This window comes from Pseudomonas sp. G(2018) (assembly GCF_005502415.1).
Taxonomy (GTDB): domain Bacteria; phylum Pseudomonadota; class Gammaproteobacteria; order Pseudomonadales; family Pseudomonadaceae; genus Aquipseudomonas.
Window position 1 is genome coordinate 226,679 of sequence record NZ_SCOO01000003.1, and the last position, 54,942, is coordinate 281,620.

59 protein-coding genes and 1 pseudogene (2 of these 60 only partly in view) are annotated in these 54,942 nt (G+C 60.0%); 20 read left to right on the forward strand and 40 right to left on the reverse strand.

The genetic code is table 11. From position 1 onward, the window contains the following. The 3 genes from ispA to FFS64_RS04595 form a co-directional block, all read left to right on the forward strand. On the forward strand, nt 1-339 hold the end of the coding sequence (gene ispA / locus FFS64_RS04585) for a (2E,6E)-farnesyl diphosphate synthase (protein WP_137804410.1). It extends 549 nt beyond the left edge of the window; only the last 339 of its 888 coding nucleotides appear in the window; its start codon lies beyond the left edge, outside the window; the stop codon is at nt 337-339. Nucleotides 340-430: 91 nt separating this feature from the next. Beyond that, on the forward strand, nt 431-2,329 hold the full coding sequence (dxs, locus tag FFS64_RS04590; protein WP_137804411.1) for a 1-deoxy-D-xylulose-5-phosphate synthase: 1,899 nt from the start codon (nt 431-433) through the stop codon (nt 2,327-2,329). A gap of 154 nt (nt 2,330-2,483) precedes the next feature. Continuing rightward, a complete protein-coding gene (locus FFS64_RS04595; RefSeq protein ID WP_137804412.1) occupies nt 2,484-4,367 on the forward strand; it encodes a TonB-dependent receptor domain-containing protein in 1,884 nt (627 codons plus the stop codon). A gap of 111 nt (nt 4,368-4,478) precedes the next feature. Here the strand turns inward: FFS64_RS04595 and FFS64_RS04600 are convergent, their stop codons facing one another. The 12 genes from FFS64_RS04600 to nrdR form a co-directional block, all read right to left on the reverse strand. Then, complete coding sequence (locus FFS64_RS04600) at nt 4,479-5,279, reverse strand: cobalamin-binding protein (protein WP_137804413.1); 801 nt, start codon at nt 5,277-5,279, stop codon at nt 4,479-4,481. Next, on the reverse strand, nt 5,279-5,698 hold the full coding sequence (locus FFS64_RS04605; RefSeq protein ID WP_137804414.1) for an MFS transporter: 420 nt from the start codon (nt 5,696-5,698) through the stop codon (nt 5,279-5,281). The genes FFS64_RS04600 and FFS64_RS04605 overlap by 1 nt, the downstream gene beginning before the upstream one ends. Continuing rightward, nucleotides 5,695-6,312 carry a GTP cyclohydrolase II gene (gene ribA / locus FFS64_RS04610; RefSeq protein ID WP_137804415.1) on the reverse strand — a complete coding sequence of 206 codons (618 nt, stop codon included), beginning with the start codon at nt 6,310-6,312 and terminating at the stop codon, nt 5,695-5,697. Before ribA ends, FFS64_RS04605 begins: the two co-directional genes overlap by 4 nt. Before the next feature lie 248 nt (nt 6,313-6,560). Beyond that, nucleotides 6,561-7,298 carry an ABC transporter substrate-binding protein gene (locus FFS64_RS04615; RefSeq protein WP_137804416.1) on the reverse strand — a complete coding sequence of 246 codons (738 nt, stop codon included), beginning with the start codon at nt 7,296-7,298 and terminating at the stop codon, nt 6,561-6,563. A 35-nt stretch (nt 7,299-7,333) separates the two neighbouring features. Continuing rightward, complete coding sequence (locus tag FFS64_RS04620; protein ID WP_137804417.1) at nt 7,334-7,837, reverse strand: phosphatidylglycerophosphatase A; 504 nt, start codon at nt 7,835-7,837, stop codon at nt 7,334-7,336. Continuing rightward, a complete protein-coding gene (thiL, locus tag FFS64_RS04625) occupies nt 7,834-8,799 on the reverse strand; it encodes a thiamine-phosphate kinase (protein WP_137804418.1) in 966 nt (321 codons plus the stop codon). The genes FFS64_RS04620 and thiL overlap by 4 nt, the downstream gene beginning before the upstream one ends. A 28-nt stretch (nt 8,800-8,827) precedes the next feature. After that, nucleotides 8,828-9,328 (reverse strand): transcription antitermination factor NusB, encoded by a 501-nt coding sequence (gene nusB, locus FFS64_RS04630; RefSeq protein WP_095197200.1) that lies wholly within the window; start codon nt 9,326-9,328, stop codon nt 8,828-8,830. After that, nucleotides 9,325-9,801: a 6,7-dimethyl-8-ribityllumazine synthase gene (gene ribE / locus FFS64_RS04635; protein WP_003228649.1), complete on the reverse strand. Its 477-nt coding sequence runs from the start codon at nt 9,799-9,801 to the stop codon at nt 9,325-9,327. Before ribE ends, nusB begins: the two co-directional genes overlap by 4 nt. Before the next feature lie 91 nt (nt 9,802-9,892). Continuing rightward, nucleotides 9,893-10,984: a bifunctional 3,4-dihydroxy-2-butanone-4-phosphate synthase/GTP cyclohydrolase II gene (gene ribBA, locus FFS64_RS04640; protein ID WP_137804419.1), complete on the reverse strand. Its 1,092-nt coding sequence runs from the start codon at nt 10,982-10,984 to the stop codon at nt 9,893-9,895. Nucleotides 10,985-11,015: 31 nt separating this feature from the next. Then, nucleotides 11,016-11,681, reverse strand: coding sequence for a riboflavin synthase (locus tag FFS64_RS04645; RefSeq protein WP_008059524.1), 666 nt, complete (start codon nt 11,679-11,681; stop codon nt 11,016-11,018). Nucleotides 11,682-11,726: 45 nt separating this feature from the next. After that, nucleotides 11,727-12,860, reverse strand: coding sequence for a bifunctional diaminohydroxyphosphoribosylaminopyrimidine deaminase/5-amino-6-(5-phosphoribosylamino)uracil reductase RibD (gene ribD, locus FFS64_RS04650; protein WP_137804420.1), 1,134 nt, complete (start codon nt 12,858-12,860; stop codon nt 11,727-11,729). Next, nucleotides 12,857-13,321 carry a transcriptional regulator NrdR gene (gene nrdR, locus FFS64_RS04655; RefSeq protein WP_003228656.1) on the reverse strand — a complete coding sequence of 155 codons (465 nt, stop codon included), beginning with the start codon at nt 13,319-13,321 and terminating at the stop codon, nt 12,857-12,859. Before nrdR ends, ribD begins: the two co-directional genes overlap by 4 nt. Nucleotides 13,322-13,438: 117 nt before the next feature. On the opposite strand from nrdR, the gene FFS64_RS04660 reads away from it, so the two are divergent. The 3 genes from FFS64_RS04660 to trxA all read left to right on the forward strand — a co-directional run bounded on the left by FFS64_RS04660 (nt 13,439) and on the right by trxA (nt 15,596). After that, a complete protein-coding gene (locus tag FFS64_RS04660) occupies nt 13,439-13,903 on the forward strand; it encodes a YbaY family lipoprotein (RefSeq protein WP_095197197.1) in 465 nt (154 codons plus the stop codon). Further along, nucleotides 13,900-14,553 carry a methyltransferase gene (locus FFS64_RS04665; RefSeq protein ID WP_137804421.1) on the forward strand — a complete coding sequence of 218 codons (654 nt, stop codon included), beginning with the start codon at nt 13,900-13,902 and terminating at the stop codon, nt 14,551-14,553. The genes FFS64_RS04660 and FFS64_RS04665 overlap by 4 nt, the downstream gene beginning before the upstream one ends. Before the next feature lie 170 nt (nt 14,554-14,723). Further along, nucleotides 14,724-15,596 carry a thioredoxin gene (trxA, locus tag FFS64_RS04670; protein ID WP_137804422.1) on the forward strand — a complete coding sequence of 291 codons (873 nt, stop codon included), beginning with the start codon at nt 14,724-14,726 and terminating at the stop codon, nt 15,594-15,596. Here trxA and FFS64_RS04675 read toward each other — a convergent pair. Then, nucleotides 15,593-15,940, reverse strand: a complete 348-nt coding sequence (locus FFS64_RS04675; protein WP_137804423.1) for a hypothetical protein — start codon at nt 15,938-15,940, stop codon at nt 15,593-15,595. The two genes, trxA and FFS64_RS04675, sit on opposite strands and share 4 nt — an antisense overlap. 137 nt (nt 15,941-16,077) lie before the next feature. Here FFS64_RS04675 and FFS64_RS04680 point away from each other — a divergent pair, with 137 nt between their 5' ends. The 5 genes from FFS64_RS04680 (at nt 16,078) to FFS64_RS04700 (ending at nt 20,201) form a co-directional block, all read left to right on the forward strand. Beyond that, the gene (locus FFS64_RS04680) at nt 16,078-16,668 is read left to right on the forward strand and encodes a DUF2796 domain-containing protein (protein WP_137804424.1); all 591 of its coding nucleotides are present in this window, start codon (nt 16,078-16,080) and stop codon (nt 16,666-16,668) included. Between the two features lie 147 nt (nt 16,669-16,815). Further along, nucleotides 16,816-17,526: an ABC transporter ATP-binding protein gene (locus FFS64_RS04685; RefSeq protein ID WP_137804425.1), complete on the forward strand. Its 711-nt coding sequence runs from the start codon at nt 16,816-16,818 to the stop codon at nt 17,524-17,526. Nucleotide 17,527: 1 nt separating this feature from the next. After that, a complete protein-coding gene (locus FFS64_RS04690; protein WP_137804426.1) occupies nt 17,528-18,793 on the forward strand; it encodes an ABC transporter permease in 1,266 nt (421 codons plus the stop codon). A gap of 11 nt (nt 18,794-18,804) precedes the next feature. Further along, a complete protein-coding gene (locus FFS64_RS04695; protein ID WP_137804427.1) occupies nt 18,805-19,323 on the forward strand; it encodes a DUF3299 domain-containing protein in 519 nt (172 codons plus the stop codon). A gap of 179 nt (nt 19,324-19,502) precedes the next feature. Next, on the forward strand, nt 19,503-20,201 hold the full coding sequence (locus FFS64_RS04700; RefSeq protein ID WP_137804428.1) for an OmpW family protein: 699 nt from the start codon (nt 19,503-19,505) through the stop codon (nt 20,199-20,201). A 113-nt stretch (nt 20,202-20,314) separates the two neighbouring features. Here FFS64_RS04700 and FFS64_RS04705 read toward each other — a convergent pair whose 3' ends face one another. Together FFS64_RS04705 and FFS64_RS04710 are read right to left on the reverse strand one after the other, a co-directional pair. Beyond that, the gene (locus tag FFS64_RS04705; protein ID WP_137804429.1) at nt 20,315-21,244 is read right to left on the reverse strand and encodes an NAD-dependent epimerase/dehydratase family protein; all 930 of its coding nucleotides are present in this window, start codon (nt 21,242-21,244) and stop codon (nt 20,315-20,317) included. Continuing rightward, on the reverse strand, nt 21,237-22,121 hold the full coding sequence (locus FFS64_RS04710; protein WP_095197187.1) for a sugar nucleotide-binding protein: 885 nt from the start codon (nt 22,119-22,121) through the stop codon (nt 21,237-21,239). The genes FFS64_RS04705 and FFS64_RS04710 overlap by 8 nt, the downstream gene beginning before the upstream one ends. A 254-nt stretch (nt 22,122-22,375) precedes the next feature. Between FFS64_RS04710 and FFS64_RS04715 the strand changes: the two genes are divergently transcribed. Beyond that, nucleotides 22,376-26,680, forward strand: coding sequence for a DEAD/DEAH box helicase (locus FFS64_RS04715; protein WP_137804430.1), 4,305 nt, complete (start codon nt 22,376-22,378; stop codon nt 26,678-26,680). A 150-nt stretch (nt 26,681-26,830) separates the two neighbouring features. Here FFS64_RS04715 and FFS64_RS04720 read toward each other — a convergent pair whose 3' ends face one another. Then, nucleotides 26,831-28,951 carry a mechanosensitive ion channel family protein gene (locus FFS64_RS04720; RefSeq protein ID WP_137804431.1) on the reverse strand — a complete coding sequence of 707 codons (2,121 nt, stop codon included), beginning with the start codon at nt 28,949-28,951 and terminating at the stop codon, nt 26,831-26,833. 205 nt (nt 28,952-29,156) lie between these two features. Between FFS64_RS04720 and FFS64_RS04725 the strand changes: the two genes are divergently transcribed. The 5 genes and pseudogenes from FFS64_RS04725 to FFS64_RS04745 all read left to right on the forward strand — a co-directional run bounded on the left by FFS64_RS04725 (nt 29,157) and on the right by FFS64_RS04745 (nt 33,781). After that, nucleotides 29,157-30,359 (forward strand): MFS transporter, encoded by a 1,203-nt coding sequence (locus tag FFS64_RS04725; protein ID WP_137804432.1) that lies wholly within the window; start codon nt 29,157-29,159, stop codon nt 30,357-30,359. A 204-nt stretch (nt 30,360-30,563) separates the two neighbouring features. Next, a pseudogene (locus FFS64_RS04730) lies at nt 30,564-30,710 on the forward strand (DUF72 domain-containing protein); the annotation flags it as partial. 11 nt (nt 30,711-30,721) lie between these two features. Continuing rightward, nucleotides 30,722-31,519, forward strand: a complete 798-nt coding sequence (locus FFS64_RS04735; RefSeq protein WP_137804433.1) for an endonuclease/exonuclease/phosphatase family protein — start codon at nt 30,722-30,724, stop codon at nt 31,517-31,519. Continuing rightward, nucleotides 31,516-32,808, forward strand: coding sequence for a cardiolipin synthase ClsB (clsB, locus tag FFS64_RS04740; RefSeq protein WP_137804434.1), 1,293 nt, complete (start codon nt 31,516-31,518; stop codon nt 32,806-32,808). The genes FFS64_RS04735 and clsB overlap by 4 nt, the downstream gene beginning before the upstream one ends. Next, nucleotides 32,795-33,781 (forward strand): lysylphosphatidylglycerol synthase domain-containing protein, encoded by a 987-nt coding sequence (locus FFS64_RS04745; protein WP_137804435.1) that lies wholly within the window; start codon nt 32,795-32,797, stop codon nt 33,779-33,781. Before clsB ends, FFS64_RS04745 begins: the two co-directional genes overlap by 14 nt. A gap of 51 nt (nt 33,782-33,832) precedes the next feature. On the opposite strand, the gene FFS64_RS04750 is transcribed toward FFS64_RS04745, so the two are convergent. From FFS64_RS04750 to FFS64_RS04760, 3 genes are all read right to left on the reverse strand, one after another. Continuing rightward, nucleotides 33,833-34,591, reverse strand: a complete 759-nt coding sequence (locus tag FFS64_RS04750; RefSeq protein ID WP_137804436.1) for a S9 family peptidase — start codon at nt 34,589-34,591, stop codon at nt 33,833-33,835. After that, nucleotides 34,581-35,690 (reverse strand): DUF3182 family protein, encoded by a 1,110-nt coding sequence (locus FFS64_RS04755; protein ID WP_137804437.1) that lies wholly within the window; start codon nt 35,688-35,690, stop codon nt 34,581-34,583. The genes FFS64_RS04750 and FFS64_RS04755 overlap by 11 nt, the downstream gene beginning before the upstream one ends. A gap of 214 nt (nt 35,691-35,904) precedes the next feature. Continuing rightward, a complete protein-coding gene (locus tag FFS64_RS04760) occupies nt 35,905-36,903 on the reverse strand; it encodes a GlxA family transcriptional regulator (RefSeq protein WP_137804438.1) in 999 nt (332 codons plus the stop codon). Between the two features lie 102 nt (nt 36,904-37,005). Here FFS64_RS04760 and FFS64_RS04765 point away from each other — a divergent pair, with 102 nt between their 5' ends. Beyond that, on the forward strand, nt 37,006-37,560 hold the full coding sequence (locus tag FFS64_RS04765) for a cysteine hydrolase family protein (RefSeq protein ID WP_137804439.1): 555 nt from the start codon (nt 37,006-37,008) through the stop codon (nt 37,558-37,560). Between the two features lie 242 nt (nt 37,561-37,802). Then, nucleotides 37,803-38,303 carry a YkgB family protein gene (locus FFS64_RS04770; RefSeq protein WP_137804440.1) on the forward strand — a complete coding sequence of 167 codons (501 nt, stop codon included), beginning with the start codon at nt 37,803-37,805 and terminating at the stop codon, nt 38,301-38,303. 87 nt (nt 38,304-38,390) lie between these two features. On the opposite strand, the gene FFS64_RS04775 is transcribed toward FFS64_RS04770, so the two are convergent. The 3 genes from FFS64_RS04775 to FFS64_RS04785 all read right to left on the reverse strand — a co-directional run bounded on the left by FFS64_RS04775 (nt 38,391) and on the right by FFS64_RS04785 (nt 41,314). Further along, on the reverse strand, nt 38,391-39,233 hold the full coding sequence (locus FFS64_RS04775; RefSeq protein WP_137804441.1) for an AraC family transcriptional regulator: 843 nt from the start codon (nt 39,231-39,233) through the stop codon (nt 38,391-38,393). A 158-nt stretch (nt 39,234-39,391) separates the two neighbouring features. Continuing rightward, nucleotides 39,392-39,907, reverse strand: a complete 516-nt coding sequence (locus FFS64_RS04780) for a single-stranded DNA-binding protein (RefSeq protein ID WP_095197174.1) — start codon at nt 39,905-39,907, stop codon at nt 39,392-39,394. Between the two features lie 9 nt (nt 39,908-39,916). After that, nucleotides 39,917-41,314 (reverse strand): MFS transporter, encoded by a 1,398-nt coding sequence (locus FFS64_RS04785; protein ID WP_137804442.1) that lies wholly within the window; start codon nt 41,312-41,314, stop codon nt 39,917-39,919. Between the two features lie 191 nt (nt 41,315-41,505). On the opposite strand from FFS64_RS04785, the gene uvrA reads away from it, so the two are divergent. Further along, nucleotides 41,506-44,340: an excinuclease ABC subunit UvrA gene (gene uvrA / locus FFS64_RS04790; RefSeq protein WP_137804443.1), complete on the forward strand. Its 2,835-nt coding sequence runs from the start codon at nt 41,506-41,508 to the stop codon at nt 44,338-44,340. 109 nt (nt 44,341-44,449) lie between these two features. Here uvrA and bfr read toward each other — a convergent pair whose 3' ends face one another. The 18 genes from bfr to rplX form a co-directional block, all read right to left on the reverse strand. Further along, on the reverse strand, nt 44,450-44,914 hold the full coding sequence (gene bfr, locus FFS64_RS04795) for a bacterioferritin (protein ID WP_095197171.1): 465 nt from the start codon (nt 44,912-44,914) through the stop codon (nt 44,450-44,452). 148 nt (nt 44,915-45,062) lie between these two features. Then, the gene (locus FFS64_RS04800) at nt 45,063-46,517 is read right to left on the reverse strand and encodes a catalase (RefSeq protein WP_137804444.1); all 1,455 of its coding nucleotides are present in this window, start codon (nt 46,515-46,517) and stop codon (nt 45,063-45,065) included. 208 nt (nt 46,518-46,725) lie between these two features. Then, nucleotides 46,726-47,112: a 50S ribosomal protein L17 gene (rplQ, locus tag FFS64_RS04805; protein WP_024778333.1), complete on the reverse strand. Its 387-nt coding sequence runs from the start codon at nt 47,110-47,112 to the stop codon at nt 46,726-46,728. 42 nt (nt 47,113-47,154) lie between these two features. Beyond that, nucleotides 47,155-48,156, reverse strand: coding sequence for a DNA-directed RNA polymerase subunit alpha (gene rpoA, locus FFS64_RS04810; protein ID WP_007924176.1), 1,002 nt, complete (start codon nt 48,154-48,156; stop codon nt 47,155-47,157). 22 nt (nt 48,157-48,178) lie between these two features. Beyond that, nucleotides 48,179-48,799, reverse strand: coding sequence for a 30S ribosomal protein S4 (gene rpsD / locus FFS64_RS04815; protein ID WP_003176404.1), 621 nt, complete (start codon nt 48,797-48,799; stop codon nt 48,179-48,181). An 18-nt stretch (nt 48,800-48,817) separates the two neighbouring features. Next, nucleotides 48,818-49,207, reverse strand: coding sequence for a 30S ribosomal protein S11 (gene rpsK / locus FFS64_RS04820; protein ID WP_002555466.1), 390 nt, complete (start codon nt 49,205-49,207; stop codon nt 48,818-48,820). Between the two features lie 30 nt (nt 49,208-49,237). Next, nucleotides 49,238-49,594 (reverse strand): 30S ribosomal protein S13, encoded by a 357-nt coding sequence (rpsM, locus tag FFS64_RS04825; RefSeq protein WP_009045849.1) that lies wholly within the window; start codon nt 49,592-49,594, stop codon nt 49,238-49,240. 130 nt (nt 49,595-49,724) lie between these two features. Beyond that, a complete protein-coding gene (rpmJ, locus tag FFS64_RS04830) occupies nt 49,725-49,841 on the reverse strand; it encodes a 50S ribosomal protein L36 (protein ID WP_002555468.1) in 117 nt (38 codons plus the stop codon). Nucleotides 49,842-49,868: 27 nt separating this feature from the next. Next, on the reverse strand, nt 49,869-51,197 hold the full coding sequence (gene secY / locus FFS64_RS04835; RefSeq protein WP_007896784.1) for a preprotein translocase subunit SecY: 1,329 nt from the start codon (nt 51,195-51,197) through the stop codon (nt 49,869-49,871). Next, complete coding sequence (gene rplO, locus FFS64_RS04840) at nt 51,198-51,635, reverse strand: 50S ribosomal protein L15 (RefSeq protein ID WP_003228720.1); 438 nt, start codon at nt 51,633-51,635, stop codon at nt 51,198-51,200. Nucleotides 51,636-51,638: 3 nt separating this feature from the next. After that, nucleotides 51,639-51,815 (reverse strand): 50S ribosomal protein L30, encoded by a 177-nt coding sequence (gene rpmD, locus FFS64_RS04845; protein WP_003176408.1) that lies wholly within the window; start codon nt 51,813-51,815, stop codon nt 51,639-51,641. A 2-nt stretch (nt 51,816-51,817) separates the two neighbouring features. Beyond that, on the reverse strand, nt 51,818-52,318 hold the full coding sequence (rpsE, locus tag FFS64_RS04850) for a 30S ribosomal protein S5 (protein WP_003186035.1): 501 nt from the start codon (nt 52,316-52,318) through the stop codon (nt 51,818-51,820). A 3-nt stretch (nt 52,319-52,321) separates the two neighbouring features. Further along, a complete protein-coding gene (gene rplR, locus FFS64_RS04855; protein ID WP_003186037.1) occupies nt 52,322-52,672 on the reverse strand; it encodes a 50S ribosomal protein L18 in 351 nt (116 codons plus the stop codon). A 10-nt stretch (nt 52,673-52,682) separates the two neighbouring features. Next, nucleotides 52,683-53,216: a 50S ribosomal protein L6 gene (gene rplF, locus FFS64_RS04860; protein ID WP_003176412.1), complete on the reverse strand. Its 534-nt coding sequence runs from the start codon at nt 53,214-53,216 to the stop codon at nt 52,683-52,685. Nucleotides 53,217-53,228: 12 nt separating this feature from the next. Next, nucleotides 53,229-53,621: a 30S ribosomal protein S8 gene (rpsH, locus tag FFS64_RS04865; protein WP_003228724.1), complete on the reverse strand. Its 393-nt coding sequence runs from the start codon at nt 53,619-53,621 to the stop codon at nt 53,229-53,231. 209 nt (nt 53,622-53,830) lie between these two features. Next, nucleotides 53,831-54,136 carry a 30S ribosomal protein S14 gene (gene rpsN / locus FFS64_RS04870; protein ID WP_003176414.1) on the reverse strand — a complete coding sequence of 102 codons (306 nt, stop codon included), beginning with the start codon at nt 54,134-54,136 and terminating at the stop codon, nt 53,831-53,833. Between the two features lie 13 nt (nt 54,137-54,149). After that, on the reverse strand, nt 54,150-54,689 hold the full coding sequence (gene rplE, locus FFS64_RS04875) for a 50S ribosomal protein L5 (RefSeq protein ID WP_003210069.1): 540 nt from the start codon (nt 54,687-54,689) through the stop codon (nt 54,150-54,152). Nucleotides 54,690-54,709: 20 nt separating this feature from the next. Beyond that, a protein-coding gene (gene rplX, locus FFS64_RS04880) for a 50S ribosomal protein L24 (protein ID WP_003186046.1) crosses the window boundary here: on the reverse strand, nt 54,710-54,942 show its 3' portion. The gene runs 82 nt beyond the window's last position; only the last 233 of its 315 coding nucleotides appear in the window; the start codon falls outside the window, past its right edge; the stop codon is at nt 54,710-54,712.

Genomic DNA, 54,942 nt, shown 5'->3' on the forward strand with positions numbered 1-54,942 from the left:
CTGATCGAGGTCAGCGTCAAACTCGGTGCCCTGGCCAGTGGCCGTGCCGAGAAGGACGAACTCAAATCCCTGCAGACTTATGCACAGGCCATCGGCCTGGCGTTCCAGGTCCAGGACGACATCCTCGATGTCGAAAGCGATACCGAAACCCTGGGCAAACGCCAGGGCGCCGACATTGCCCGCGACAAACCGACCTACCCGTCCCTGCTCGGTCTCGACGCCGCCAAGGCCTACGCCCTGGAACTGCGCGATCAGGCCCTGCATGCCCTGCGACCGTTTGACGCGGCAGCCGAGCCCTTGCGCGACCTGGCCCGTTATATCGTCGAACGCCGCAACTGACGGCGTATCCGCCAAAAAAGACCAACGCGTGGGCAGGGACCGATGCATCAGGTAAACTGCCGCATCTTTTATACCTATAACGATTCGCCTGATGCCCACGACGTTTCATGAGATTCCCCGCAAGCGCCCGACCACGCCCCTGCTCGACCGTGCCGACACGCCGGACGGCCTGCGCCGGTTAGGCGAAGCCGAGCTGGAAACCCTGGCCGATGAGTTGCGCCTGGAATTGCTCTACACGGTCGGTCAGACCGGCGGGCATTTCGGTGCCGGCCTGGGCGTGATCGAGCTGACCATCGCGTTGCATTACGTTTTCGACACCCCGGACGACCGGTTGGTGTGGGACGTGGGTCATCAGGCTTATCCGCACAAGATCCTCACCGGTCGCCGCGAGCGCATGGGCACCCTGCGCCAGAAGGACGGCATTGCCGCGTTCCCGCGCCGCTCCGAGAGCGAATACGACACCTTTGGCGTCGGCCACTCCAGTACCTCGATCAGTGCCGCGCTGGGCATGGCGATTGCCGCCCGGCTGCAGAACAGTGATCGCAAGGCGATTGCCGTGATCGGCGACGGTGCCCTGACCGCCGGCATGGCGTTCGAAGCGCTGAACCATGCGCCGGAAGTGAACGCCAACATGCTGGTGATCCTCAACGACAATGACATGTCGATCTCGCGCAACGTCGGCGGCTTGTCGAACTATCTGGCGAAGATCCTTTCCAGCCGCACCTATGCGAGCATGCGCGAAGGCAGCAAAAAAGTACTGTCGCGCCTGCCCGGTGCCTGGGAAATTGCCCGTCGCACCGAAGAATACGCAAAAGGCATGCTGGTTCCCGGCACGCTGTTCGAAGAACTGGGCTGGAATTACATCGGCCCGATCGATGGCCACGACCTGCCGACCCTGATCGCCACCCTGCGCAACATGCGCGATCTCAAAGGCCCGCAGTTCCTGCACATCGTCACCAAAAAAGGCAAAGGCTTCGCTCCGGCCGAAGTCGACCCGATCGGCTACCACGCGATCACCAAACTTGAACCGCTGGATGCACCGGCCGCCGCGCCGAAAAAAGCCAGCGGACCAAAGTACTCCGGTGTATTCGGTGAATGGCTGTGCGACATGGCAGCGGCCGACCCACGTCTGGTCGGGATCACGCCGGCAATGAAGGAAGGCTCCGACCTGGTGGCCTTCAGCGAACGCTTCCCGCTGCGCTACTTCGACGTGGCGATTGCCGAGCAACACGCCGTGACCCTCGCCGCCGGCATGGCCTGCGAAGGCGCGAAACCGGTGGTGGCGATCTACTCGACGTTCCTGCAGCGCGGTTACGACCAGCTTGTCCACGATGTGGCGGTGCAAAACCTCGACGTGCTGTTCGCCATCGACCGCGCCGGTCTGGTGGGCGAAGACGGCCCGACCCATGCCGGTAGTTTCGACCTGTCGTTCCTGCGCTGCATCCCCGGCATGCTGGTGATGACCCCGAGCGACGAAAACGAGCTGCGCAAAATGCTCACCACTGGCCACTTGTACGAAGGCCCGGCGGCGGTGCGCTATCCGCGCGGCAATGGCCCGAACGCGGCCATCGAGAAAGACCTCGAACCGATCGAAATCGGCAAAGGCGTGGTTCGCCGCCAGGGCAGCAAGGTCGCCCTGCTGGTGTTCGGCGTGCAACTGGCCGAGGCGCTGAAAGTTGCCGAGAAGCTGGACGCCACCGTGATCGACATGCGCTTCGTCAAACCCCTCGACGAAGCACTGGTGCGTGAAATCGCCGCCAGCCACGAGCTGCTGGTGACCGTCGAAGAGAACGCGATCATGGGTGGTGCTGGCGGTGCGGTCAGCGAATTCCTCGCCCGGGAAAACATCCTCAAGTCGGTGCTGCACCTGGGCTTGCCGGATATTTACGTCGAACACGCCAAGCCTGCGCAAATGCTGGCTGAGTGTGGGCTGGATGAAGCCGGGATCGAAGCTTCGATTCGCGAGCGCCTGCAACTGCTCAACCTCTAAACGCCAAACCCTGTGGGAGCGGGCTTGCCCGCGATAGCGGAATGACAGTCAACTTTTTCATTGACTGACACACCGTCATCGCGGGCAAGCCCGCTTCCACAGTGGTTTGTGGCGTTATCAATATTGTGTACACCAGAAGCACCAACGGACTGCCATGAAACTCTCCCCCCTCGCCCTGACGCTGACCCTGCTACCGGCCGGCCCGCTGCTGGCCGATAACTTCGAGCGCGATCAAGCCTTGAAACTGCCCGACGTGCTGATCAGCGCCAACCGCCAGGTCGAAGCACGCAACGACAGCAGCGCCGCCAATACCGTATTTACCCGCGAAGACATCGATCGCCTGCAGCCGAACAGCGTGACGGATCTACTGCGCCGCGTACCAGGTGTGCAAATCGCACAAACCGGCGGACGCGGCAGCCTGCCGGGGGTTTACATTCGCGGCACGCAATCGGCGCAAAGCCTGGTGCTGGTGGACGGCCAACGGATCGGCAACTCGACGTCCGGCGACAGCAACCTGCAACACATCAACATCGAACAGGTCGAGCGCGTGGAAGTTCTGCGCGGCTCCCGCTCGGTGATTTATGGCAGCGACGCGATCGGAGGGGTGATCCAGATCTTCACCCGTCGTGGCAGCGAACCCGGTTTGCGCCCACAAATGCATGTGGGCGTTGGCAGCAATCAAACCTGGGAACGTAGCGTTGGCCTATCCGGTGGTGACGAAAAAACCCGCTTCAACCTCGGCGCCAGCCTCGATGAAACCGCCGGGATCAACCGCACCCATGAGTCATACCCCAGCGATGGCGATCACGACGCGTACCGCAACCAATCGTTCAGCCTGAGCCTGAGCCATGCCCTCAGCGACGACATCGAAATCGGCGCCAATGTGCTGGATAACCGCGGCAAAAGCGAATTCGACAACCCGTTCGGACGCTTCGACCTGGAGACTTTCGAGTCGGTCCAGCAACAGCCCTACAGCGAATTCGACGTGAGCGGCGTCAGCAGCTACGTCGACGCGAGGGTCAACGATCTCTGGAAAACCCGTATCGAATTCGGCCACAGCGAAAACCGCGAGAAGACCCTCGACAAGCTCAGCGATGAACGCAGTGTGTTCAACACTTACCGTGACTCGGTGAGCTGGCAGAACGACTTGACACTCAATGAGCGCAACAGTCTGATCCTCGGCGGCGACTGGTACGAAGACCGGATCAACAGCAGCACAGCCTTCGACGAAGACAGCCGCTGGAACCGTGCAGCGTTCATTCAGCATCGCTACCGCACCGACAGCTTCTCCACCGAACTGGGTCTGCGCCGCGACCAGAACCAGCAATTCGGCGGCCAGAACAGCTGGAGCGGTACCTTTACCCTGCCGTTGAACCCGGCCAACGATGTGCTGCTGACCTACAGCGAAGGTTTCCGCGCGCCGACCTTCAACGACCTGTATTACCCGGACTTCAGCAACCCGGACCTCAAGCCCGAAACCTCGAAAAGCTATGAACTGCAATGGCGCAGTCAATTGACCGAGAACAGTCACCTGGAAGCCTCGCTGTACCGAACGGACCTGAATGACGCGATCATTTTCGGCAGCAACTCACGACCGGAAAACGTTGCGTCGGCGCGGATCAACGGCTTTGAAGCGGCATTGAAGCAGGAACTGTTCGGCTGGCAGAGCAACCTTGGCGTGGCAATCATCGACCCGCGGGACCGCGATAGCGGACATACCCTGGCCCGTCGTGCGCGACGCACCTTGAGCCTGGACCTGGATCGGCAGTTCGACCGATTGGGCCTCGGCGCCAGTTGGCAGGCGGTCAGCAGCAGCTATGACGACTTGAACAATCAGCAGCCATTGGGCGGCTATGCCCTGCTGGGGGTACGCAGCAGTTGGGAACTCAATCGCGAGATCAAGCTGGAGCTGAAGGTGGATAACCTGCTGGACAAGGGTTACAGCCGGGTGTTGTACAGCCATGAAGGCAGCCAGTATGGGTATCGAGAGGAAGGACGGACGTGGATGTTTGGGGTGACGTGGACGCCGGAGATCTAAACCGAAATTTGCGGTGATTGGATTGACCTCTTCGCGAGCAGGCTCGCTCCCACAAGGATCACCGATAACCCTGTGGGAGCGGGCTTGCCCGCGATTGCAGGCACCTCGGTCTCAGCGGTCGGGCGCGATCAAATGGCACAGCTTGGCCGTCGCTTCGACCATTTGACCACTGGGCCGCTCCAGGCCTTTATCGGTCACCAGCAACAATTGCCCATTTACCACCGCCGCTACCTGTGGCCACGCCTTCCACGCATCCAGCTGAGCCTGATCACTGGCCAGAATCACCTCGGGATTGCGCTGCAACACCGCCTCAATGCTGACTTGCGGCGCCGGCAGATTAAGGTCGGCAAATACGTTCCGGACACCGCAGACATCAAGCGCATCGCTGATGATCTGCCCGCCGCCCACGGTGTACAGCGGCCGATCCCAGACCTGGTAGAACACCCGCAATGGTTGACCCCGCCGATAGCGCTGACGCAGTTCCTTGAGCCGCTGACGCAGATCGGCGGCCAATGCAGTTCCACGCTCAGGTCGCCCGAGCTGAGTGGCAATTGCCTCGATCTGTGCAGTGAGTTGTTCAAGGCTGTGCGGTTCGGCGACGTAGGTCGGAATGTTCAAGCGCTTGAGTTGTTCGCGCTGCGCCGGGCCGACACTACCGGGCCAGAGCAGCAGCAAATCGGGCTTAAGGCTGAGCAGCCGCTCCATGTCCAACTGGCCGTAGCGGCCAACGGAAGGCAGGTTCTTGAGTTCAGCGGGACGCTCACCGGCATCCAGCACACCCACCAGCAGGTCGGCGGAACCCAATTCGACAACGATTTCCGAGAGCGACGGCGCCAGACTGACTACCCGTTCGGCCGCCATCGACGAACCGCTGACGGCCAGCAACAGAAATGCCAGCCAGACAGGACGCATCAACCCAGCTGACGCGGAATACGGTAGAGGTAGAACAGCACCGTGGTCGACAGCGCCAACAACATCAGCGGCACCGCTTCAAGACCGACAAATACCGCCAATGCCGCGATCCACGCCGGCAGGCTGGCGGCGAGGAACGCCGTGCGCCGCGTGGCGGCCAGGCTGATCCACGCGGCAGGTTCATCCGGGGTATCGAGGGCTTTCTGGGTGGCGATCAACGCGTGTTTGTAGCCGCCAAAGAACTTCAGACTGACAAACATCGAAGCGACACCGGCGATGAACAACGGCATCGTCAGCACCGGCAAGATGGCCTCACCCTGGCCGAACACGCCGTTGATCACCAACAGCGGCAACAAGGCCAGCGCAAAGTATTGCCACCAGTTGACGGACAGTCGCCGCCGCACCTGACCGCGGGTCACGCCCGGTCTACCTCGCCTTGATGCTCGTTACCCATCATGTGGTCGAGTTTGCTGGCCTTGGTCGCCAGGTAGAGTTTGTTGTGCGGGTTATGGCCGGTGTGCAGCGGCACGCGCTCGGCGACCAGGATGCCCATGTCGGTCAAGGCTTTGACCTTGCGCGGGTTATTGGTCATCAGACGCAGGGATTTCACCCCCAGGTGCTCCAGCATCGGCAGGCACATGGCGTAATCACGCTGGTCGGCCGCGAAGCCCAGGCGCTCGTTGGCTTCAACGGTATCGGCACCGCCATCCTGCAATTCGTAGGCGCGGATTTTGTTCAGCAAGCCAATGCCTCGGCCTTCCTGCCGCAGGTATAGCAACACGCCACGGCCTTCACGGGCGATGGCTTGCAACGCTGCTTCAAGTTGCGAGCCGCAGTCGCAACGCTGGCTGAACAAGGCATCGCCAGTCAGGCATTCGGAGTGCAACCGACCGAGTACCGGGGCACCGTCGGCGATCTCACCCAGGCTCAGCACAACGTGCTCGCGCCCGGTAGCCTCATCGAGAAAGCCATGCATGGTGAATTGCGCAAAAGGCGTTGGCAGCTTGGAAGCGGCGACAAAAACGACAGGCACCGGTGTGCTCCTGATCTAAAAGTCTGAAGATTCGCAGGCCGGCATTGTAACAGCAGGTTCCGACAGACGCTTAGGCTGAATTATCGGCCATAACAATCAAAAAGTTTGATAACCGGGCTTATTACTACCTGTGGGAGTGGGCTTGCTCGCGAAGGCGTCGTGTCAGTCGACATCAATGCTGTATGACAGACTGCTTTCGCGAGCAAGCCCGCTCCCACAGGGGGTTATCGCCAATCGTGAGGTAAGGGTCAATTCGAGTTGAATGGATAAGGCTGCTTCCAGCGCTCGAAGATCGGTTTCAGTTCACCGCTTTTTACCAACTCTTCCATACGCTGGTCGAACAGTGCCATTAACGTACGAGCCTGTGGCGTCTTGGCGAAACACAGATAAAGCGGTAGTTCGGCGATATGGGTGCGGCGCAACTGGGACGGATCCTTCGCCCGATTGAGGACGTAATCAACCTCCGTCAGCGCATCAATGTAGAAGTCGGTACGGTTGTGGGTCAGCATCGAGACGATGCCTGTGCGCCGGATCACCTCATCGTAACGACGTACGTTGGGCAGGTAGTCCTGATAATCGTAGCCGCGGACCCAGGCCAGTCGAAAATTGCCCAGGGTTTCCGGGGTCGGCACAGGACTGCTGGCCAGCCCCAGGGCATAGATGTGATCGGTATCAAAATTCCACTGCGGATAGAGCAGTTCGTCCGACTCGTCGCGATAGTAACCGACACAGGCGTCCACTTCGCCGCGTTGGGCCAGGCCCATGGAACGCAGGTAGGGTTCGGTGCGGATGTCCAGTTTGACCCCCGCCGGTTCAAAGACCTGCCGCAGCACGTCCCAGCCCAGCCCGTGGCCATCGGCGGCGGTGTAGTCTTCCCATTCTTCGCTGGCCAGGTGAATAACGGACGGCGTCGTTGCCACCTCCCCCGCGTGGGCGAGTGAGCAAAACAAGGCGAACACCAGCACCATCAACCCGCGTCGAGCCATCCTTAGTTCTCCCAATCGCCTCATAACCTCTCAGGTCAGGCGAAAATCCATACCAGCCCCTGCATCGCCAACCATGCGAATACCCCGGCCAGGACATCATCGAGCATAATCCCGACACCGCCGTGAACATGCCGGTCGATCCAGCGAATCGGCCACGGCTTGAGGATATCGAAGAAGCGGAACATCAGAAAACCCGCCAGCAGCCACTGCCAGCCTTCCGGCACCAGCCACAGGGTGATCCACATTCCGACCATCTCGTCCCAGACGATGCCTTCGTGGTCGTGCACCCGCAAATCATCGGCGACCTTGCCGCACAGCCAGAAGCCGAACAGCATGGTGATGCCCAACATCAGCCAGTAGCCCCAATCGGGCAACATTTGCCATAACGGGATAAAGGGTAGCGCAACTAACGACCCCCAGGTGCCCGGTGCCTTTGGCAGGGTGCCCGAGCCGAAGCCGAACGCCAGGAAATGCCAGGGATTGCGCCAGACTGATGGCGGTACGAATTCCGCCGGGACCTGTTTGGGATGATCTGTCACGGTGTCTCCCGAAAATGTTGATAACCCCGGGTTTGCGGGGTGATGTCTTGTCCATCTGCGTCTAGCAGCATCACGCCCTGACCATTCACCACGCGCCCGATCACATGAATCGGCCAGCCGTCGGCCTGCAAGGCCGGCAACTCGACGGACGGTAGAGTGAAGGCCAGTACGTAATCGTCACCGCCACTGAGGGCGGCACGTTCCGCGCCTGATTGGCCGAGGAAAGCGACCAGCGCCGCCGACAGCGGCAATCGCTCGCGTTCGACCTGCAGGGCGACGTTCGACGCCAGGGCGATGTGCCCGCAATCGGCGAGCAGGCCATCGGAGATATCCAGCGCTGAAGTCGCCTTGCCACGCAGCGCCATGCCCAATCCAAGCTGCGGTTGCGGCGACCAGTAATGCGCCAGCAGCGGGTCGGCAATGACCGCCTCGGCACTGCGCTGGCCCAGCACCAGCGGCAACGCCCCGGCGGCATTGCCCAACTCGCCGCCCACGCACAGCAGGTCGCCCGGTTGCGCGCCACTGCGGGTCAAGGCCAACCCGCCCGGCACCCGACCGAACACGGTCATGGTCAGGCTCAACGGCCCACGGGTGGTGTCGCCGCCCACCAGCGCCACGCCGCAGCTTTGCGCCATGAGGTTCAAACCACGGGCATAGGCTTGCAGCCAATCGGTGGTCACCGCCGGCAAGGTCAAGGCAAGGGTAAAGGCAACGGGGGTGGCGCCCATGGCGGCCAGGTCGCTGACCGCAACAGCCAGCGAGCGCTGACCGAGCAGAAACGGATCGCAGGGATCTGCGAAATGCACACCGGCCACGAGGGTGTCGGTGGAAATCGCCAACTGCTCCCCGGGGGGAACAGCCAGCAAGGCGCAGTCATCGCCAATGCCGAGGGCAACGCCTTCGCCGCCCTGCGCACAAGGCGCGGCGGCGAAGAAATTGCGGATCAGCTCAAACTCGCCCATGGCTTCGTGCCGACGTTACAAGCGCCGATCAGCGCTTGAACGCCTTCACTTCAGCTTCACGCAGACGCGGAGCCAGCTTGTCGAGTACGCCGTTGACGAACTTGTGGCCATCGGTGGAACCGAAGACCTTGGCCAGTTCGATACCTTCGTTGATCACAACGCGGTAAGGCACGTCGACACGCTTGAGCAGTTCCCAGGTGGACAGGCGCAGAACCGCCAGTTCAACCGGGTCGAGCTCTTCGATGGTCAAGTCCAGGCAAGGCTTGAGTGCGGTGTCGATCTCGGTCTTGAACTGCGGAACCCCGTGCAGGATTTCGCGGAAGTACGCACCATCGACATCGGTGAAATCGTTATCGACCCGGAACTGCGCTTCGATCTCGTTCAGCGACTGCTTGGCCATGTGCCATTGGTACAGTGCCTGAGTCGCGAGCTGACGGGCTTCGCGACGCTTGGCGCTTTTCGATGGCTTGCCGGCATCCGCAGGCTTTGGATCGCGCGGGTTGAAACGATCGCTTTCGTCGCTAATCACTTGGCCTCCAACTGCGCCAGCAGGCTGACCATTTCCAGAGCGGACAGGGCAGCTTCGGCACCTTTGTTACCGGCCTTGGTGCCGGAACGTTCGATGGCTTGCTCGATGGAATCGACGGTCAGGACGCCGAAAGCGACCGGTACGCCGAACTCCATGGACACCTGGGCCAGGCCCTTGGTGCATTCGCCCGCCACGTATTCGAAGTGCGGAGTACCGCCACGAATGACCGCGCCCAGGGCGATGATTGCCGCGAACTCGCCCTTCTGAGCGACTTTCTGCGCAACCAGCGGGATTTCGAAGGCGCCAGGCGCACGGATGATGGTGATGTCGCTTTCGCTCACGCCATGGCGAACCAGGGCATCAACTGCACCGCTGACCAGGCTTTCAACGACGAAGCTGTTGAAACGGCCCACTACCAGAGCGTAGCGGCCTTTAGGGGCGATGAAGGTACCTTCGATGGTCTTCAGGGTCATTCGATAGATCTCTTAAAGAGCCGGGACGCGTCTTCTACGCGCCCCTCAGTGATATTTGAACCGCGAATTCAGGGCCGCAAACAACCGGTCATTATTCGGAGGGCACGTATTCTACAACTTCCAGATCGAAACCGGATATCGCATTAAATTTCATCGGCGCCGACATCAGGCGCATTTTGCGCACGCCAAGGTCACGCAGGATCTGCGAACCGGCACCGACAATGCTGTAGGTGGTCGGTTTTTTCACGGCGGCGTGATCGGCGGTTTCGCGGATATGCGCCAGCAGCACGTCGCCATCGAGCGGGTGACCGAGCAACAACACCACACCGCTGCCGGCCTCGGCCACCGCGGCCATGGCGGCGCGCAGGCTCCAGCGGCCCGGCTGCTTGACCATCAGCAGGTCGCGCAACGGGTCCATGTTGTGCACGCGCACCAGGGTCGGTTCTTCGGCGCAGACATTGCCCAAGGTCAGGGCCATGTGCACGTCGCCTTCCACGGAATCACGATAGGTCACCAGGTTGAATTGGCCCAGTTCGCTGTCCAGCGGCTGCTCGGCAATCCGCTGAACGGTACGTTCGTGGATCATCCGGTAGTGAATCAGGTCGGCGATCGTGCCGATCTTGATGTTGTGTTCGGCGGCGAAAGCTTCCAGTTCGGCGCGACGGGACATGGTGCCGTCGTCGTTCATCACTTCGCAGATCACGCCGCTCGGCTCGAAACCGGCCATGCGCGCCAGGTCGCAGGCCGCTTCGGTGTGGCCGGCACGGGCCAGGGTGCCGCCGGCCTGGGCCATCAGCGGGAAGATGTGGCCCGGGCTGACGATGTCTTCAGCCTTGGCATCACGGGCAGCGGCCGCTTGCACGGTGCGCGCACGGTCGGCGGCGGAAATGCCGGTGGTCACACCGGTGGCCGCTTCGATGGACACGGTGAACTTGGTGCCGAAGCCGGAACCGTTGCGTGGCGCCATCAGCGGCAGCTTGAGCAGTTCGCAGCGTTCGCGGCTCATCGGCATGCAGATCAGGCCGCGGGCGTGCTTGGCCATGAAATTGATGTGTTCGGCCTGGCAGCACTCGGCGGCCATGATCAGGTCGCCTTCGTTCTCGCGGTCTTCGTCATCCATGAGGATGACCATCTTGCCTTGGCGGATGTCTTCAACCAGTTCTTCGATGCTATTGAGCGCCACAAGGCACCCCCCTTCTTTCGAAATTTGAGCTTCAGGATTTGAGATAGCCGTTGGCGGCCAGAAAGCTTTCAGTAATAGTGCTGCCGGCAGTTGGCTCTGCGGCCTTGTCGCCCAGCAACAGGCGCTCCAGGTAGCGGGCCAGCAAGTCGACTTCCAGATTGACCCGGCGACCTGGCTGGTACGACGCCATGATGGTTTCGCTCAGGGTGTGCGGAATGATGGTCAGCAGGAATTCGGCGCCATCAACCGCGTTCACGGTCAGGCTGGTGCCGTCGACGGTGATCGAACCTTTATGGGCGATGTACTTGGCCAGTTCTTTCGGCGCGCGGATACGGAATTCCACGGCGCGCGCGTTTTCGGTACGGGCAACCACTTCACCCACGCCATCGACGTGGCCGCTGACCAGATGCCCGCCCAGGCGTGTAGTCGGGGTCAGGGCTTTTTCCAGGTTGACCGGGCTGCCGCTTTTCAGGTCGTTCATGGCGGTGCAGTCGAGGGTTTCGCGACTGACGTCCGCCGCAAAGCCGTTGCCCGGCAATTCAACAGCCGTCAGGCACACGCCGTTGACCGCGATGCTGTCGCCCAGTTTGACGTCGCTCAGGTCGAGCTTGCCGGTTTCTACATGGACCCGCACATCTCCGCCTTTTGGGGTCAATGCACGAATACTGCCGATGGATTCGATGATGCCGGTGAACATGGGGTTCTCCTCGAGAACAGAGCCAGCGCTGTAGCTGGCCTGGAATTATACGCTCGCCGCCGACGAAGGAATGGCGGTGACTCGCCAGTCATCGCCCACCGCGCGAATTTCGGTGATTTTGAGCTCGGGTGCATCCTTCATTTGCGCGAGCGGCCAGTCCAGCAGCGGCCGTGCCGAAGAGCCCAAAAACTTGCCGGCAATGAAAATCTGGAACTCATCCACCAAACCGAGTTGAGCGAAAGCACCGGCCAGCCGTGGACCGGCCTCGACCAACACCTCATTGACGCCACGTTGGGCAAGCTCGACCAGCAACTGGCGCAGATCGACCAGGCCGTCGTAGCCGGGCACGATCAGGCATTCCGGGCCATTGGCGTATTGCTCTTCCACTGCCACGCAGGTGGCGACCAACGCCGGGCCGGCCTTGAAGAACGGCGCATCCAGCGGCACACGCAAGCGACCGTCGACCAGCACCCGCAACGGCGGTCGGCTCATGGCCAGTGCAGTTTGTTCGGCATCCAGCCCCAGCTCATCGGCGCGCACCGTCAACCGGGCATTGTCCGCCAGCACCGTATCGGCGCCGGTCAGCACCACGCTGGCCTGGGCGCGCAAGCGCTGAACCGCCGAACGCGCCGCGGGGCCGGTAATCCATTGGCTCTCGCCACTTTCCATCGCCGTGCGACCGTCCAGGCTCATGGCCAGCTTGACCCGTACGAACGGCAAGCCGTGCTCCATGCGCTTGAGAAAACCCGGATTGAGCTTGCGCGCCTCGCCTTCCAGCACGCCGCTTTCAGTGGCGATGCCGGCCTGTTCCAGGCGTTGCAGGCCACGACCGGCGACTTCCGGGTTCGGGTCCTGCATCGCTGCCACGACCCGTGCTACCCCGGCATTCACCAGGGCGTCGGCGCAAGGCGGCGTGCGACCGTGGTGGCTGCAAGGCTCGAGGGTCACGTAAGCCGTAGCGCCCCGGGCCCGTTCACCGGCGGCGCGCAGCGCATGGACTTCGGCGTGGGGTTCGCCGGCGCGCTCGTGCCAGCCTTCGCCGACGATTTGCCCGTCGCGCACGACCACGCAACCGACCCGCGGGTTGGGGTGTGTCGTGTAATGACCTTTGCGTGCCAGTTCCAGCGCGCGGGCCATGTAGTGGGCGTCGAGGATGGCCTGTTCGGCGGACGTGGTCATTCTTTCACCGGTTCACGGGCCAGGCGATCGATCTCTTCGCGGAACTCGTTGAGGTCCTGGAAACGGCGATACACCGAAGCGAAGCGGATATAGGCGACTTCGTCGAGTTTTTGCAGCTCGGCCATCACCAGCTCACCGACCACGAGGGATTTGACCTCGCGCTCGCCGGTGGCGCGCAGTTTGTGTTTGATGTGCACCAGCGACGATTCGAGGCGCTCGACACTCACCGGGCGCTTCTCCAGCGCACGCTGCATGCCGGCGCGGAGTTTTTCTTCGTCGAACGGCTGGCGACTGCCGTCGGTTTTGATCAGGCGCGGCAACACCAGTTCAGCGGTTTCGAACGTCGTGAACCGTTCGCCGCAGGCCAGGCATTCACGCCGGCGGCGCACCTGTTCGCCCTCGGCGACCAGACGCGAGTCGATGACCTTGGTGTCGTTGGCACCGCAGAAGGGACAGTGCATGGTGGCAGGCAACAAAAAAAGGGAGGGCCATGGTAGCGCATCCCCGTGGCAAGACAAGCCATAGGGTTTGCGGTATACAGACTGGCTATATATGGACTACACCTGCTGGAGCCACAAATGTCCCTGAGACCGCTCGTTTTACTCAGTCTTTTCAGCCTGTTGGTGGCCTGCAGCAGCGATGCGCCCAAGCCCCAGCCGCCGACACCGGGCCCCGCGCCGGAACAGGCACAGAAGAAAGCCAGGGAATCGGTCCCGCTCGGCCCGCTGCCGGCGTATCAGCGCGAATTGAGCGGCACCTTGCAAGGTGTACCAGCCGGCGCCGAAGTCGAACTGGCGTTGCTGGTTATCGACGAAAAAGACCGCCCCCAACAATTGCTCGCCAGTTCGAGCCTGATCGGCACCAACCAGGTGCTGCCGTTTCACCTGCGCTTCAACCCGGATGCCTTTCCGGTCGGTGCACGGGTTGAACTGCGGGGCCGCGCCAGTCAGTCCGGGCAATTGATCCTGCACCTGCCGTCGCAACGGATCACGCAACCCACCACCCAGGTGCTGGGCCAACTGCAATTCGTCAAAGCGCCATGAATGCACCGCTCGACCTGCAACGGGCATTGGGTGAACTGCTTGGCGATGCACGCCTGGTCGCCTGTGACTTGCCGGAAACCGAACTGAAGCTGTGGCTGATCGACGGCGACAACATGGACCGCGCCTTCAGTCCGGAAGAGACCCGACGCATTCTGCATGAGCCGCCCTACTGGAGCTTCTGCTGGGCCAGCGGTCTGGCCGTGGCTCGCTACCTCGCGCAATTCCCCGAATGGGTCAAAGGAAAACGGGTGCTGGATTTTGGTGCCGGCTCCGGCGTGGCGGGAATTGCCGCGGTGAAGGCCGGGGCGCTGGAAGTGGTGGCCTGCGACCTTGATCCACTGGCGATTGCGGCCTGTCGGGAGAATGCCGAGCTCAATGACGTAAAGCTCACCTACTCGACGGACTTCTTCGCCGAGGCCGATCGCTTTGATCTGATCCTGGTGGCGGATGTGTTGTACGACCGGGCGAATCTGCCGCTGCTCGATGAATTTCTCAGTCGCGGGCGCGAAGCGTTGGTGGCGGATTCGCGGGTGCGGGATTTCCGGCATCCGTTGTATCGGCGTATCGAAATGCTGGAGGCCATGACCTTGCCGGATCTGTGTGAGCCCGAAGAGTTTCGCCATGTGAGCCTGTACCACGCGCGGCGCTAGTTAAAAGCTTCGCGAGCAGGCTCGCTCCCACCGTTGATCTGTGGCGTTCCCAAAGTCCCTGCTCGCGAAGACGTCCTGTCAGACGACGCACCTCTCAACGACCAACCTGCTTCCGGCCACACCCCGCCAGGCCGTATAGTTGCCCCATTCACGCTTCCAAGAGATCCCCCATGAGTCAGCAAACGCCGTACATCTTCGACGCCACGACCGCCGATTTCGACCAGTCGGTGATCGAGAACTCCTTCCACAAACCGGTACTGGTGGATTTCTGGGCCGAATGGTGTGCGCCGTGCAAAGTGCTGATGCCGATGCTCGAGACCATCGCCGAGAGCTATCAGGGTGAATTGCTGCTGGCCAAGGTCAACTGCGACATCGAGCAAGACATCGTCGCTCGTTTCGGTATCCGCAGCCTGCCGACCGTGGTGCTGTTCAAGGATGGCCAACCCGTCGATGGTTTTGCCGGAGCACAGCCGGAGTCGGCTGTTCGTACCCTGCTCGAACCTCATGTGAAGATGCCGCCACCCGCCGCTGCCGATCCGTTCGAACAGGCCCAGGCGCTGTTCGACGACAGTCGTTTTGCCGACGCCGAAGCCATCCTCAAGGTGCTGTTGGGCGAAGACAACACCAATGCCAAGGCACTGATCCTCTATGCCCGCTGCCTCACCGAGCGCGGTGAGCTGGGTGAAGCGCAAGCCGTACTCGACGCAGTCAAGAGCGATGAACACAAGGCTGCCCTGGCCGGCGCCAAGGCGCAGATCAAGTTCCTCGGCCAGGCCAAGGACTTGCCGGATGCCGCCGACCTGAAAGCCAGGCTGGCGAAAAACCCGCAGGACGATGAAGCGGTCTATCAGCTTGCAATTCAGCAACTGGCCCGCCAGCAGTACGACGCGGCGCTGGATGGCTTGCTCAAGCTGTTCATCCGCAACCGCAGCTACAGCGAAGGTTTGCCGCACAAGACCTTGCTGCAGGTGTTCGAACTGCTGGGCAACGATCACCCGCTGGTGACCACGTACCGTCGCAAGTTGTTTGCTGCGTTGTATTAAGTCGCCTCGATCCACCGGTAGAGCGGTGTATCGGCACCGCTCTCCACCTTCACGTCCGGGCTATGGCGCAACCGCACCAACAGACGCTTGCCCGACGCAGCACTGCCGGTCAACCCTTCCAACTGTTCCAACAGATCCGGCCCGCTCAACTGCCCCGCCTTTCGCAGCAGGTCCCTGGCGACCTGCCATAACGCATCATCCTGATTCAACGGTTTGGCCGGCGCTGCACTGACCGAAGCTTTTTCCACCTGCAACTGCGCACCGAGCCGTGCCCAGTCGGCGTCATCCATCTCCAGCGTCAGATCCACCGGCCAGTCGCCGATGCTTCCGCGAATTCGCAACATAAGTCCGCTCCTGCACATTTCTTCACTTGCATGCTCCCATGGGACTTGTGCAACGCCAAGCAGGCAGTCAAACTCTGCGAAATTACGTTATAAGATTACATAACATATTTTTCATTTTACTTATCGGAGCCCCGTCCATGCGCCGTCTGCTGCTCGCTTTGCCGTTTGCCTTGTTGCCACTGGCTGTTGCCCAGGCCGCTGACGAACATGACCATGATCACGACCATGAACACGGCAGCCTCGGCGCCCACGAACACGGCGTCGGTCGCTTGAACGCGGTGCTGGATGGCCAAACCCTGGAACTGGAACTGCAAAGCCCGGCGATGAACCTGGTGGGTTTCGAACATGCCGCCGCTACCGATGCTGACAAAGCCAAGGTCGCCGCCACCCGCGCTCAACTCGAGAAGCCTTTGCCGCTGTTCAACCTGGCGAAAGCCGCCGGTTGCGTGGTGGCCAGTCAGGAACTGGAGAGCCCGCTGTTCGGTGATAAACCGGATGCCGATGACGATCACGACGAAGACGCCAAGGACGAACATCACCACGACCACAGCGAAATCCACGCCCACTACCAATTCACCTGCGCCACGCCCGGCGTGCTGAAGACCCTGGACCTGGCGAATATTTTCAACACATTCCCGGCCACCCAGAAAATTCAGGTACAACTGATCGGCCCGGGCGGGCAGCAAGGGGTAGAAGTGACGGCCAAGACTGCCGCCCTCAAATTCTGATTCACGTTAGATCCCCTGTAGGAGCGAGCTTGCTCGCGATGGTCGTGAACGAAAACACGGTCATCCTGAATGAACGCGGCGTCTGTGCGTTTTTCGCGAGCAAGCTCGCTCCTACAAGGGGTTCACCCATTACCTGACCGGTTGCACATGACCCAAGCACTCATCGAACTGTCCGACCTGGGCTTCAGCTGGCCCGGACACCCGCCGCTGCTGGATATCCCGGCGTTTCGCCTGGAGCCTGGGGAAACCCTGTTTCTCAAGGGCCCCAGCGGCAGCGGCAAGACCACCCTGCTCGGCCTGCTCGGTGGCGTGCAGAAGCCTGATCGCGGCAGCATCCGCCTGCTCGGCCAGGAGCTGACCGAACTGTCGGCCGGTGCCCGCGACCATTTCCGTGTCGATCACACCGGCTACATTTTCCAGCAGTTCAACCTGCTGCCATTCCTGTCGGTGCGCGAGAACGTCGAACTGCCCTGTCATTTCTCGAAGCTGCGCGCCGAACGCGCGAAACAGCGCCATGGGAGTGTCGATAACGCGGCAGCGACCTTGCTCGCCCACTTGGGCCTGAAGGATGAACACATCCTCGGACGCCGCGCCGACTCGCTGTCCATCGGCCAACAACAACGGGTCGCCGCCGCGCGCGCCTTGATCGGCCAACCGGAACTGGTGATCGCCGACGAACCGACTTCCGCCCTGGACTACGACGCCCGCGAGCACTTCATTCGCCTGCTGTTCGCTGAATGCCGCGAAGCCGGGTCGAGCCTGTTGTTTGTCAGTCATGACCAGAGCCTCGCGCCGCTGTTCGATCGCCACCTGTCGCTGGCCGAACTCAATCGCGCCGCCACGTCTTTCGAGGTCTGAGATGTATTTGTTTCGTCTAGCCATGGCCAGCCTGGCTAACCGCCGCTTCACTGCGATCCTCACCGCGTTCGCCATCGCCCTGTCGGTGTGCCTGCTGCTGGCCGTGGAGCGGGTGCGCACCGAGGCCAAGGCCAGTTTCGCCAGCACCATCAGCGGCACCGATTTGATTGTCGGCGCGCGCTCAGGCTCGGTGAACCTGTTGTTGTACTCGGTATTCCGCATCGGCAACGCCACCAACAACATCCGTTGGGACAGCTTCGAACACTTCGCCAACAACCCGAAAGTGAAATGGGCGATCCCGATGTCCCTTGGCGATTCCCATCGCGGTTATCGGGTGATGGGCACTACCGAGGCCTACTTCGAGCATTATCAGTACGGCCGTCAGCAACACCTGGAACTGGCCGATGGCCGCGCCTTCGCCACGGATCCGTTCGAAGTGGTACTCGGTGCCGAAGTGGCGGAGGCGCTGCACTACAAGCTCGGCGACAAACTGGTACTGGCCCACGGCGTGGCGGCGATCAGCCTGGTCAAACATGACGACAAGCCGTTCACCGTGGTCGGCATTCTCAAACGCACCGGCACACCGGTGGACCGCACGCTGCACATCAGCCTCGGCGGCATGGAAGCGATTCACATCGACTGGCACAACGGCGTGCCGGCCCGGGGCGAGGGGCGAATCAGTGCCGATCAGGCGCGTAACATGGACCTGACGCCACAGGCGATCACCGCCTTCATGCTGGGCCTGAACAGTAAGATTTCGACCTTCGCCTTGCAGCGCGAAATCAACGAATTCCGTGGCGAACCGATGCTGGCGATCCTCCCCGGCGTTGCGCTGCAAGAGTTGTGGAGCCTGATGAGTACGGCGGAAAAAGCCCTGTTCGTGGTCTCGCTGTTTGTGGTGCTGACCGGGCTGATCGGCATGCTCACGGCGATTCTCACCAGCCTCAACGAACGCCGCCGCGAGATGGCGATTCTGCGTTCGGTGGGCGCGCGCCCGTGGCACGTCGCGACGTTGCTGGTGCTGGAAGCGTTTGCCCTGGCGCTGGCAGGCGTGATCGCCGGCGTGGCGCTGCTGTATGTGGGCATCGCCGCCGCCCAAGGTTACGTGCAAGCCAATTACGGCCTGTTTCTGCCGCTGGCGTGGCCCAGCGAATATGAATGGACACTGCTTGCTGGCATCCTGATCGCCGCGCTGCTGATGGGCAGCGTGCCGGCCTGGCGCGCTTATCGCCAATCCTTGGCCGATGGCCTGTCGATCCGCTTATGAGGACCTTGAAAATGCCCCGCGCTGTTTTTGCGCTGTTGATGCTGGTCGCCCTGCCGCTGTGGGCGGCCGAGCCGAAAGAGCTCACCTGGTCGGAAATGATCCCGCCGGACGCCCCGCCGGAAGTGCCGAACATGACGCCGCTGCACGACCTGTCGAAGATGAGCGATACGCTGTCCACCGAATCCGCGCCAGCGGCCAAACAGGACATGCCCAACGCACCGGTGGTCAAAGCCCTCGATGGCCAGAACATTCGTTTGCCGGGGTACATCGTGCCGCTGGAAGTGAGTGAGGAAGGTCGCACCACGGACTTTCTGCTGGTGCCGTACTTCGGCGCCTGCATCCACGTACCGCCACCGCCGTCGAACCAGATCGTGCACGTCAAAAGCGAGGTGGGCGTGAAGCTCGACGAGTTGTACCAGCCGTACTGGATCGAAGGCGCGATGCAGGTCAAACCGTCCTCCAGCGAGTTGGCGGATGCCGGGTATCAGATGGAGGCAGACAAGATTTATCTGTATGAATTGCCGGAGTGAATCCCGGCAATTAACCGTCGCCTGAAAAATAGTCTTCGCGAGCCTGCTCGCGAAGAGGCCATCGAAGCCTCCGCAAAAACCAACCCCATCACCGTTTCCTTTGAGCTGAGTCAAAAGACCAAATCGTTAGGCGCCTTACCATTGGACATCAAAGATTTTTAACGTCCTTTGGAGCCCCCATGAACAAGTCCCTGCTCGGCGCCACGCTGTTTGCCCTTGCGCTCGCAGCCCCGCTCGCCCACGCCCACGAAAAAGGCGACATCCTCTTGCGTGCCGGCGCGATCACCGTCGACCCGAATACCGACAGTTCCACCGTCAAGGTCGATCAGGGCCCATTGAGCGGCGCCGATCTGGGCGGCAAGGCGACGCTGAGCAGCGACACGCAACTGGGCCTGAACTTCGCCTACATGATCACCGATCACCTGGGCATCGAATTGCTGGCGGCCACGCCGTTCGAGCATGACGTAAAACTCAAGGGCACCGCCCTGAGCGCAGCCAACGGCAAGCTCGGCAGTTTCAATCAACTGCCGCCGACCCTGAGCCTGGTGTATTACCCGCTCGACTCCAAGTCCGCGTTCCAGCCCTATGTCGGTGCTGGCGTCAACTACACCTGGATGTACGACGAACACCTGAGCAGCGAAGCCCGCGCCAATGGTTTCAGCAACTTCAACACCGAAAACTCCTGGGGCGTGGCCTGGCAGGTCGGTGCCGACTACATGCTGACCGACAACATCCTGCTCAACGCCCAGCTGCGCTACATCGACATCGACACCCGCGCGACCGTGGAAAACAACGCCGTCGCACCGGGCACCCGGGCACGGGTGAACGTGGATGCGGATCCGTTCGTCTACATGGTGGGCCTGGGCTACAAGTTCTAAAGAATGTTCACGTGGTGGTGAACCTGGCCAGGGGAAACACATTGCCCCAGAAGCAATCTCCGGCCACAAAAAAGGCGCCTCTCAAGGGCGCCTTTTTTGTGGGTTTGAACAGCTCAGCGCCCCAGCAACCGAGCCAGTCCGACGCTCATCGCGGTCTGCTGCGGGCGGGCAAAACGTTCGAGCAAACGCCGGTTATCGGCCCGTGAATGGCGAATATCGCCGGAACGCGCCGGGCCATAGTTCACTGGTGGTAAATCACCGACCACCGCCTTCAGTGCTTCGAGCAGTTGCTTGAGGGTGGTTGCCTGGTTCCAGCCGACGTTGACCGCACCGACTTCCACCTGCGGTTTTTCGATGGCTTGCACCAGCAGATCGACCAGGTCCTCGACATACACGAAATCCCGCGTCTGCTCACCGTCACCAAACACGGTGATCGGCAGGCCTTTCTGCGAGCGCTCGCTGAAAATGCTGATCACCCCCGAGTACGGCGAGGATGGATCCTGGCGCGGACCGAAGATGTTGAAAAAGCGAAAGATCACCGGTTCCAGGGCATGCTCGCGCCGGTAGAAATCGAAGTAATGCTCGCTCGCCAGCTTGTCCGACGCGTACGGCGTCAGCGGCGCCTTGGGCGTGTCTTCATCGATAGACTCGCCTTCGCCATTGTTGCCATATACCGCTGCGCTGGAAGCAAACAGTACACGCTTGACGCCGGACTGGCGCATGGCTTCGCAGACATTCAGCGAGCCGATGAAATTACTCTGGTGAGTCTTTACCGGATCGTCCACCGAGGCCTGTACCGAGGCCACTGCCGCCAGATGCGCGACAGCGCTGCAACCGGCCATCGCCCGTGCCACCAGCGCGGCATCGGCGACGTCGCCCACGATCAGCTCGACCTTGGGATTGTCCAGCGGCAGGTTGCTGCGCTTGCCGGTGGACAGGTCGTCGAGAATCCGCACCGAATACCCCTTGGCGAGCAAGGCGTCGGTCAGGTGCGAACCGATGAAACCCGCACCGCCGGTGATCAGAACGGGAGTGTCAGCCATGGCGATAGAACCTGTCCAGTAGGCCCGGGAGAGCGGCGCGCCAGGCGCGTGGCTTGATCCCGAACGTGTGCAGAATTTTCTTGCAGGCCAGCACCGCGTGTTGCGGTTCTTCGGCAGCGTCCGGCCGCGCGGCGTGGGCCTGGGCGGTCGGTGCTTCGATGGCCAGCGGATGCAAGGCGCGTGCTTCGCTGAGGATAGCTTGTCCCAGCGCCAGCGGCGTGGTCGCTTCGTGTCCGGCGTAGTGGTAGGTGCCCCATAGCGGCGCCGCGCAGTCGAGTTGCTTGAGGACTGAAATGATCACACGGGCGGCGTCATCCACCGGCGTTGGATTGCCTCGGCGATCATCGGCCATCAGCAGCTCTTCCGGGTGTTCGGCCCGGTCAAGGAACCGCCCGAGGGTGCCTTCGGGGCTATCATCGAGCAGCCAGCCGAAGCGCAACAGTACGTGTTGCGGGCAAGTGGCGCGCACGCTCTGTTCGATCCGCCACAAGGCCTGACCACGCAGGCCCAGCGGCACCGGTTCGTCTTTTTCGCTGTAGGCGGTGGCGCGCGAGCCATCGAACACGCGATAGCTCGAAGGCTGCAAGAGAACGATGTTGTGATGCTGGCACAGTTCGGCCAGGCGCTCGACCGCCCGCTCCTGCCCGGCCAGACGCTGCTCGCTGACCGTCTCCGCCTGGAACCAGTCGAAGTAGTAGGCGAGGTTGATCAACGCGTCCGGACGGGTGTCGTCGAGCAATTGCGTCAGGCTCGCGGCGTCCCAGCCATCTTGTGGTGGGCGGGGGGCGAGGAAACCGATGTCTTCCTCCGCACCGAGGCGAATCAGCGCCTGCCCAAGGGCATTTCCGCCGCCCAGTAACATAAGGCGCATTCGCATAGAGTCAGCAGGCCCAGTCTGATTGAAACAATGGTTTTATCGACAGCACTCGCGGGCGATGCCGTCGATAGTTGCCGGAATCGTTGCATTTTGCGGGTTTAGTGCGCAACCGTCATCCGTAAAGTGTAGATGTCCGGGGTTTGTAGTGCTGCTACAGGCCCCATCGCGGGCTTGCCCGCGATGGGGTCCTGAAGATCAAGGAAGATCTTGAGCGGTACTTGCATCTTCCCCGTCTCACCCGCATAAATCAGACCATGAACCTGCCCATCCCCGCAGACAGTGCCCTGGACGGCTTCCACCCCGCCGTCAGCGCCTGGTTCAGCAACACCTTCGCGACGGTGACCGCCGCCCAGGCCAGGGCGTGGCCGCTGATCCGTCAGCGCCGCTCGACTCTGGTCGCCGCGCCCACCGGCTCCGGCAAAACCCTGACCGCGTTCCTCGCGGTCATCGACGATCTTGTCCACCGTGGGCTGGACACCGACAGCGGCCTGCCTGACGAAACCCTGGTGGTCTACGTGTCGCCGCTCAAGGCGCTGTCCAACGACATCCGCATCAACCTGCAAACGCCACTGGCCGGCATCACCGAACAACTGCGTGTGATGGGCCTGCCCCAATTGCAGATCACCACCGCCGTGCGCACCGGCGACACCCCGCAAAAAGACCGCTCGGCGATGCGCAAGAGCGCACCGCATATTCTGGTCACCACCCCGGAGTCGCTCTACGTGCTGCTCGGTTCCGACTCGGGCCGAAAAATGCTCGGCACCACGCGTACGGTGATCGTCGACGAAATCCACGCCATCGCCGCCAGCAAACGCGGCAGCCACTTGGCCCTGAGCCTGGAGCGTTTGCAGGCGCTCTGCGCCGAACCGCTGGTGCGCATCGGCCTGTCGGCCACGCAAAAACCTATCGAAGCCGTCTCGCGCTTTCTGGTCGGCCGCGATCGGGGCTGCGAAATCATCGACATCGGCCATGCCCGCCCACGGGACCTGGACATCGAAGTGCCGCCCGTGCCGTTGTCGGCGGTGATGGCCAATGATGTCTGGGAACTGGTTTACGACCGCCTCGCCGCCCTCGCCCGCGAACACCGCACCACGCTGATTTTCGTCAACACCCGGCGGCTGGCCGAACGCCTTAGCCGGCACCTGAGCGAACGCCTGGGCAAGGACGCCGTGGCCGCCCACCATGGCAGCCTGGCCAAGGAGTTTCGCCTGGACGCGGAGCAGCGACTCAAACGCGGCGAGTTGCAAGTGCTGATCGCCACGGCCTCGCTGGAATTGGGCATCGATATCGGCGACGTCGACCTGGTGTGCCAGATTGCTTCGCCACGCTCGATCGCCGGATTCCTGCAACGGGTCGGCCGCTCCGGACACCAGGTCGGTGGCACACCCAAGGGCCGCTTGTTCGCCACCACCCGTGACGACCTGATCGAATGCGCCGCCCTGCTCGATTGTGTACGCCGCGGCGAACTGGACACCTTGCAGATCCCCCTGGCGCCGCTGGACGTACTGGCGCAGCAGATCATTGCCGAGGTCAGCTGCCAGGAATGGCCAGAAGACGCTTTGCTGGCAATGTTCCGCCAGGCCTGGCCCTACGCCGCGTTCGACGAAAAACACTATCAAGCGCTGCTGCACATGCTCGCCGAGGGCTACAACGGGCGTCAGGGCATCCGCAGTGCCTACCTGCACCGCGATGCCGTGAGCCGCACCCTGCGCGGGCGCCGCGGCGCCAAACTGACGGCCGTGACCAGCGGCGGGACCATTCCCGACAACGCCGACTACAGCGTATTGCTGGAACCCCAGGGGCTGAACATCGGCAGCGTCAACGAAGACTTTGCCGTGGAAAGCATCGCCGGCGACGTGTTCCAGCTGGGCAATACCTCGTACCGGATCCTGCGGGTCGAAACCGGCAAGGTCCGGGTCGAAGATGCCCAGGGCCAGCCGCCGACGATTCCGTTCTGGCTCGGCGAAGCGCCGGGACGCAGTGCGGAGCTGTCATTTGCCGTCGCACGCCTGCAAGCACAGCTCGATGAGCTGCTGGCTGCCACACCGGGCAACCTGCAACCGGCCCTCGACTGGCTGACCGAGACCGTTGGCCTCAATCTCGCCAGTGCCGAGCAACTGGTCGAGTACCTTGCCCGTGCCCGCCAGACCCTCGGCGCCCTGCCGTCCCGGGACACGCTGCTGATGGAGCGATTTTTCGACGAGTCCGGCGGCACCCAACTGATCATTCATACGCCGTTCGGCAGCCGCATCAACCGCGCCTGGGGCCTGGCCCTGCGCAAGCGTTTTTGCCGCACCTTCAACTTCGAATTGCAGGCTGCCGCCAGTGAAGACGCCATCGTGCTGTCATTGTCCACCAGCCACAGTTTTGAACTGGACGACGTCTGGCGTTACCTGCACAGCAACACTGCCGAACACACGCTGATCCAGGCCGTGCTCGATGCGCCGTTGTTCGGTGTGCGCTGGCGCTGGAATGCCGCAGTGGCCCTGGCGTTGCCGCGCTACAGCGCAGGGCGCAAGGTCCCGCCGCAGATCCAGCGGATGAAAAGCGAAGACCTGATCGCCAGTGTGTTTCCTGACCAGATCGCCTGTGTGGAAAACCTTGTCGGTGAACGGGACATTCCCGACCATCCGCTGGTGGAGCAAACCCTCGACGATTGCCTGCATGAGGCCATGGACAGCGAAGGCTGGCTGGCGTTGTTACGGCGCATGGAACGCGGCGAAATCCGCCTGATCAGCCGCGACTTGCCCGCGCCTTCGCCCCTGGCCGCGGAAATTCTCAGCGCCAGGCCCTACACCTTTCTCGATGATGCCCCCCTGGAAGAGCGTCGAACCCAGGCCGTACTCAATCGCCGCTGGAGCGATCCGCAATCCACCGATGACCTCGGCGCACTGGACTTTGATGCCATCGTCGCCGTGGCGCAAGAAGCCTGGCCGGCGCCCAACGGGGTCGATGAAATGCATGAGGCCTTGATGAGCCTGGCGTGCATCACGGAGGCCGAGGCGCAAGCCAACTTGAACTGGCTCGATTGGTTGAATGCCCTGACCGACAGTGGCCGCGCCTGCCGTATCAATCACTCGCTATGGCTGGCCCGGGAACGGCTGAGCTGCTTGCAGGCGATTTATCCACAAGGTGATTTGAGCCCGGCGCTGGAGGCTTTGCCGGGATTCGATGAACCCTGGAAAGCGGACGACGCCGTGGTTGAGGTGGTTCGTGCCCGGCTCAGCGCGTTTGGGCCTCTGCCGCTGAAGACGATTGCCGAACCGCTGGGATTGCCGTCTACACAGGTCATCCAGGCATTGGCGCAACTGGAGCGCGAAGGCTACGTGCTGCGCGGTCGCTTCACCCCGGGCCACACCGAAGAAGAATGGTGCGAGCGACATCTGCTGGCGCGGATTCACCGTTATACGGTCAAGCGCCTGCGGCGGGAAATCGAACCCGTGGCGTTGCAGGATTTCATGCGTTTTCTGTTCGACTGGCAGCATCTGTCCAGCACCACCCAAGGCCGGGGCAGCGCGATGTTGCCGGCGATCATCGCTCAGTTCGAGGGTTACCCCGCTGCGGCATCGGCCTGGGACAGCGAGATCCTGCCGGCGCGCCTCAAGGATTACGCGCCCACCTGGCTGGATGAGTTGTGCCGCAGCGGCAAGCTGGTCTGGACCCGCCTCACCGCCCGCAACAAAGGCGCCGGCACGGCCCTGCGCAGCACGCCGATTGTGTTGCTGCCGCGCAATCGGGTCGGGCTCTGGAGCGACTTGGCCGAGCAGACGCCGATTAGCGAACTGTCGCCCAAAACCCAAAAGGTTTATGACTCACTGCGCCAGCACGGCGCGCTGTTTTTCGATGAGCTGGTGCATGAAGCGCATGTATTGCGCACCGAACTGGAAATCGCCCTGCAAGAGCTGGTCGGCGCCGGACTGGTGAATGCCGACAGTTTCGCCGGGCTTCGAGCATTGATCACACCCGCCAGCAAACGTCAGGCGCGCAGCGGCCGACGTGGGCGCGGAGCGTTTATCGGTGGCATGGATGATGCCGGACGCTGGGCCTTGCTTCGACGCGGCTCGCCAGCGCCGGTTGTGGATAACCCACGCCCGTTGCCGATACCCGCCGACACCCTGGAACACATCGCCATGACCTTGCTGCGCCGCTACGGCGTGGTGTTCTGGCGCTTGCTGGAACGTGAGGCGGACTGGCTGCCGAGCTGGCGCGAACTGCTGCGCACTTTCCATCGCCTGGAAGCACGGGGCGAGATTCGTGGTGGACGCTTTGTCAGTGGTCTGGCAGGCGAACAGTTCGCGCTGCCCGAGGCGATTCCATTGCTGCGCGAAGTGCGGCGTCGACCCCATGACGGCAGCCTGGTTGCGGTGTGCGGGGTCGACCCGCTGAACCTTGCCGGGACCTTGCTGCCCGGTGCGAAAGTGCCGGCGCTGGCGAGCAATCGGCTGGTGTATCGCGATGGGTTACCCGCTGCTGCCGAGATCGCCGGTAAACAGCAGTTCTGGCTGGAGCTGGATCAACAGGCCATGGCTGAAGTGCGCAGCAAACTGATCCGGCATTGATGCTGTCCGATCCGGCCCCTTCGCGGGCAAGCCCGCTCCCACAATGATCGTTGCTGTTCACAAAATTTGTGTTCACAGAACACCCCTGTGGGAGCGGGCTAACCCGCGAAGAGGCCAGCACAACCACCAAGAACTCCCGGATAAACCCCATCATTGAGTGCGCGGCCGATCCGGCATCAACACTGCCGAGTGCTCCGGCTCTGCCGCACCATCGTGCATCGGCTCCGCTTGCCTGGGCATCAAAACCTGCTGTGGATAAGTCTGCGCGAAATGCACCCATGGACTGTTATCCACAAGCTTTTTCAAGCGTTGGTTGAACGCCCGGCTCACCGCATATTGCCCACCCGACACCGTGCGGAACTGCGCCGTCAGCACCACACCGTTGAGGTCCATCTTGTCGACGCCGAACACATCCAGCGGCCCTTGCAGGTTGTACCTGAGGAAGGGATCGTCGCTGATGGAGTGCCCCGCCTCGCGGATGAGTTCGATGGCCTTGTCGACGTCGGTGTCGTAGGTGAACTGCACCGAAAAGAACGCATAGGCAAACTGCCGTGATTGGTTGGTCACGGCCTTGATCTGGCCGAACGGCACCGAGTGCACAAACCCCTTGCCGTCACGCAGGCGCAAGGTACGAATGGTCAGGCCTTCGACGGTGCCGGCGTGCCCGGAGTCGAGCACCACCCAGTCGCCGATGGACAAGGTGTCTTCGATGATGATGAACAACCCGGTGATGACGTCCTGCACCAGTTGCTGGGAACCAAAGCCGATCGCCAGCCCCACGACACCGGCACCGGCCAGGAAAGGCGCCACGTTGATGCCCAGATTGGCCATGGTGGTGATCGCGCAGATCACCACCAGAATGATTTTGATCGCGTTGCGCAGCAGCGGCAGGATGGTCTTGACCCGGGTACTGGGTTGGCGTGCCGAGCGTTTGTTGACCGGTGGTTTCAGGGCTTCCTGGATCGCCGTGTCCAGCACCACCCAGACCATCCAGGTGATCAGGAAGATCAAGCCGATGTGGCTCAGCGAGTCGCTGATCGCCCGTCCGACCGAATTGCTCACCGCGAACTCAAACAGCGATACGCCCCAGATGCGCCCGAGAATATCAATGAACACGATGGCCATGGCGATGCGCAACAAGGCGTGGAACAGGTTCAGGAAGCGTTCCTTGTAGGCACTGCTGCGGCGCAGCTCCACTTCGTTGCGCGACTTGAACAGGTGATGCAACGTGGTACTCAGAAACACCGTGGCAATCAGCAACACTGTGGTAAACAGCGCACTGCGCAATACCTGCTGATTGTCTTCGCTGATGCTGATCAGGTTGATGATCGAAACCAGCACCATCAACAGAATCGGCCAATACCAGAGCCCGGAAAAAATCCGCAGGGTTTCGCGCAGGGCCGGCTGCGAACGCCGCTGGGCCAGCGGCAGAATGCGGATTACCTGAGCCACTGGACGGCGCAGGCGGAACACCAGCAGGCCGAACGAAATCGATGCCGCCAGACCGGTAAATACCGCAATGCTGCTGGTGAGGTTACTGCCCAGCTGATGAGCGATCTGCGGGGTGGTCAGGGCATCGCTCAGGGCGACCAGAAAGCCGATCAGAAACAGCGGTCGCGGACTGTCCTGGCGAATGATCTGCACCGCCCTGCGCTTGTGACCGGCATTGAACAGCACCACCAGCGACATCACCAATGACGCGGCGAAAATGCCGCTGCTGGTGGCATAGGCAAAACACAAGGCCATTGCCCGGCCGGCCGAGACGGGCAAAAAATGGCTGGCATAGATCGTCAGCGGCAGGCTGATCACCGCGGGAATGCTGTAGGGCAACACGTAGCCCAGCAATGCCTGGCCGCGCTCGCGACTGAGCAGCAAGCGATGCCGGCACAGACGCTCGGTCAAAAACCTGCCGAACATCCAAAGCAGACCGAAGACGCCTGCCCACACCGCGGTCAGCAGCAGGAAATCCCCCGCCACACTCCAGGCCGACCGGGCCGATGGACGATTGACCAGTTGATCCACTTCATCGGCTGCACGGTCGGCGCGCAGGCGCCAGGCGTCGACCAGGTTTTCGTTGAGATCGAGTTTTTCCTGTACTTCATCGATGCTCGAACTGATGGCGCCCAACAACCCGCCTTGCACCAGCGGTTGCGGATGGGCCAGTGGTGTCGCGGTGGCCGCCGGCAAGCCCGGGATGGCTGCCGCGTCCAGTTCCTCGCTGCCAATCAACAGCAGCGCCCCCATTAAAATCGCAGTCTTGAGCTTGATCAACGTATCCGCTCCCTTGGATGAGACTGTAAGGAACTGATCGGGAAATGGCCGGTAAGTTCGGTGGTGGCTCCCCCGCCACAGGTATTGCACTGTGTTGGCGATATTTGACCGCTACGCAAATATCAAATGCCTATCCCTATATTTTTCCGCACAACCCAAACCCCGACACTGCGCTCCATCACATCAATCCACCGGAGTTGCAGCCATGCCCATTGCCTTGCTCGCGCTGACCCTCAGCGCTTTTGCCATCGGGACGACCGAGTTCGTCATCGTTGGCCTGTTACCGACCATCGGCGCCGACCTCGGGGTCAGCCTGCCGTCCGCCGGCCTGCTGGTCAGCCTGTACGCACTGGGTGTCGCCGTTGGCGCGCCGGTATTGACCGCCCTGACCGGCAGAGTCCCGCGCAAATTGCTGCTGTTGTCGCTGATGGTGCTGTTCACCCTAGGCAACCTGCTGGCCTGGAAAGCGCCGGGCTACGAGTCGCTGATCCTGGCGCGAATCGTCACCGGCCTGGCCCACGGGGTGTTTTTCTCGATCGGTTCGACCATCGCCACCAGTCTAGTGCCCAAGGAAAAAGCCGCCAGCGCGATCGCCATCATGTTCACCGGCCTCACTGTGGCACTGGTCACCGGCGTACCGCTGGGCACCTTCATCGGCCAGCATTTCGGCTGGCGTGAAACCTTCCTCGCGGTGTCGGCATTGGGCGTGATCGCCTTCATCGGCAGCCTGCTCTATGTGCCGAAAAACATCGCCCACAGCAAACCCGCGTCGCTGTTGCAGCAGTTGCAGGTCCTCAAACAGCCTCGGCTGTTGCTGGTGTATGCCATGACCGCCATTGGCTACGGCGGCTCGTTCATCGCCTTCACCTTCCTGGCGCCGATCCTTCAGGACATATCCGGTTTCAGCGCCAGCACCGTCAGCCTGGTGCTGCTGGTCTACGGCATCTCGGTGGCCGTCGGCAACATCTGGGGCGGTAAACTGGCGGATAAACGCGGCCCGATCAGTGCGCTGAAAATCGTCTTCGCCCTGCTCGCCGCCGTGCTGTTTGTACTGACCTTCACCGCTGGCAATCCATGGCTGGCACTGGCCACCGTGCTGGTCTGGGGTGCCGTGGCGTTCGGCAATGTGCCGGGGCTGCAGGTTTATGTAGTGCGTCAGGCCGAACATCACACACCCCATGCGGTGGACGTAGCTTCCGGCCTGAACATCGCCGCGTTCAACCTCGGGATTGCCGGTGGTGCGTGGGGTGGTGGCTTGATCGTTGCGCACATGGGCTTGATCCATACCGCATGGATCGGTGGTTTGGTAGTGCTGGTGGCACTGGCGCTGACCGCGTGGAGCGGTCGCCTGGATCGGCTGGGGCCGGTGTATGCCGAATCCTCAACCCGTGTAGTCGCCAGTCACTGATAATCCCTGTGGGAGCGAGCCTGCTCGCTCCCACATTGGATCTGCGGTGGTTCGTGAAAATCTACCGTCCGTAGCCCCACCGAAACTTTCGCCGCCGCCCCGCAGTCAGCAAAAGAATGGGGCACTCGGACGGGAGGCGACATGACGGCGATTCACATCGGTATTTCAGGTTGGCGCTACACGCCCTGGCGGGGGGATTTCTACCGTCACGGCAGTTTCATCGATCCGGCCTTTGCCCGCCTGCTCAAGCGCTACAACACGGCGCTGGTGATCGCCGATACCACCGGTAAATGGCCGTATCGCGAAGACATCACCAGTGACTTCGTCTACCTGCGCCTGCACGGTGTCGAAGGAGCATTGCCATGAGCATGCGCGAACCGGTCGGCGTCACCGACGAGCAGGCCACCATCGACACCATGGTGCATCGTTTCACGGTGCTGACGGTGAACACCCACAAGGGTTTTACCGCGTTGAACCGGCGCTTCATCCTGCCGGAGCTGCGCGAAGCGGTACGCAGTGTTTCAGCCGATGTGGTGTTTTTGCAGGAAGTCCATGGCACCCACGAACAGCATCCAAAGCGCTACAACAATTGGCCAGCGATGCCGCAGTACGAATTCCTCGCCGACACCCTGTGGCCGCAATTCGCCTACGGACGCAACGCAGTGTATCCGGCGGGCGATCACGGCAACGCGCTGCTGTCGAAATTCCAGATCGTGCGCCACGACAACCTCGATGTGTCCATCAGCGGCCACGAGAATCGCGGGATCCTGCATTGCGTCTTGCGCCTGCCCGGCGAAGGCCCGGAGGTGCATGCGATTTGCGTCCACCTGGGCCTGTGTGAAAGCCACCGCAACGAACAACTCAAACTGCTGGCCCGTCGTCTGCAAGAGCTGCCAGACGATGCACCGGTGGTCGTCGCCGGAGATTTCAACGACTGGCGCCTGCGCGCCGATGCCCTGCTCCAGCCCTGCGGATTGCGCGAAGTGTTCGCCGAGCACCACGGCAAACCCGCGCGCAGTTTTCCCGCACGGTTGCCGGCGTTGCGACTTGACCGCATCTACGTACGCAACCTCAAGGCCAGCTGCCCACAAGTGTTGACCACCCGGCCCTGGTCGCACCTGTCGGACCACGCACCGCTGTCGGTGGAGATCGAACTATGAGCACCTCGCCGATGGAAAAATCCACCGTGGAACAGATTGCCGCACCGCCGACCAGCGCACCCGCGCCGGTCGACATCGAGTATCGCTGGCAAGGCAGTAACCGCGTCGAACTGCTTGAAAACGGCGAGGCCTACTTCCCCCGGGTGTTCGAGGCCATGCGCCAGGCCAAAACCGAGATCCTCCTGGAAACCTTCATCGTGTTCGAAGACAAGGTCGGCGAAGAACTCAAGACCGTGCTCATCGACGCCGCGCAACGGGGCGTGCGCGTCACCGCCAGCCTCGACGGATTCGGCTGCGGCGAACTGAGCAGCGGTTATCTGACCGCCCTCAGCGGTGCCGGTGTGCACTTGCAAATGTTCGACCCGGCGCCGAAGCGCCTGGGCATCCGCACCAACTGGTTCCGCCGCCTGCATCGCAAGATAGTGGTCGTGGACGGGACCGTTGCCTTCATTGGCGGGATCAACTTTTCCGCCGATCATCTGGCCGATTTCGGCCCCGAGGCCAAGCAGGATTATTCGGTTGAAGTGCAAGGCCCGGCGGTGGCCGACATTCATCACTTTGCCCTGCTGCAATGCGGTCGTCCCGCGCGGGCCAAATACTGGTGGCAACGGCGCCGGCAGCGTCGGTCGGAACTGGCCGTCACCGATCACGATGGCCAGGTGCGGCTGGTATATCGCGATAACGCAGAACACTCGACCGACATCGAAGAGGTTTACCGCCAGGTATTGCGCACGGCGCAACGGCGCGTGGTTATCGCCAACGCTTACTTTTTCCCGGGCTACCGGTTGCTGCGCGAGATCCGCAACGCCGCCCGCCGCGGTGTTGATGTGCGTCTGATTCTGCAGGGCCAGCCCGACATGCTGGTGGCCAAACTGGCCGCGCGCATGACCTACGACTACCTGCTCAAGTCCGGGGTGAATATCTACGAGTATTGCGACCGCCCGTTGCACGGCAAGGTTGCGCTGGTGGACGAGGACTGGAGCACGGTCGGCTCCAGCAACCTCGACCCGTTGAGCCTGTCGATGAACCTGGAAGCCAATGTGTTGATCCGCGATCGCGCGTTCAATCGTGACCTGTTTGATCGCCTCGAAGAACTCAGCGACAACCACTGCAAGGCCATGTCGGTGGACGAAGCCCCACGCGGGCGCGTCTGGCACATGACCGTGGGGTTTCTGGTGTTCCACTTTCTGCGGCATTTCCCGGCATGGGCCGGTTGGTTGCCGGCGCATAAACCACGCCTGAAAGCGTTCACCTCACCGACCGGGAGCGATCCGCATGAGCCGCACTGAAACCCATGCGGCGCCCCACGCCGACCACTCGGCCAAATCCAGCTGGAGCCGTTGGAAAAGACCGCTGACGATGTTGTTTTTCCTGGCGCTGATTGTGCTGTTGACGATATTCGCCCAGCGCATCGAATGGGGCGAAGTGCTCGAAACCCTGGCCGACTTCAAGGTGCGCACCCTGATCATCGCCGCCGGGCTGACCCTGACGAGTTTTCTGGTCTACGCCTGTTTCGACCTGATCGGCCGCACCTACATCCGCCAGGACCTGACGTGGAAACAGATCCTGCCGGTGGGGATCATCAGTTATGCCTTCAACCTCAACCTGAGCGCCTGGGTCGGCGGCATTGCCATGCGTTACCGGCTGTATTCGCGGCTCGGCGTGAGCAAAAGCAACATCGCGAAAATCCTTGGCCTGAGCCTGGCCACCAACTGGTTCGGCTACATGGTGATTGCCGGGGCAGTCTTCAGCAGTGGACTGGTACGCATGCCCCCGGGCTGGAAGCTCAGCAGCGGCGCGCTGCAAGGTGTAGGCGTGTTGCTGTTGCTGGTGAGCGCGGGATATCTCGCGGCGTGCCAGTTCTCCAGACGTCGCGAATGGTCGATACGCGGCGTGGAAATCAACTTGCCGTCCTTGCGCATGGCAATTCTGCAACTGGCCCTCGGGGCGCTGAACTGGTCGCTGATGGCAGCGGTCATCTTCACCCTGCTGCCGAGCAAGCTCGACTACCCATTGGTGCTGGGCGTGCTGCTGATCAGCGCTATCGCCGGGGTCATCACCCACATACCGGCCGGGCTCGGCGTGCTGGAAGCGGTGTTTGTGGCACTGCTGCAACACGAAGCATCGCGAGGCAGCCTGGTGGCGGGGTTGCTGGCTTATCGGGCGATTTATTTTCTGTTGCCGTTATTGATCACCCTGGTGATGTATTTGCTGGTGGAGGCCAAGGCCAAGTCGTTGCGGATTGCGAAGAAACCCAAGTGACTTTGTGTGAGTTTTAAGGACGCCATCGCGGGCAAGAGACCGCCCCAGAAATCACTTGGACTGAATAATGCTCAACCGCTCACCCACCACCATTTCCGTGATCCAGCCCACGAGGATTGAGGTGTAAGCCTGCTGTGAAACGGGATCGTTCAGCGCATGATCGGCACCGTCGATAATGCGGTGCGTCAACGAATGGGTCTGCTGACAGGCGGCGCGGTAACTCATGATGGTCGCCTGGGGCACGTAGTCATCGGTTTCGGACTGGACCAATAACACATCGCCGGTAAATTGCGAGCAGGCATGCAGTGCCCGATTGCTGTCGGCGCGAACCAGCGTGCTGCGGTAATCGCGCAAATCGAGCTTGTCCAGATCACGCTTGGGCGTGTGCCATTGTTCGTCGCGATACAGCGCCGGCACCCTCAGTGCCAGCCATCGCACAGGGCGCAGCGATGTAAGGATCGAAGCCAGGTATCCGCCATAGCTGGTGCCGACCACGGCAATCGCCGAGGTATCCAGCGCCGGATGCGCAAGCAGGCGGTCGTAGGCCGCCAGCAGGTCTCGCAGGTTGTCTTCACGGGTCACCCGGGTCAGCGGAATGCCGGTGCCGCCGGTATGCCCGCGCAGATCGAAAGTCAGGCAGACACAACCCAGGCCGGCGATGCCTTTGGCCCGCTCCAGGTCCCGCTCCTGACTGCCGCCCCAACCGTGCACGAACAACACGCCGGGGACCTTCGATTTGGGACTGAGAAACGTCCCGCTCATTTGTTCATCATCGATGTCGATTTGAATGCTTTCGCTTCTAGCCGTCATAGGATTTGACCGTTACGTACTTGAGCAGGAAATCACTGTTTTGCGCTGGACCACGATACACCTCGATGGCGTCTGCCGGCAGCGGCTGGTCAATGTAGGTTTCCACCGAAGACACACGGATCGCGCGCATTTGCGGGTCATTGACGAAGCTCTGCAAAGCGGCCACTTCGGCGCTGCTGGCACCGCCCATGCGCCAGGATTGTTCGAGTACGCCACTGCGGTGTTTGCCATCACTGGCCACGCCCTGGGCAATATCGTAGTTACGCCGCGAGGCGTAGAAACCCGGATAGGCTTCATCCGCGGCGCTGTCGAATACCTGCGCCTGCTTGATTGCCAAACGCACGTCATCAGGCAGATCCAGCGCCAACAGGTCGCGATAGTCACCCTGCACCACCAGCAAATCAGAGCCGCCATAGACCTCTTCGCCTTCAGCGTCCTTGGTCAAGTATTGTTCACCGCAGTAACTCAGCACTTTATCGCCGATGAAACTCTGGCCGACGCTGTGGGTGACCACCTGATCCAGGTCCTGCTCCAACACCACACCTTCGGTGAACAGGGTTTTAACCTCGGGCCGGGCGAGCATTTCGTCGAACTGGTCGAGGCTTTTGATCACTTCCTGACCGCGCCCGGCGCAGGCGTGAATCGGCTTGAGGCGGATCGGTCCGCTGTAAAGCAAATGCTCCGCTGCGGGTCGTGCATCGTCAAGGGAGAACACGCTGAGGCCATCGAGTACGACACCGCGTACCCGTTCGGAAAACAGCGCTGCCCAGCCTTTCGGCGCATGGGCATGGCGGTTCAACAAGCCGTGGCTGATGGCTTTGGTGCAGATGAAGTCATGTTCGACGTAACCGCCCCACAAATCCTCCGGCCCCCTGATACCCAGTTGCCGCGCGGCTTCGGGTCCCACCAGCGTTCGGGTCGGCAGCAGGTAAATGTCTCGACCGCGATGCCGCTCCCGGTCGTAACTGCCACCGAACTTGAGCCCGAGGATTTGCGCCAGCCACTTGGCCAGCGCGCGATTGGTTTCGATTTCATGCAATGGCGCGTCGGGGTGCACCGAATGGGCGACCACCAGTTTCTTGCGGTTTGTTGGGGTCATGCATCCCCCTTCAATCGGTGCTGGATGAATGTAGCTGTAGGGGTGCAGGGATCAGGCCAACCGCGGTAGAGGAGGAACGCTATTCAAATCAGCCGGTTACATAATCTGTGATGGCTGCGCGTCGTTTTATTCTGCACGACAACCTTCAAGACTCTGGCATTTTGCACGACTCAAACCCGGCGATGCCCGCTCCCACAGTTGATTCAAGGTGACCTCACGACCGCAACGATGCGGCGATAGGTGTCACCCCAAACCGCGTCCGGTAATCACTCGGCGCCAGCCCGGTGATTTTCTTGAACGTCGAGCGAAACGCCCCTGGGTCCTGATAGCCCACGGTCCAGGCAATGTGATCGATGGTGCCATTGGTGAATTCAAGCATTTCCCGGGCCTTGCCGACCCGCAGGTGCTGGCAGTACTCCGTGGGCTTGAGCCCGGTCGCCGCGCGGAAGCGGCGCAGGAACGTGCGCTCCTCCAGCCCTGCCCGTTCGGCCATTGCCGTCAGTGACACATCGGTGGCGCCGGTGCTTTGCAGCCAGTGCTGCACCTTGAGTATCGAAGCATCGCCATGGCTGAGGATCGGCGCGAAGTTGCTGCCACATTCACTGGCACTGTCGCTGTGTTCCACCACCAGAAAACGCGCGGTGCCGGTGGCGATGCTTGGCCCCAGCAGGCGATCCACCAGGCGCAGCCCCAGTTCGGACCAGGCCATCAGCCCCGCCGTGGTAATCAGGTCACCGTCATCGACGATGGGCGTATCGGCCTTGAGCTTGATCGCCGGGTAACGTTCGGCGAAGGCTTTGGCCGAGGTCCAATGGGTGGTGGCGCTACGACCGTCGAGCAGGCCGCTCTCGGCCAACAGAATCGAGCCCACACAAACGCCGCCCAGAGTTGCACCTTGGGCATGTTGCTGCCTGAGCCAGTGAATCAGCGCCTGCGGTGCCTGACCTTCGGAGAACCCCGCAATCGACGGCGGAATCAGTACCGCCACCAGTGCACCGTCCACAGCGGGATGGCTGTCGTAGACCCGGGCGGGCGGCTGATCGCCATCCACTCGCCAGTGGCTGACCCGCAACAGTGGCAAGTGTGTGACCTGATGCTCGGCGGCGATCCGGTTGGCCACCCCGAACAGATCAGTCAACCCATGCACCGCCGCCATCTGCGCGCCGGGATAGATCAACACGCCCAATTCGGCGATTGCCCTTTGTGCGTCCATTGTCAGTTTTCCCCCTTTTATTGTCGGTGCGGCCAATCCCCGGACGGCCTGCCAAAGCCAATACTTCATTCCACACCCAAACCGCACTTCGAGGAAACAGTCATGGCCAAGCAAGCACTCATCGTAGTCGATATCCAAAACGACTACTTCCCCCAGGGCAAGTGGCCACTGGTCGGCGCCGATGCCGCTGCGGACAACGCTGTCCGCCTGCTCAAGGCCTTTCGCCAGGCCGGTGATTCGGTGGTGCACATCCGCCACGAGTTCACTTCCGACGCCGCACCGTTCTTCACCCCCGGCTCCGAAGGCGCGAAGCTGCACCCCAAAGTCCTCAACCAGGGCAATGAGCCGGTGGTACTCAAGCACTTCGTCAACTCGTTCCGCGAAACCGAACTGCAGTCCATCCTCGACCAGCAAGGCATCAAGGAACTGGTGGTTGTCGGCAGCATGAGCCACATGTGCGTCGACGGCATCACCCGCGCCGCCAACGACCTCGGTTACAGCGTCACGGTGATCCACGACGCCTGTGCCTCCCGTGACCTGGAGTTCAACGGCCTGACCGTTCCGGCAGCCCATGTACACGCCGCGTTCATGTCTGCGCTGGGTTTTGCCTACGCCAACGTGGTGTCTACCGACGCGTTTCTCGCGAACGCTCAGTAACCGCTGATTCAGAGCAAAAATGAAAAAGCCCATGGCCTCGAACGCCATGGGCTTTTTTGCCGGTGGGTTTGGACGATCTGCATTGAACGCAATACCGCCAGAATCCTTAAGCGTTAAGCCACGGACAACAATAACTCCACTCCCAACGTAAACCGCGGGGGTTCAGGAGATACCGCACCAACTGTTTGCCTGGTTGTTTTACGCACTTAACTTTTGAACCAAACTCACTGGAAGCCTGAACAATGAACACCATGAATATCAGCACCGACAGCTTGTCGAAAAAAACATCCCTCGGCGTCAGCACCATGGCGCTTGGCACCTACGGCATCTACTTCGCCCTCGCCGTTATCTACTTCTGGTTCGGCGGCATGAAGTTCACCCACTACGAAGCAGAAGGGCTGGTTCCGCTGGTGAGTAACAGCCCATTGCTGGGATGGGTGTACAACATCTTCAACGTGGATCTGTTTTCCGCTCTGCTGGGTGTTCTTGAGGTCTCGATCGGTCTGTTGATCGCCGGTCGCCTGCTGTCACCGAAGCTTTCGTTGATCGGGGGCGCGTTGTCTGCGGGGCTGTTCATTACGACACTAAGCTTCATGTTCTCCACGCCAGGCGTGATTGAACCTGGTCTTGGCTTCCCGGCTATCAGTGTTGCGCCCGGTCAATTCCTTCTCAAGGACCTTGGATTGCTTGCCGCCTCCATCTTCGTAGCCGGCCACTCCCTGACCAAGTTGGAAAGACCTTGACCTGACAACTTCACAATGAAAATGGCCTGAAACAGTTCGATGTTTCAGGCCATTTTCCATTTCTGTTTCAAACAACGGACTACCTCATCAAGGAAGTTCACTCCCCTCACCCGTCAGGGATTTCATCCAGTCCCGTGGGCTGTAGCCTGTTTTACGCCGAAACGCACGGGCAAGCGCCGAAGGACTTTCATAGCCAACCTCGTCAGCGATCAGCGTGATCGGTCGTCCTTCACGCAGGCGCTTCTGCGCCAGACTGATCCGCCAACTCAGCAGGTAATCCGCCGGTGTTTGCCCCAGAACGGAGCGAAAATGCACCGCATAGGCGGCGCGGGACATGTTCGACTCATTCGCCAACTCTGCAACTGACCAGGGTCGTTGAGGTGCGTTGTGCATCTGTATCAGGGATCGGGACAGTCGCGAGTCGGCCAGTCCGGCCATCATTCCCGTACTCAACTGACGGTGGTCGAGCAGATGCCGGAGCAGCAGGATGATCAACAGTTCGAACAAGCGATCAAGCACTGCTTCCCTGCCGCAATGTCCGCCCGCGGCTTCACTGAACAACCATTTCAGCGTATCGGCCAGCAGCGGCAACTCGTCCAGGGACAACACCAGGAAATCGGGCAGCGATGCGGATATCGGGTTACTGGCGCCACCGTCAAACTCCAGCAACGCACACAACAGTTTGGCGCCCTCGGACTCGTCTGCGATCAGTTGATGGCGGCTGGGACGAGGCAGAAAAATCAGACTGGGCCGGGCAAGCAGCATGTCGCCCGCCCCCGGAACTTTCAGTGTGAGGGTGCCTGCCTGCAGCAGGTGAACATGACCGCGCGGTTCGGCGCCATCGTATGACGATATTCCACAAAGCTTGCCGCTGAAGAACAGGTTCGCGCGCACGCCGAACTGGGACAGCAACGTAGACAGACGGTCCATGGGCAACCCGCGGTCAGGAATAGACGATTAGCATCATATTAGCCCGCAAGCTTGCTCAAGTTGCAGCCATTTGCAGCGGGCGCCCGGATGAAACGCTGACAACAAAAAGCCCGGCATCCTTACGGAATGCCGGGCCTTGTTTGGCTCGAAGCTATTTTTTAGAACGGAATATCATCATCAAAGCTGTCGAAATCCGGAGCCGGCTGTGGAGCGGCCTGCTGTGGAGCCGGGCGCGACTGTTGTGGCGCCGACTGCTGTGGACGCGGAGCCTGCTGGCGTGGCGCGGACTGCTGGTAGTTATTGCCCCCGCCTTGCTGGTCGCCCTGCTGTGGACGGCCGCCCAGCAGTTGCATGGTGCCTTGCATGTCGACCACGATTTCGGTGGTGTAACGCTTGATACCGTCCTTTTCCCACTCGCGGGTCTGCAGCTTGCCTTCGATGTAGACCTGCGAACCTTTACGCAGGTATTCGCCGGCGATTTCTGCGACTTTGCCGAACATCGACACTCGGTGCCATTCAGTCTTTTCGACCTTCTGACCGGTTTGCTTGTCGGTCCACTGTTCGCTGGTCGCCAGACTCAGGTTGGTCACGGCGTTGCCGTTCGGCAGGTAGCGAACTTCAGGATCCTGGCCGCAAGTGCCGACCAATATGACTTTGTTAACCCCACGGGCCATTACGTTCTCCTAGGCTACGCACGCTGCCCCGGCCGGGTTGTTCACCAGGCTTTCAAGGGTGGTGCGATCCAATAGTTCGGTGTCCAATTTGATGTAAATGGCCGCCTCATCGGCGACTATTACTGCATCTGTTACCCCTACGACGGCCTTCAGGCGCTCGACCAGACCCGCTTCGCGGATCGCCTCGGGCGACAATGGCAAGCGCAGGCTTGTCACGTAGGGTGGTTCACGCATGGTAACAGCAAAGACCAGCCAGAGGGCAGCCAGACCGGCGCCCCCCAGGAACACAACCGACAAACCGCCGTGCTGGAACAACCAGCCTCCGAGGATCCCGCCCAGTGCCGATCCAAGGAACTGGCTGGTGGAGTAAACCCCCATCGCCGTGCCTTTGCCGCCGGCCGGTGAAACCTTGCTGATCAGCGATGGCAGCGAAGCTTCCAGTAGATTGAACGCGGTGAAAAACACCACCGTCCCGATCACCAGAGCCCGCAAGCTGTCGCCGAACTGCCAGAAGAATAGCTCAGTGAGCATCAGCGTCACGACGGCGCCGAGCAGAACTCGTTTCATTTTGCGTCGCTTCTCGCCATAGATAATGAACGGGATCATGGCGAAGAAAGAAATCAGCAGTGCAGTCAGATACACCCACCAATGCTGCTCCTTGGGCAATCCGGCCTTTTCCACCAGTGCCAGCGGCAAGGCAACGAAGCTCGACATCAACATGGCGTGCAATACAAAAATGCCCAGGTCCAGACGCAGCAGGTCCGGATGCTTTAGCATCGGTATCAACGCCTGGCGCGCAACGCCGGACTCTCGGTGCTGCAACGGGCCAGTGGAGCGCGGCACCATGAACATCACAATCACAATGCCGACCAATGCCATGCCGCCCGTGGCGAGAAACAACCCGGACAAGCCGAAAGCGCGCGTGAGCAAGGGGCCGACAACCATCGCGACAGCGAACGACAGGCCGATTGTCATGCCAATCATGGCCATGGCCTTGGTTCGGTGCTGCTCACGGGTCAAGTCCGACAACAGGGCCATGACCGCGGCGGAAATCGCCCCGGCGCCTTGCAGGATGCGTCCGGCGATCACACCCCAGATCGAATCGGAGTTGGCCGCCAGTACGCTGCCGAGAGCAAAAACGACCAGGCCCAGGTAAATCACCGGGCGACGGCCGATGCGGTCGGAAATAAAGCCGAAAGGAATCTGGAAAATGGCCTGGGTCAGGCCGTAAGCGCCAATCGCCAGCCCGATCAGGGCCGGGGTTGCTCCCGCCAAGTCCATGCCATAAGTCGCCAGGACCGGCAACACCATGAACATGCCAAGCATACGGAAGGCGAACACCAGGGCCAGACCGCTCGCCGCGCGGGTCTCGCTGCCACTCATGCGTTCGCTGTGGGGATCGTGCATGGAAAAACCTCATGTGAACCGGCGGCGATTCTACCAGTCCCATCGATTGGCAGGGTATATCGCGACGCTTTGCCGCGTGCAGATGAAAGACCTTTCATCAAAGCCCGTAATGTCATCATTCGATAGTGTGCATCCATCCAGTATTTGGCCGTATACTCCTACGTTTTCGACGCCCGCCGAGCGAGGCCACTTTGGACAAGATCCTGATTCGTGGGGCCCGAACCCACAACCTGAAGAACATCGACCTGACCCTGCCACGGGACAAACTGATCGTCATCACCGGCCTGTCCGGCTCCGGCAAGTCGTCCCTGGCCTTCGACACACTGTATGCCGAAGGCCAGCGCCGCTATGTCGAATCGCTGTCGGCCTACGCCCGCCAGTTCCTGTCGATGATGGAAAAACCTGACGTCGACACCATCGAAGGCTTGTCGCCAGCAATTTCCATCGAACAGAAGTCGACCTCGCACAACCCGCGCTCGACCGTCGGCACCATCACTGAAATCTATGACTACCTGCGTCTGCTCTATGCGCGTGTGGGTATCCCGCGCTGCCCGGATCATGACATTCCGCTGGAAGCGCAGACCGTCAGCCAGATGGTCGACCTGGTCCTCGCCCAACCGGAGGGTAGCAAGCTGATGCTGCTGGCCCCGGTCATCCGCGAGCGCAAAGGCGAACATCTGTCAGTCTTCGAAGAGCTTCGCGCCCAAGGCTTCGTACGTGCCCGAATCAATGGCAAGCTTTATGAACTGGACGAAGCGCCCAAGCTCGATAAACAGAAGAAACACACGATCGATGTAGTGGTCGACCGCTTCAAGGTGCGCGCCGACTTGCAACAGCGTCTGGCCGAATCCTTCGAGACCGCGCTGAAGTTGGCGGACGGCATCGCATTGGTGGCGCCGATGGACGATGAGCCGGGGGAAGAGATGATCTTCTCCGCGCGCTTCGCCTGCCCGATTTGCGGCCACGCGATCAGTGAACTCGAGCCAAAGCTGTTTTCCTTCAACAACCCGGCCGGCGCCTGCCCGACCTGCGATGGCCTGGGGGTGAAACAATTCTTCGACATCAAGCGATTGGTCAACGGTGAGTTGACCCTGGCCGAAGGGGCGATCCGGGGCTGGGACCGGCGCAACGTCTATTACTTCCAGATGCTCGGCTCGCTGGCGTCCCACTACAAGTTCAGTCTGGAAGTGCCGTTCAACGAACTGCCAGCCGATCAGCAGAAGAACATCCTGCACGGCAGCGGCTCGCAAAACGTCGATTTCAAATACCTGAACGACCGTGGCGATATCGTCAAACGTTCCCACCCGTTCGAAGGCATCGTACCGAACCTGGAGCGTCGCTACCGCGAAACCGAGTCGGCTTCGGTCCGCGAAGAACTGGCCAAGTTCCTCAGCACCCAATCCTGCCCGGATTGCCGCGGCACTCGTCTGCGACGGGAAGCACGGCACGTATGGGTCGGCGAGAAAACCCTGCCGGCAGTGACCAACCTGCCGATCGGCGATGCCTGCGATTACTTCGGTGAACTGAAGATGACCGGCCGCCGTGGCGAGATTGCTGACAAGATCCTCAAGGAAATCCGCGAACGCCTGCAGTTTCTGGTCAACGTCGGCCTCGACTATCTGTCGCTGGATCGCAGCGCAGATACGCTGTCCGGTGGCGAGGCTCAGCGCATTCGTCTGGCCAGCCAGATCGGCGCCGGCCTGGTTGGCGTTCTGTACATTCTCGATGAACCATCGATCGGCTTGCATCAGCGCGATAACGACCGGTTGCTCGGCACACTCAAGCACCTTCGAGACATCGGCAACACGGTAATCGTGGTCGAGCACGACGAAGATGCGATTCGCCTGGCTGACTACGTGGTGGATATCGGGCCGGGTGCCGGCGTCCATGGCGGGCATATCGTTGCCGAAGGCACGCCTGCCGAGGTGATGTCGCATCCGGATTCCCTCACAGGCAAGTACCTCTCGGGCCGGGTGAAAATCGCCGTTCCGGCCAAACGTACGCCGCGCAACAAGAAGCTGTCGTTGTCGCTCAAAGGCGCCCGCGGCAACAACTTGCGCAATGTCGATCTGGATATTCCGATCGGCCTGCTGACCTGCGTGACCGGTGTGTCCGGCTCGGGTAAATCGACGCTGATCAACAACACGCTGTTTCCATTGAGTGCCACGGCGCTCAATGGTGCTACGACGCTGGAAGCCGCTGCCCACGACAGTATCAAGGGCCTGGAGCATCTGGATAAAGTCGTCGATATCGACCAGAGCCCGATCGGTCGCACACCACGCTCCAACCCGGCTACCTACACCGGATTGTTCACGCCGATCCGCGAGCTGTTCGCCGGCGTGCCGGAATCCCGCTCCCGCGGTTATGGTCCCGGGCGTTTTTCCTTCAACGTGAAGGGCGGCCGCTGCGAGGCCTGCCAGGGCGATGGCCTGATCAAGGTGGAGATGCACTTCCTGCCGGACATCTATGTGCCTTGCGACGTCTGCAAGAGCAAGCGCTACAACCGTGAAACCCTTGAGATCAAGTACAAGGGCAAGAGCATTCACGAGACCCTCGAGATGACCATCGAGGAAGCCCGGGAGTTTTTCGATGCTGTGCCTGCCCTGGCGCGCAAGCTTCAGACGCTGATGGACGTCGGCCTGTCCTATATCAAGCTGGGGCAATCGGCGACCACCCTGTCAGGGGGCGAGGCTCAGCGGGTCAAGCTGTCCCGTGAGCTGTCCAAGCGTGATACCGGCAAGACCCTGTATATCCTCGACGAACCTACAACCGGTCTTCACTTCGCCGATATCCAGCAATTGCTAGACGTGCTGCATCGACTGCGCGACCACGGCAATACGGTGGTGGTGATCGAGCACAACCTGGATGTGATCAAGACCGCTGACTGGCTGGTGGACTTGGGGCCGGAAGGCGGCTCCAAGGGCGGTCAGATCATCGCCGTCGGTACACCGGAGGAAGTCGCCGAGATGAAGCAATCTCACACCGGTTATTACCTCAAACCACTGTTGGAACGCGACCGGGCCTGATTCCCGCCCATGAAAAAGCCCCTGTCACTTCATCAGTGACAGGGGCTTTTTTTGTGTCCGCCTGTAGGAGCAAAGCTTGCTCGCAATTGCAGTTACGAAGGCCGCTGAATCAAGCGTGAGATTGCAGGTAGTTCTCGAGACCAATCAACTTGATCAGGCCCAACTGCTTTTCCAGCCAATAGGTGTGATCTTCTTCGGTGTCGTGGAGCTGTACACGCAGCATTTCGCGGCTGACGTAATCCTTGTGCTGCTCGCATAGCTGGATGCCTTTACACAGTGCGGCACGTACCTTGTACTCCAGACGCAGATCCGCTTCGAGCATCTCCGGCACTGTGGTACCGATATCGAGATCGTCAGGACGCATGCGCGGCGTGCCTTCCAGCATCAGAATCCGGCGCATCAGCGCGTCGGCGTGCCCGGCTTCTTCTTCCATCTCGTGATTGATTCGTTCGTAGAGCTTGGTGAATCCCCAGTCCTCATACATCCGCGAATGAACGAAATATTGGTCACGCGCGGCCAATTCGCCGGTCAGCAACGTGTTGAGGTAATCGATAACGTCTGGGTGGCCTTGCATCGCCCTACATCTCCCTGCTTGAAAGTTATAGTTTGAACCAACCTGGCCATAACGTCACTCGGCAGACGCAATAAAAGCGAAGATAATCTGAGAAAAGCAGCTGAAATAACGCAAAAACCGCCCAATTAAGGGCGGTTCTGCTTCTCATTTAGACTTCGTTAAGCTGTACGTTGAGTAGCTTTGCGATGGCCTCTCCATACGCCGGGTCGGCTCTGAAGAAATGCTGCAATTGACGGTCGACGACATCACTCGATACACCCGCCATCGCACCAGCGATATTGCCAACCAGCAATGCTTTCTGCTCGTCACTCATCAGGCGGAACAGCGCACCGGCGTGGCTGTAATAGTCAGTATCTTCACGATGATCGTAGCGACCAGCCGCACCGCTCAACGCCAACGATGGCTCGGCGTAACGAGGCGCCTGCTTCGGCGAATCGACATAACTGTTCGGCTCGTAATTCGGCGCGGCGCCGCCATTGCTCCCAAACGCCATCGAACCATCGCGCTGGTAGCTGTTGACCGGACTCCGCGGGGCGTTCACCGGCAGTTGCTGGTGATTAGTGCCGACACGGTAGCGGTGGGCATCCGCGTAAGCGAACACTCGCCCTTGCAACATGCGGTCCGGCGACAAGCCCACGCCCGGCACCATATTGCTAGGGCCGAAAGCTGCTTGCTCGACTTCAGCGAAGTAGTTGAGCGGATTGCGATTCAGTTCCAGCTCACCGACTTCGATCAACGGAAACTCTTTCTGTGACCAGGTCTTGGTGACGTCGAAAGGGTTCTCATAATGCGCTTCGGCCTGGGCTTCGGTCATGATTTGGATGCACACGCTCCATTTCGGGAAATCACCGCGCTCAATGGCTTCGAACAAATCGCGTTGAGCGTAATCCGGGTCAGTACCGGCCAGGCGTGCAGCGTCTGCCGGCGCCAGATTCTTGATCCCTTGCTGGGTCTTGTAGTGCCATTTCACCCAGTGACGCTCGCCGCTGGCGTTAATCAGGCTGTAGGTATGGCTGCCGAAGCCGTGCATGTGGCGGTAACCATCAGGGATGCCGCGATCCGAGAACAGGATCGTGACCTGATGCAGGGCCTCGGGAGAATGCGACCAAAAATCCCACATCGCCTGAGCACTTTTGAGGTTGCTTTGCGGCAGACGTTTTTGGGTGTGGATAAAGTCGGGAAATTTCAGCGGATCACGGATAAAGAACACTGGGGTGTTGTTACCCACGATGTCCCAGTTGCCTTCTTCGGTGTAGAACTTCAACGCGAAACCACGCGGATCGCGCTCGGTATCAGCCGAACCACGCTCACCGCCCACGGTGGAAAAGCGCAGGAATGTAGGCGTTTGCTTGCCGACAGATTCGAACAGCCTGGCGCTGGTGTACTGGGTAATATCGCGAGTCACGGTAAACGTCCCGTAGGCGCCCGAACCTTTGGCATGCACACGACGCTCAGGGATGTTTTCACGATTGAAGTGAGCCAGTTTCTCGATCAGGTGGAAGTCATCGAGCAGCAGCGGACCACGAGGGCCAGCGGAGCGGGAGTTCTGGTTGTCGGCGACTGGAGCGCCACTGGCGGTGGTAAGCGTTTTATTCTGGCTCATGCGATCTCTTCCTTTGTCAGTCTTGAACTGCCGGCTAAACGGCTGAAAGGAAGTATTGATGATCTACATGACACCTTCTAATTCATTAGACCATCTAAATCGATAGAGAATACCTAATAGAACTCCGGGGCATCCAACATGCCGCACTTTTCGAGCGTGCACAAAAAACCGGGCACTAAGGCCCGGTTCTTCGTTTCAGACTGACGTCTTACTCAGCGGATACAGCTTCACCGCCAGTAGCACGATCAACCAACTCGACGTACGCCATAGGCGCGTTGTCGCCAGCGCGGAAGCCGCACTTGAGGATGCGCAGGTAGCCACCCTCACGGGTAGCGTAACGCTTGCCCAGGTCGTTGAAGAGCTTGCCAACGATAGCTTTCGAACGAGTACGGTCGAAAGCCAGACGGCGGTTAGCCAGGCTGTCTGTCTTGGCCAAAGTGATCAGCGGCTCAGCAACGCGACGCAGTTCTTTAGCTTTTGGCAGAGTAGTTTTGATCAGCTCGTGCTCGAACAGCGACACCGCCATGTTCTGGAACATGGCCTTGCGGTGCGAGCTGGTGCGGCTGAGGTGACGACCACTTTTACGATGACGCATGGTTCATTCCTTACCAAACACTACGTTCGGTGATTACGACGATCAGGCAGTCGCCTTGTCGTCCTTCTTAAGACTTGCAGGCGGCCAGTTGTCGAGGCGCATGCCGAGGGACAGACCGCGGGAGGCCAGAACGTCCTTGATTTCAGTCAAGGATTTCTTGCCAAGGTTCGGAGTCTTCAACAGCTCTACTTCGGTACGCTGAATCAGGTCGCCGATGTAGTAGATGTTTTCCGCCTTAAGGCAGTTAGCCGAACGTACAGTCAGTTCCAGATCGTCAACCGGGCGAAGCAGGATCGGATCGATCTCGTCTTCCTGCTCGATTACCACTGGTTCGCTGTCACCTTTGAGGTCGACGAACGCAGCCAACTGCTGTTGCAGGATGGTTGCAGCGCGGCGGATTGCCTCTTCAGGATCCAGAGTACCGTTGGTTTCCAGATCAATAACCAGCTTGTCCAGGTTAGTACGCTGTTCGACACGGGCGTTTTCCACCACGTATGCGATACGGCGAACCGGGCTGAACGAAGAGTCAAGCTGCAAGCGACCAATGCTGCGGCTTTCGTCTTCATCGCTCTGACGCGAGTCGGCCGGTTCATAACCACGACCACGAGCTACTACGAGCTTCATGTTCAGGGCGCCGTTAGACGCCAGGTTAGCGATTACGTGATCGGGATTAACGATCTCGACATCATGATCCAGCTGAATATCGGCAGCGGTAACCACCCCCGAACCCTTCTTCGACAAGGTCAGCGTAACTTCGTCTCGACCGTGCAGCTTGATAGCCAGACCTTTAAGGTTCAACAGGATTTCAATTACGTCTTCCTGTACACCTTCGATGGCGCTGTACTCATGGAGTACACCGTCAATCTCGGCCTCGACTACTGCACAGCCGGGCATGGAGGACAACAGGATGCGGCGCAGCGCGTTGCCCAGGGTGTGGCCAAAGCCACGCTCGAGAGGCTCGAGAGTGATCTTGGCGCGGGTTGGACTGACAACCTGCACATCAATGTGGCGGGGTGTCAGGAACTCATTTACCGAAATCTGCATGGATGCACCTATTTTCTAGCCCTTACTTGGAGTAGAGCTCGACAATCAGGCTTTCGTTGATGTCGGCGGACAGATCACTGCGAGCTGGAACGTTCTTGAAAACGCCCGACTTCTTCTCAGTGTCTACTTCTACCCATTCTACGCGGCCACGTTGGGCACACAGATCGAGAGCTTGGACAATGCGAAGTTGGTTTTTTGCTTTCTCGCGAACAGCAACCACGTCACCAGCACGAACCTGGTAGGACGGAACGTTAACGGTTTGACCGTTTACGCTGATCGACTTGTGCGATACCAGCTGACGGGATTCGGCACGAGTCGAACCAAAGCCCATACGGTATACAACGTTGTCCAGACGGCATTCGAGCAGTTGCAACAGGTTTTCGCCGGTTGCACCTTTCTTGCCAGCAGCTTCTTTGTAGTAGCCGCTGAACTGACGTTCGAGAACGCCGTAGATACGACGGACCTTTTGCTTTTCACGCAGCTGGGTGCCGTAATCGGACTGGCGACCGCGGCGCTGGCCGTGGATACCAGGTGCTGCTTCAATGTTGCACTTCGATTCGATCGCGCGCACGCCGCTCTTCAGGAAGAGATCGGTGCCTTCGCGACGAGCGAGTTTGCATTTTGGACCAATGTAACGAGCCATTCTTTACAATCTCCTGGATTACACGCGGCGCTTCTTCGGCGGACGGCACCCGTTGTGCGGGATTGGCGTCACGTCGGTGATGCTGGCGATCTTGTAGCCACAGCCGTTCAAAGCGCGGACTGCGGATTCACGACCTGGACCTGGACCTTTGACGTTGACGTCGAGGTTTTTCAGGCCGTATTCCAGCGCAGCTTGACCAGCACGTTCAGCAGCTACTTGAGCAGCAAACGGGGTGGACTTGCGGGAACCGCGGAAACCCGAACCACCGGAGGTAGCCCAGGAAAGAGCGTTACCTTGACGGTCGGTAATGGTCACGATGGTGTTGTTAAAAGATGCATGGATGTGGGCGATGCCATCAACCACTGTCTTTTTAACTTTTTTACGAGGACGAGCAGCAGGTTTTGCCATGATTAAATTCCTGTCGATTCGCTGGGGCGATTACTTGCGGATCGGCTTACGCGGACCTTTACGGGTACGCGCGTTGGTCTTGGTACGCTGACCGCGTACTGGCAGACCACGACGATGACGCAGACCGCGATAGCAACCGAGGTCCATCAAGCGCTTGATTTTCATGTTGATTTCGCGACGCAGGTCACCTTCAGTGGTGAACTTCGCCACTTCGCCACGCAGCTGTTCAATTTGCTCGTCGCTCAGATCTTTGATCTTTGCTGCTGGGTTTACCCCAGTCTCTGCACAAATTTTCTGTGCAGTAGTGCGACCAACACCATAGATGTAGGTCAGCGAGATAACAGTATGCTTGTTATCTGGAATGTTAACGCCTGCAATACGGGCCATTCAGTGGGACTCCAATTGACAGCTACCTACGCCCCGGAAGCCAAGAAATAGGGCGCGAGATAATATCGCTGTAATAACAAATAATCAACCCGGCAGCGCACTAGCTGCCGGGCTTGAAGCACAATCACACTCAGCCTTGGCGCTGTTTGTGACGCGGTTCCGCGCTGCAAATTACTCGAACAACACCTTCGCGGCGAATAATCTTGCAGTTACGGCACAGCTTTTTCACCGATGCACGAACTTTCATCACCAACTCCTCGAACCTTATGGGTACTCAGCGCAACATGCCGCTGCCGTAACCCTTCAGGTTGGCTTTCTTCATCAGGGATTCGTACTGGTGCGAAACGAGGTGCGATTGTACTTGGGACATGAAGTCCATCACAACCACGACGACGATCAGCAACGAGGTCCCGCCAAGGTAGAACGGAACGTTTGCTGCAACCACCAGAAACTGGGGCAACAGGCACACGGCCGTCATATATAGAGCACCGAACAGGGTCAAACGAGTCAGAACGCCATCAATATAGCGTGCAGACTGCTCACCTGGACGAATGCCCGGAATAAAGGCACCGGACTTCTTCAGGTTTTCCGCTACGTCTTTCGGATTGAACATCAACGCCGTATAGAAGAAGCAGAAGAAAATAATCCCTGCACTAAACAGCAGAATATTCAACGGCTGACCAGGAGCGATCGACTGCGAGATGTCCTGCAACCAGCCCATACCTTCAGACTGACCGAACCAGGTACCCAACGAAGCCGGGAACAGCAAGATGCTGCTCGCGAAAATAGCCGGAATAACGCCGGCCATGTTCACCTTCAGCGGCAAGTGGCTGGTCTGCGCAGCGAAGACCTTGCGGCCCTGCTGACGCTTGGCGTAGTGAACAGCAATACGACGCTGACCACGCTCAATGAACACCACGAAACCGATAATCGCTACTGCCAGCAAACCGATGGCAACCAGGGCAAAAATGTTGATATCACCCTGACGTGCAGACTCGAAAGACTGCCCAATCGCTCTCGGAAGACCGGCGACGATACCTGCGAAAATCAACATCGAGATACCGTTGCCAACACCACGCTCAGTAATCTGCTCACCCAGCCACATCATGAACATCGCACCAGCCACAAAAGTGGATACCGCGACGAAATGGAAGCCAAAGTCACCAGTGAACGCAACGCCCTGCCCCGCCAGACCAATGGACATGCCAATGGCCTGGACGAGAGCCAGGACTACAGTGCCGTAGCGGGTGTACTGAGCGATCTTGCGACGCCCAGCTTCACCTTCCTTCTTCAACTGTTCCAGCTGCGGGCTGACGGCGGTCATCAGTTGCATGATGATCGATGCCGAAATGTACGGCATGATCCCCAGCGCAAAAATGCTCATCCGCTCCAGCGCGCCGCCGGAAAACATGTTGAACAAGCTAAGAATGGTCCCCTCATTCTGTCGAAACAGGTCCGCGAGTCGGTCCGGGTTGATACCTGGAACCGGGATGTGTGCGCCTATTCGGTAGACGATAATCGCCAGGAACAGAAAACGCAGACGAGCCCAGAGTTCAGACATACCGCCTTTGCCGAGCGCAGAGAGAGCACCTTGCTTAGCCATTTATTCCTCGAACTTGCCGCCAGCTGCTTCGATAGCCGCACGCGCACCTTTGGTGGCGCCGATTCCCTTTCCGATGGTTACAGCGCGAGTCACTTCGCCGGACAGCATGATTTTCACACGCTGCACGTTGACGTTGATCACGTTGGCATCTTTCAAGGACTGCACGGTGACGATGTCGCCTTCCACTTTAGCCAGCTCGGACAGACGCACTTCTGCGCGATCCATGGCCTTCAGGGAAACGAAACCGAACTTCGGCAGGCGACGATGCAGCGGCTGTTGACCGCCTTCAAAGCCTGGAGCAATGGTGCCACCGGAGCGGGAAGTCTGACCTTTGTGACCACGGCCACCAGTCTTACCCAAACCACTACCGATACCACGGCCCGGACGATGCTTTTCGCGACGGGAACCCGGCGCTGGACTCAGATCATTGAGTTTCATCGATTAACCCTCGACACGCAGCATGTAGTAAGCCTTGTTGATCATCCCGCGATTCTCGGGAGTATCCTGGACTTCTACAGTGTGACCGATGCGACGCAGACCCAGACCCTTAACGCACAGTTTGTGGTTAGGGATGCGGCCGGTCATGCTTTTGATCAGCGTAACTTTAACGGTAGCCATGATCAGAAGATCTCCTTGACGCTTTTGCCACGCTTGGCGGCAATGGATTCAGGAGACTGCATTGCTTTCAAACCCTTGAAAGTGGCGTGAACCACGTTTACCGGGTTAGTCGAGCCGTAGCACTTGGCCAGAACGTTCTGAACGCCAGCAACTTCGAGAACGGCACGCATTGCGCCGCCAGCGATGATACCGGTACCTTCAGAAGCAGGCTGCATGTACACCTTCGAAGCGCCGTGAGCGGACTTCATTGCGTACTGCAGAGTGGTGCCGTTCAGATCAACCTGGATCATGTTGCGGCGAGCAGCTTCCATTGCCTTCTGGATCGCAGCAGGCACTTCACGCGACTTGCCACGGCCGAAGCCAACACGCCCTTTACCATCACCAACCACGGTCAACGCGGTGAAAGTGAAGATACGGCCGCCTTTAACGGTTTTGGCTACGCGGTTAACTTGAACCAGCTTCTCGATGTAGCCTTCGTCGCGCTTTTGGTCGTTATTTGACATAACTTAGAACTCCAGCCCAGCTTCACGAGCAGCATCAGCCAGCGCTTTCACGCGACCGTGGTACTTGAAGCCAGAGCGGTCGAAAGCCACCTGCGAGACGCCAGCGGCCTTAGCACGCGTAGCGACCAGCTGGCCAACCTTAGTGGCCGCGTCGATGTTGCCAGTGGCGCCATCACGCAGTTCTTTATCCAAAGTCGAGGCGCTTGCCAGGACTTTGTTGCCGTCGGCCGAAATGACCTGGGCGTAGATGTGCTGCGAAGAGCGGAACACGCAGAGACGCACGACTTCGAGTTCGTGCATTTTCAGGCGTGCTTTGCGAGCGCGACGCAGTCGAGTAACTTTTTTGTCGGTCATTTGCTATGCCCTACTTCTTCTTGGCTTCTTTACGACGGACGACTTCGTCCGCGTAGCGCACACCTTTGCCTTTGTACGGCTCTGGTGGACGGAAGTCGCGGATCTCGGCGGCCACTTGACCTACCAGCTGCTTGTCGATGCCCTTGATCAGGATATCGGTCTGGCTAGGAGTCTCAGCGGTGATGCCTTCCGGCAGTTCGTAATCCACTGGATGCGAGAAGCCAAGAGCCAGGTTCAGCACTGTGCCTTTTGCTTGCGCTTTGTAACCAACACCGACCAGCTGGAGCTTGCGCTCGAAGCCTTGGCTTACGCCTTGGACCATGTTGTTAACCAACGCACGAGTGGTACCAGCCATTGCGCGAGTCTGTTGATCGCCATTGCGAGCAGCGAAACGCAGCTCACCAGCTTCTTCAACGATCTCAACGGACGAATGGATGTTCAGTTCGAGAGTGCCCTTGGCACCCTTCACCGAAAGCTGTTGGCCTGCGAATTTTACTTCGACGCCGGCTGGCAGCTTAACGGGGTTCTTAGCGACGCGAGACATGCTTATCCCCCCTTAGAACACAGTGCAAAGAACTTCGCCGCCGACACCGGCAGCGCGCGCAGCACGATCAGTCATCACACCCTTGTTGGTGGAGACGATAGACACACCGAGACCGCCACGAACTTTCGGCAGATCTTCGACGGACTTGTACTGACGCAGGCCTGGACGGCTAACGCGCTTCACTTCTTCGATAACCGGACGGCCTTCGAAGTATTTCAGCTCGATAGACAGCAGTGGTTTGGTTTCGCTGCTGATCTGATAACCCGCGATGTAACCTTCGTCCTTCAGGACTTTGGCAACAGCTACCTTCAACGTGGAAGATGGCATGCTTACGACGGACTTTTCAGCCATCTGGGCATTACGGATTCGAGTTAGCATGTCCGCTAACGGGTCCTGCATACTCATGGGCTAGACGCTCCTAATACAGAAAAATTAGCCTTGCGGCTACTACGTGTCGCCGAGAATCTCCGAGCGTAAAAAACACGGGCTCAGGCGAGCCGGGTATTCTAGACACACCCCAGAAATGAATCAAGCCCCAAAAGGGGCTTGATCCAGATTCAAGGCCACCGGCGGTCAGGATCTTGCGAGCCTGACCGCCGAGACTTTGACAGTACTTACCAGCTGGCTTTAACCAGACCTGGTACGTCACCACGCATTGCCGCTTCACGCAGTTTGTTACGGCCGAGGCCGAACTTGCGGTAAACGCCGTGTGGACGACCGGTCAGGCGGCAGCGGTTACGCATGCGCGAAGCGCTAGCGTCACGTGGCTGCTTTTGCAGAGCAACTGTAGCTTCCCAACGCGCTTCTGGACTTGCGTTCAGATCAACGATGATTGCTTTCAGTGCTGCACGCTTTTTGGCGTACTTGGCAACCGTGAGCTGACGCTTCAGCTCGCGGTTCTTCATGCTCATCTTGGCCATTTTCCTACTCCAATCAGTTGCGGAACGGGAATTTGAAAGCGCGCAGCAGAGCGCGACCTTCATCATCGTTCTTGGCAGTGGTGGTCAGGGTAATGTCCAGACCGCGGAGAGCATCGATCTTGTCGTAGTCGATTTCCGGGAAGATGATCTGCTCTTTTACGCCCATGCTGTAGTTGCCACGACCATCGAAGGACTTGGCATTCAGGCCGCGGAAGTCGCGAACCCGTGGCAGGGAGATCGACAGCAGACGATCCAGGAACTCGTACATACGCTCACGGCGCAGGGTCACTTTGACGCCGATCGGCCAACCTTCACGGACTTTGAAGCCAGCGATGGATTTGCGAGCGTAGGTCACAACGACTTTCTGGCCGGTGATCTTTTCCAGGTCAGCAACAGCGTGCTCGATGACTTTTTTGTCGCCGATCGCTTCGCCCAGACCCATGTTCAGGGTGATTTTGGTAACGCGCGGAACTTCCATCACGTTCGAAAGCTTAAGTTCTTCCTTAAGTTTCGGTGCGATTTCCTTCCGGTAAATCTCTTTTAGTCGTGCCATGGTCTTCTACCTAGCAGTGTTCAAGCATCAACCGCTTTTTGGGTCGACTTGAAGACACGAATTTTCTTACCGTCTTCTACTTTGAAACCAACGCGGTCAGCCTTGTTGGTTTCGCCGTTGAAGATGGCGACGTTAGAAGCGTGCAGTGGCGCTTCTTTCTCGACGATACCGCCCTGTACGCCCGACATCGGGTTAGGCTTGGTATGACGCTTGACCAGGTTCAGACCACCAACAACCAGACGGTTGTCAGCAA

Excerpts from the sequence above, each read along its gene's own strand:
- dxs (WP_137804411.1), top strand. The coding sequence starts at position 431 with ATGCCCACGACGTTTCATGAGATTCCCCGCAAGCGCCCGACCACGCCC.
- FFS64_RS04595 (WP_137804412.1), top strand. The coding sequence starts at position 2,484 with ATGAAACTCTCCCCCCTCGCCCTGACGCTGACCCTGCTACCGGCCGGC.
- FFS64_RS04600 (WP_137804413.1), bottom strand. The coding sequence starts at position 5,279 with ATGCGTCCTGTCTGGCTGGCATTTCTGTTGCTGGCCGTCAGCGGTTCG.
- FFS64_RS04615 (WP_137804416.1), bottom strand. The coding sequence starts at position 7,298 with ATGGCTCGACGCGGGTTGATGGTGCTGGTGTTCGCCTTGTTTTGCTCA.
- thiL (WP_137804418.1), bottom strand. The coding sequence starts at position 8,799 with ATGGGCGAGTTTGAGCTGATCCGCAATTTCTTCGCCGCCGCGCCTTGT.
- ribE (WP_003228649.1), bottom strand. The coding sequence starts at position 9,801 with ATGACCCTGAAGACCATCGAAGGTACCTTCATCGCCCCTAAAGGCCGC.
- FFS64_RS04645 (WP_008059524.1), bottom strand. The coding sequence starts at position 11,681 with ATGTTCACCGGCATCATCGAATCCATCGGCAGTATTCGTGCATTGACC.
- ribD (WP_137804420.1), bottom strand. The coding sequence starts at position 12,860 with ATGACCACGTCCGCCGAACAGGCCATCCTCGACGCCCACTACATGGCC.
- nrdR (WP_003228656.1), bottom strand. The coding sequence starts at position 13,321 with ATGCACTGTCCCTTCTGCGGTGCCAACGACACCAAGGTCATCGACTCG.
- FFS64_RS04660 (WP_095197197.1), top strand. The coding sequence starts at position 13,439 with ATGTCCCTGAGACCGCTCGTTTTACTCAGTCTTTTCAGCCTGTTGGTG.
- FFS64_RS04665 (WP_137804421.1), top strand. The coding sequence starts at position 13,900 with ATGAATGCACCGCTCGACCTGCAACGGGCATTGGGTGAACTGCTTGGC.
- trxA (WP_137804422.1), top strand. The coding sequence starts at position 14,724 with ATGAGTCAGCAAACGCCGTACATCTTCGACGCCACGACCGCCGATTTC.
- FFS64_RS04675 (WP_137804423.1), bottom strand. The coding sequence starts at position 15,940 with ATGTTGCGAATTCGCGGAAGCATCGGCGACTGGCCGGTGGATCTGACG.
- FFS64_RS04680 (WP_137804424.1), top strand. The coding sequence starts at position 16,078 with ATGCGCCGTCTGCTGCTCGCTTTGCCGTTTGCCTTGTTGCCACTGGCT.
- FFS64_RS04685 (WP_137804425.1), top strand. The coding sequence starts at position 16,816 with ATGACCCAAGCACTCATCGAACTGTCCGACCTGGGCTTCAGCTGGCCC.
- FFS64_RS04690 (WP_137804426.1), top strand. The coding sequence starts at position 17,528 with ATGTATTTGTTTCGTCTAGCCATGGCCAGCCTGGCTAACCGCCGCTTC.
- FFS64_RS04695 (WP_137804427.1), top strand. The coding sequence starts at position 18,805 with ATGCCCCGCGCTGTTTTTGCGCTGTTGATGCTGGTCGCCCTGCCGCTG.
- FFS64_RS04700 (WP_137804428.1), top strand. The coding sequence starts at position 19,503 with ATGAACAAGTCCCTGCTCGGCGCCACGCTGTTTGCCCTTGCGCTCGCA.
- FFS64_RS04705 (WP_137804429.1), bottom strand. The coding sequence starts at position 21,244 with ATGGCTGACACTCCCGTTCTGATCACCGGCGGTGCGGGTTTCATCGGT.
- FFS64_RS04710 (WP_095197187.1), bottom strand. The coding sequence starts at position 22,121 with ATGCGAATGCGCCTTATGTTACTGGGCGGCGGAAATGCCCTTGGGCAG.
- FFS64_RS04715 (WP_137804430.1), top strand. The coding sequence starts at position 22,376 with ATGAACCTGCCCATCCCCGCAGACAGTGCCCTGGACGGCTTCCACCCC.
- FFS64_RS04725 (WP_137804432.1), top strand. The coding sequence starts at position 29,157 with ATGCCCATTGCCTTGCTCGCGCTGACCCTCAGCGCTTTTGCCATCGGG.
- FFS64_RS04735 (WP_137804433.1), top strand. The coding sequence starts at position 30,722 with ATGAGCATGCGCGAACCGGTCGGCGTCACCGACGAGCAGGCCACCATC.
- clsB (WP_137804434.1), top strand. The coding sequence starts at position 31,516 with ATGAGCACCTCGCCGATGGAAAAATCCACCGTGGAACAGATTGCCGCA.
- FFS64_RS04745 (WP_137804435.1), top strand. The coding sequence starts at position 32,795 with ATGAGCCGCACTGAAACCCATGCGGCGCCCCACGCCGACCACTCGGCC.
- FFS64_RS04750 (WP_137804436.1), bottom strand. The coding sequence starts at position 34,591 with ATGACGGCTAGAAGCGAAAGCATTCAAATCGACATCGATGATGAACAA.
- FFS64_RS04755 (WP_137804437.1), bottom strand. The coding sequence starts at position 35,690 with ATGACCCCAACAAACCGCAAGAAACTGGTGGTCGCCCATTCGGTGCAC.
- FFS64_RS04760 (WP_137804438.1), bottom strand. The coding sequence starts at position 36,903 with ATGGACGCACAAAGGGCAATCGCCGAATTGGGCGTGTTGATCTATCCC.
- FFS64_RS04765 (WP_137804439.1), top strand. The coding sequence starts at position 37,006 with ATGGCCAAGCAAGCACTCATCGTAGTCGATATCCAAAACGACTACTTC.
- FFS64_RS04770 (WP_137804440.1), top strand. The coding sequence starts at position 37,803 with ATGAACACCATGAATATCAGCACCGACAGCTTGTCGAAAAAAACATCC.
- FFS64_RS04775 (WP_137804441.1), bottom strand. The coding sequence starts at position 39,233 with ATGGACCGTCTGTCTACGTTGCTGTCCCAGTTCGGCGTGCGCGCGAAC.
- FFS64_RS04780 (WP_095197174.1), bottom strand. The coding sequence starts at position 39,907 with ATGGCCCGTGGGGTTAACAAAGTCATATTGGTCGGCACTTGCGGCCAG.
- FFS64_RS04785 (WP_137804442.1), bottom strand. The coding sequence starts at position 41,314 with ATGCACGATCCCCACAGCGAACGCATGAGTGGCAGCGAGACCCGCGCG.
- bfr (WP_095197171.1), bottom strand. The coding sequence starts at position 44,914 with ATGCAAGGCCACCCAGACGTTATCGATTACCTCAACACGTTGCTGACC.
- FFS64_RS04800 (WP_137804444.1), bottom strand. The coding sequence starts at position 46,517 with ATGAGCCAGAATAAAACGCTTACCACCGCCAGTGGCGCTCCAGTCGCC.
- rplQ (WP_024778333.1), bottom strand. The coding sequence starts at position 47,112 with ATGCGTCATCGTAAAAGTGGTCGTCACCTCAGCCGCACCAGCTCGCAC.
- rpoA (WP_007924176.1), bottom strand. The coding sequence starts at position 48,156 with ATGCAGATTTCGGTAAATGAGTTCCTGACACCCCGCCACATTGATGTG.
- rpsD (WP_003176404.1), bottom strand. The coding sequence starts at position 48,799 with ATGGCTCGTTACATTGGTCCAAAATGCAAACTCGCTCGTCGCGAAGGC.
- rpsK (WP_002555466.1), bottom strand. The coding sequence starts at position 49,207 with ATGGCAAAACCTGCTGCTCGTCCTCGTAAAAAAGTTAAAAAGACAGTG.
- rpsM (WP_009045849.1), bottom strand. The coding sequence starts at position 49,594 with ATGGCCCGTATTGCAGGCGTTAACATTCCAGATAACAAGCATACTGTT.
- rpmJ (WP_002555468.1), bottom strand. The coding sequence starts at position 49,841 with ATGAAAGTTCGTGCATCGGTGAAAAAGCTGTGCCGTAACTGCAAGATT.
- secY (WP_007896784.1), bottom strand. The coding sequence starts at position 51,197 with ATGGCTAAGCAAGGTGCTCTCTCTGCGCTCGGCAAAGGCGGTATGTCT.
- rplO (WP_003228720.1), bottom strand. The coding sequence starts at position 51,635 with ATGAAACTCAATGATCTGAGTCCAGCGCCGGGTTCCCGTCGCGAAAAG.
- rpmD (WP_003176408.1), bottom strand. The coding sequence starts at position 51,815 with ATGGCTACCGTTAAAGTTACGCTGATCAAAAGCATGACCGGCCGCATC.
- rpsE (WP_003186035.1), bottom strand. The coding sequence starts at position 52,318 with ATGTCAAATAACGACCAAAAGCGCGACGAAGGCTACATCGAGAAGCTG.
- rplR (WP_003186037.1), bottom strand. The coding sequence starts at position 52,672 with ATGACCGACAAAAAAGTTACTCGACTGCGTCGCGCTCGCAAAGCACGC.
- rplF (WP_003176412.1), bottom strand. The coding sequence starts at position 53,216 with ATGTCTCGCGTCGCTAAGAACCCCGTTAAGCTGCCAGCCGGCGTCGAA.
- rpsH (WP_003228724.1), bottom strand. The coding sequence starts at position 53,621 with ATGAGTATGCAGGACCCGTTAGCGGACATGCTAACTCGAATCCGTAAT.
- rpsN (WP_003176414.1), bottom strand. The coding sequence starts at position 54,136 with ATGGCCAAGATGAGCATGAAGAACCGCGAGCTGAAGCGTCAGCTCACG.
- rplE (WP_003210069.1), bottom strand. The coding sequence starts at position 54,689 with ATGGCACGACTAAAAGAGATTTACCGGAAGGAAATCGCACCGAAACTT.